This is a genomic window from Paenibacillus sp. 1011MAR3C5, assembly GCF_003591485.1.
Lineage (GTDB): Bacteria > Bacillota > Bacilli > Paenibacillales > Paenibacillaceae > Pristimantibacillus.
This window is the reverse complement of sequence record NZ_QZCF01000005.1, coordinates 403,185-460,855: the sequence shown is the minus strand read 5'-3', so window position 1 is coordinate 460,855 and position 57,671 is coordinate 403,185. Positions and strand designations below refer to the sequence as shown.

Sequence of the window (57,671 nt, the reverse complement as noted above, 5' to 3'; positions counted from 1 at the left end):
AACTAGCTAATGCGCCGCAGGTCCATCTGTAAGTGACAGATTGCTCCGTCTTTCCCGAATCAGCCATGCGACCGATTCGCGTATCCGGTATTAGCATCCGTTTCCGAATGTTATCCCAGTCTTACAGGCAGGTTACCTACGTGTTACTCACCCGTCCGCCGCTAACCTTACGTTTCCGAAGAAACGTGAGGTCCGCTCGACTTGCATGTATTAGGCACGCCGCCAGCGTTCGTCCTGAGCCAGGATCAAACTCTCCATAAAAGAAGTTTTCTTACTTGGCAGAGCCAATGAGAAAATCTTCAAGTGTTTGACTTGCTCAATAACGTTTGTTGCTTTTCTATTAATTCCTTAGAATTAACAGGGCATTTTCGCTCGTTGTTCAGTTTTCAAAGAACAATTCTCTTTTCGTGTCCCGCCGCTTGTATTTCTTGGCCGGAACAATAATATATCATGGCTGCTCCAAGATATCTACAGGTAATTTATTACTTTTGTCATTCCATCTGATTCAACCTTAGTATAACTCCACTGTTAGTTTGTTAAAATAACGTAGCTTGGCGAAGACCTACTATAGAATTGAATGCGAAAGTGACATTATGAATGACCAAGGAGCTCTAATTCATGAACGATTCAGCAGTGGAACAAACCAAAGCGAAAGAAAAAGACAAGAAAGGCACGATGACATGGTGGCAGCTTGCCTTATTTGGATTAGGAACAACCACAGGGACAGGATTTCTGCTTGGTTCAAGTTTAGCCATCGAAAAAAGCGGCTTCTCGGTCATCCTTAATTTCTTCCTGGCAGCAATCGGAACTTTTTTTGTTTTTCAATCCTTAGCAAAAATGTTCGCGAAGCACTCAGAGAAGGGATCGTTCCGTACTTATTCGAAGCAAGCCTTTGGTCATTGGGCAGGCTTCAGTCATGGCTGGGTATATTGGTCCTCCGAGATGCTTATTCTCGGCAGCCAATTAACAGCCATCGGTTTATTCACGAGATTCTGGTTTCCGAACATTCCATTGTGGATATTAACAAGTGGTTATGCCGTTCTAGGTGTGGGGGTTGTCCTGCTAGGAACCGCCTGGTTTGAAAAAACCGTTAACCTGCTAGCCATTATCAAATTGGCTGCTATCGTTATGTTTATCATATTGGCCTGCCTCGTGATCCCCGGCTTTCTCGGTGCAGACAACGCGCATATGCATACACCCAAGACCTTTCAAGCAGTGTTCAAAGGAGGTGCAATGGGAGTATGGACAAGCTTGATCTATGTCTTTTTTTGTTTTTCCGGCATTGAAGTCATGGGAATAATGGCAGCGGAACTGAAGGATCCAAAAGAAGCGCCGAAATCCGGACGATTTATGATTGTGACCATCACTGTCCTTTTTATTGTATCCATTGGGCTTGTGCTACTTGTTACGCCAATCGAACAAATCACAACACAAGAAAGTCCTTTCGTATCTGCGCTTAAGGATTTGCATTATCAAGTGTTGGTTCATATTTTCAATGGTGTATTGATTATTGCCGGATTCTCAGGATTAGTCGCCTCGCTCTATTCCGTTACACTTGTGATGTCCATGATTGCGGACGAAGGAGATGCACCAAAATTATTTGCGAAGAGGTCTAAAAAGCGCCAATTCCCCTATGGCTCACTTGGGCTGACGCTTGCGGGAATGGTCATTTCTATCACCGTTGCCTTATTGCTTCCCAATCGGGTATACGAATATATTACGACGGCAGGAGGTCTTATGCTGTTATACACATGGCTATTTATTTTATTTGCATCTCAAAAGCTTTTGAAGCCGAAAGCCTGGGGGCGGGCACAAACTTATACCGCAATAGTGCTTTTGCTAGCTGCGGTTGTAGGTACGTTATTCGATCAAGCAACAAGACCTGGTTTCTTTATTAGTCTTGCATGCATTTCGATTATCGGTACGGTCACTTTTTTCTTGCGAAAGCGATGGAGCGTTTAAAAAAATAATTCCTTAATCGCCTGCCATTCAAAATAAATGCCGAAGCATAATAGGCATATGCCCGCAGCGCGCGAGATCAGAACTAGAACGCCCTCATGCAAAAACTTTTGAAATATGCTGGAGATCGAAGCCATGGCTATATCCCAAAGCATGAGCCCAATGAAAATACCAGAACTATAAAGCAGCAATTCCAAAGCGCCGTACCGCTGGGCTGTTGTCGCAAGAATAGAGCCGTATATGCCAAGCCAGAATAAGATACTGACTGGATTCGAAAAAGTCATAAGGAAACCGGAATAGAAGGACTTGGCATGCGATACCGAGGAACGTTGATCTGAAACTGCAAGGGTATTGTTCCTTTTGAAACTCTCCACGCCTGTATAAATGAGTATGAAGCCGCCGAACAACCATAAGAACGTTTTGGCGAATGGAGTAGCTAGGAAATGGGCGAGCCCGAAATAAATAAGGAGCATGAATATCGCGTCTGCGGCCATAGCTCCCAAACCGATCAGCCAAGCATGAAAAAAACCATGCTTAATCCCCTTCTCAATCTGTGCCGCATTGACAGGTCCGATAGGCGCTGCCAACGAAAATCCGAGTAACACATAACTTAGAAAAATGCTCATCTGAAGCAGACACCCCTCAAAGTGGATATAAAAGTACTTGTACCATCCTATTGAGAACTTGTCTGCACTAGAACCTGCGAATGCAAAAGGCGCTGATTAAATGAGTATTGAATCGATATCCAGGTTGCTCGACCCGGCAATATAACAATAGTAGCTATATCCTCTAAGGTATCATCATCCCTCTGGCGGATGGAATCGGAGCAAGACTAGGGTCCAGTTCGGTGGTCGTCCTTACAGCAGCGTTCACGTCACATCAACATTTCCCGCATCTTAGCCCCTACAGCAGCTCGAACCGCAGCTGTGGCTCTTGAACATCTGTTTTCTCTTGTGAAAAGGACGCGGTATAACCCATTTCCAGTACCGCAGCGATACGCTCGTTTCTCTGTACGCCGAACGATTCAGCATGGCTTCGGTCATACATCCATTCATGAAGTGTCCAACGGACACCTAAGTTCCGCTCATGTGCAAGGAGGCGGAAGTTTTGGATGAGGCAGCTAACAGCTGCAAAATCTTCCTCTTGTTTGTGGCGATCCGCTTCTTCCCTCATCACGACAAGCAGATAGGCTGGTGCCGGCTCCTGCAAACCGTGAAGGATCTGGCCAGTACGGTTATCGGCAAAAATAAAACGCCATGGCTCACGTAAGCCGTCGTTCGGCGCCCATACGGCAACATTAAGAAGCTCCAGAATGAGCTGTGGAGATACCAAGCGATCTGCAAAATGTATCGGTTTGCTCATTTCTCCAACCAGATCGGATAATTTCATGAATTCACCCTCCCTTATCATGCGCTGCCCTGCAAAATAGTCCACTTCCGCTCGGCTGGCGTTCTTTTGCGACCTCTCGGCGCTTTGTCAAAGTAGCCCAGATGGAGTATGCCAACGAATCTTTCATCCTCGCGCTTCCCGACTCCTTCAAAGAAACTCTCATGTTGAATGATCGATTCCGTATCCCAAATCATGCCTAACCCCCGTTCCCAGCCCAGCAGCTGGAAGCTCTGCATCATCCCGCAGACAGCAGCATAATTTCGGTCGCTAGTCAGGCGATCCTGCCCTTTAGCGGACAACACGATGACATGAGCAGGTATGTCGGTAAATCTCTTTTTCAACACATCCAGCAGTTTCCCAGGAATCCATTTGCCCAGCTTGCTCTCTGCCATCTGCGCGAGCATATAGTCTACCAACCGTTTGCTGGATTCGGGAGTTCCGGCATACACAACACGCCATGCACCATCTTTCAAGGAAGGTTGCAGACTGGCAGCGTCTATCAGCAGCTCAACGACAAGCTCTTGCTCTACCGGCTTGGCATTGCATTTTCGAATACTTCTCCGATCCATGATCAATTCGGCCAAATTCACACGATTCATCCCCTTCTGATCATCTGGATTCAATGTATATACGGCTGTCCTGAAGAAACTGATGAATCACCTTCAATTCCTCTCCCGAGTATTTATCCAAAAAGCGATAGAATCGTTCAGCTTCAAGCTCATGAAGACGTTCATGCAGTTCAAAAACGTTTTTGCCTTGCGGCGACAACCGAAAATAACTCTCTTTCTTGTTGTCATTCATTTGCGTCCGTTTGACGAATCCTTCCTCCAGCAGTTTATTGCCGATCTTGGTTATACTCGCCTTGGACAAATTCATCTTCTCGGCTATTCCCGTGTTGTTAATCGGTTCATGCCGGCCAATGCAATCAATGACATGAATCGTAGTCAAATTCTGAGGGAGTTTCTCAATCGCTGCCCTCTCTGCAATACTGAAAAAATGGTCAATTTCCGTGTCCTTATGGCTTTCAAATGCGTGCAGAAACCGGATGTATTGTTCATACAGTAGCTGCTTTGTTCGGTCATTCGTGCCCAAGTTTCAACCACTCCTTGTTTACTTTTTAATTCTTAATAATGCTGTGATAATAAGGATCTAAAGATTCTTATCATCAATTTTTGTTTATATGTTAACAATGTACCACGAATGATAATGATTATCAACCTCTGTCGTGCCTGGTTTATTTCATTTTTTTGACTCATTATAGTGATCACAACCAAACTGTTCGTACCAATTGATTTTATATAGAAAAGTCAAAAATTGAATAATCCCGTATTGTTCCTCTTCCAGTGGGCCCAGTATGCCCCTCTACCTCCTACACTCCTTTAAAATAATTGGCTTTATGCAAACTCGAGACTTCCGCCTTCAAATAATACGTGTTCCAAATATAGAACGTCTGCAAACACAGTGTAGTCGCATATTGAGATATCAGGTTATTTCCGCATAATTCTCCTCATGCAAATAGCAGCAGATCATGTTGATCCGCTGCTGTCACATGTGTATGAATATTTAATACACGCTAATAAACTTACTCCATCCTGCTCCAAAACCCAAAATCAAGCACCACATTCACATCGATTGCTGCTAATTCCGTTGCAAGCTTGAATAAAAGCAGCCATAGGTATGTTGAAAATCAAGCATCTGACCAGCAAATGCCGGTTCATTGTATACGGAAACGATTCGCCAGATGCTCCCTTAAACGATCCATCGTCTGCTCGGCACCTGGGACAGCATATGTTTTCACCTTATCGAATACGGCAGCAGTTTCTTCAAATAGAGTTCGGTACGTAAGGATGGTCTTGTCATCCATGTTCTCGAAGATTGCTGTAGCTACAAAGTGAGGGAACACTGCATGCTTGAAGACGATACGCTCAGGTTTTTGAACCTCGACAACAATGTTCGTGTTAGGATAATCAACGCCATCGGGACCATGCATGATAAATTCCCAAGTCCCATTCGGCTGCATATCGAATTTCTGAAAGGTCGTCGTAAATCCTTGCGGACCCCACCATTTCGACAAGTGCTCCTCTTTCGTCCAAGCTTCAAACACAAGCTCGCGCGGTGCATCAAACTCACGGATAATGACAATCTCACGGTCGCCTACATGTGCAGTACGGTTATTTTCATCATTGATCTGGCTCATGCCTATCCTCCTACCATAAACTTCTTATGATTTCATCCTACTAAAGAAGAGATGCAAAAAGTTCTTCTAAATTGCTTTCTCAAACAAGCAAACAAATCTACTGCTTTCCGCGCTCTAAGCCGATTTTCTCGGCTTGCAGCACGCTCAGACTGCACTTTCCGCGCTCTAAGCCGATTTTTTCGGCTTGCAGCATGCTCAGACTGCACTTTCCTCGCTCTAAGCCGATTTTCTCGGCTTGCAGCACGCTCAGACTGCACTTTTCTCTCTCTAAGCCGATTTTCTCGGCTTGCAGCACGCTCAGACTGCACTTTCCGCGCTCTAAGCCGATTTTTTCGGCTTGCAGCACGCTCAGACTACACTTTCATCCCATCTCTTACGGTTAGTCAAAGCTCCCCCGCACTCTTCAGCTTTTCTAGAATTCTTCGTTTCTGGTACATCATTTTACCAGTTTCAGCAACATCCTGGAGAGTGGAACGGTTCAGAAAGGCGCCGAATAGCATGCCTGCGATCGGGATCATCTGGAACAGCTTTTTCCAGCCAAAGTTGTCCCTATACGTAAACATCACTTCACGCCAGCCTTCTAACTGGGACATGACTTGACCGCTTTTTTCGTCTGAGTGGAAAGCAGCGAGATCATCCAGAATCGCTTTCTTGCCGACGATGTCAGAAGAGGAGAATTGGAGGCACTTCACGATAAAGATACGCTCTGACTTCTCTGTCGGATCATAACCATAACTGAGCGCAATCTCCTGCAGCGCTTTGAGAGAGATGCCGAGCAGAAGCGGGATATCGATGGCGAGCGTGAAGAAGCCGCCAATTCCCGTAGTTGCGCCTTGCACCGTCGCCGTCCTGGTGCCTGATTCAATAATGCTGTCTGCCATCTTATCCATCCTGTTCAGTGGTAGCTGACCGATACGGTCCAAGGCCGAGCCTTCATCCTGTTCTTCGTTCGGGAAAAACTTCCGATACATCTGCTCCTTACTGATCAGATACTGTCCGCCGCTCTGGACGTAGTTTCCAAGCTCGTCAAGGGCCGTTCCGATTTTCTCCTGAATGAACTTAGGCGTAATCCGGTCCAGTAGAGCAAAAGGCAGTCTGCCGAGCTTTTCCCAGAAAAAAAGATCCTTCTGCTCCTGCTCCCATCGTTCGATTAGTAGTAATTGCGCCTTTAAATCATCTATTGCATCAATATTCGTCATCTTGGCACGGACACCTCGCATGAAATTTTCTTATGCCTTTCATACTGACAATACCGCCTCGACGTTTCACAAAATGCTGATTAGTCTCTTATTCTTAATCAATTTTATCCCCAAACTTCTTCCCGAAATGTTCCATTAAATCAATAATGGGGATTAGTTCCTCTCCTTTCAATGTTAATGAATATTCAACACGCGGAGGTACCTCTGGATAAATTTTGCGATTAATTAAGCCATCCGCTTCTAATTCTCGAAGTTGTTTTGTTAGGGATCCTTGTGAAATTCCCCCTAAATGAGTCTTAATTTCATTATATCGACGCTGGTTAAACTTTAAAAACCAAAGAATTAGATACTTCCAACGTCCCGAAAGTATGTTTTGAGTATAGGCGATGCCATATACCTCTCTATGATCTTTCTTACATTCTTCACTAAATTCATCCTCATTTATTCTAGACATCTTAATCACTCATTTCTTCTGTTAGGTACAAAAAAGTGTACTATATCCATTTTTATTGCCTTCTTCAAATATCCGACCAACACATATATATTAGTACATGTATACAGATTAACTCAATCAAGGGACCATGAAATAGGATATTGGAGGAATGGAAATGAGATTTGGAATTATAGGTGCAGGACCAATTGGATCTAATATTGCGAAAAAATTGGTTGATAATGGACATGATGTCAAGATTGCAGACGCTCGCGGGATTGAACGCTTGGAAGGGAAAAATCTTACAGGAACACCTGTGATCGTACAAGATGTCATTAAAAATATCGATGTTCTTTTAACATCGATACCTTTCTATGCATTGTCAAGCATTCGCAACATTATAGATAAAGTTGGGGAGGAAGTTATCATTGTAGACACTTCAAATTATTATCCTCAAATCAGCGGTAAAATCGAAGCCGTGGAGAACGGAATGGTTGAAAGTGTTTGGGTGTCCAATCATTTGGGAAGACCCATCATTAAAGCGTTCAACAATTTCTTAGCCTATACGCTAGAGCATCATGGAACTCCCGAAGGGACGGATGGACGCATTGCTATAGCAGTTGCTGGCGATGACCTATCCCATAAACAAATCATCATGGGTGTAGCAAACGATCTAGGCTTCGATGCCGTAGATAGCGGTTCTTTAAGCGATTCGTGGAGACAACAGCCAGGAACCCCAGCGTACTGCACCGAACTTACAAAAGAGGAACTAGCTATAGCCTTAACGAAAGCGAATAAAGAAAAAGCGCCACTTCTGCGCGAAAAGGTCATGGAAAAGCTGATAGCTTCAGGTGGATCATTTTCCATTCATGATGTTGTTAAAGCAAATAGAGAAGTATTCAATTCATAAATTACAAATCCCTGTGCCTTCAACTAACGGGAAATGATAGTTCAATAAGACAGCAAGACAGCGACAGTCTAGGACTATATTTTCACGTCATTGGCTATCGCTGTTTTGAATTCTACGATCCCGCATGGAATAAGGACATCCAGTCTAATACTTTTTTCTTCGGACAATAGAAAAAGAACGGAAGCGCACCAGGCGCTCCCGTTCTTCCATCGCTTTATTCCTCGAAGGACAAATTCTCCGGCTCGTCCCGCATTTCTCCGCCAATATGCATATTCGTGCTTGGCGTACGCGCATCGACTGTTTCGAATGAAAAACTGTCCATCCATACCTTTCCTTGGCCTGTAAGCAGCACACCGAAGGAAATCGATACGCTATCCGCCGGTACATCAAGCACAATAGAGTATAAATTCCACGGCAAAGTGCCTTGAATCGGCCGATCACTCATGTTATCGAACTGAATTGTATCCCCCGTCGCGTTGTCAACTCGCATCCAAAGCCCCGCAAAATCGCTCACCTTCTCCGCTTGAATAAATGCGGACAATTTGATTCGCTCGCCTTTATATTTGTCGGATTTGAATTGCTGCATAATTGTTGCGAACTGAGTTTCCGACGTTGCTGACAGGGATCTTAAATATCCGGACACCTTTCCCATATGCACCGTTTCCCGGTCAATGCCCATCTCGTAATGCGACGGATCGCTGCCGCTTAGGATCCAGCCCTTCACTTTTCCATGCTCGCTCATATTCGTATTCTCCTCTCGTTTTTCCATCGATTGTTGCACGCTCCCCATCATCTTGCGGTAACGTCCGGGAGGCATGCCGTATTCCTTCTTGAAGGCGCGGGTGAACGCCTCCTGCGATTCGAACCGGCTGCGGAACGCGATTTGGATAATATCTTCGTTCGAGTACAAGAGCAAGGCGGAAGCGCTGGCCAGCCTGCGCGAGCGGATATAATCCGTCACGCTTATACCGACCTGCTCCTGAAAGATCCGGTGAAAGTGATACATCGAGAAGCCCGCGGCGGCCGCCGCGTCCTCGAGCTTCACCTCCTCCTCCAAATGCGCCTCGATATAACCTAAAGCTTGATAAATCATGGGATGGTATCTCACGTGATCACCTCTTGATGTAAAGAATAGCATAAGCCCGAATAGCGATTTTTGATTTGGATTGCGAAAGTTCAGCTTCGTCATTGGCAACCGGCAATATCGAAAACAAAGAGGCTGCCGTTTCTACTGGCAGCCCTGCTGTAATGCTTATAATTATTTCATTAAAGAATACTCATGCTTTACTAATACCCAAAGAAGGCGTCCTTCTTGATATTGCTTTTTGGAATTTGATTTTTCTGCAAGTAATCCGCTATGGAATCAACCATTCCCTTAGGTCCTGCAACAAAGTACTTGCCGCTGTCCTTATGCGCGCCAGCGAACTTGACAATCTCCGCATTCAAGCCATCTCTCGAATCCAAATACGTTATGCGTATGGAAGCACGGTCAGCAATTACATCAAGCTCTTCCCTGTACGGAAAAGATTTTTGACTATCCAGATAGAGGAGTTGGATGTGACGCCCGTTTCGATTGCCTTCCGATTCGATTTGTTTGACGATTGCCCGGATTGGCGTAATGCCGATTCCGCCTGCGATCAGCAGTGAAGGGCTGTTGTCCTGCAAGGAAAAAGCCCCTACCGGCCCGCTCATCTTGACCGTCATGCCTGGCTTTAATTCCAGCATCGCTTGCTTGAACTCGCTGGGAGCATCGCTTATACGCATCGTTAGCCTGATCGCATTTTCGGCTGGAGCAGAGGCAATGCTGAACGGCTTCGTCGGGTTTTTCACTTTCTTATGCGTAATCGTGAACAGACCGTATTGGCCTGGCTGCCAATTCAAATCTTTGTCTTTCTCAAAAAGAAACGTATACACGCCGTCCGCTTCCTTGTTGCTAGCGATCAATGCCAATTCTCTCTTTTTAAACATGGATAACATATCTTGAAAGAAACCCAATCTCCTCGTCCCCTTTCATCAAGTAGGCTTCATTACTGCAAGTATCGTCCCGTAATTGACTGCTCCGCATGAATGATCTGTGATGGCAGGCCCTCGAACACGACCTGGCCGCCTTTGCTGCCCCCATCCGGTCCCATATCGATGATCCAATCCGCTTGGCTGATGACATCAAGATTATGCTCGATAACGATGACCGTATTGCCGGTATCTACAAGGCGATTCATGATCCCCATCAACTGGCCGATATCTGACATATGAAGCCCAGTCGTCGGCTCGTCCATTACGTAGATGCTGCCTTTCTTATGGAGCTCGCTTGCAAGCTTAATGCGCTGACATTCCCCGCCCGAGAGCGTGCTGAGCGGCTGGCCAAGCGTTACATAGTTCAGCCCTACATCGCTCATGGCCTGGAGCTTGCGCACAACCTCTTTCAGCTCGAAGAACTCCAATGCTTGTTCTACCGTCATCTCCAGCACATCGGCGATCGACTTGCCGTTCAGCTTATATTCAAGCACCTCTTCCTTGAACCGTTTGCCGCCGCACACTTCGCATGGCAGCTTTACGCTTTCGAGGAATGCCAGGTCCGTATATACGACGCCTAACCCTTGACAATTCTCGCAAGCTCCCTTGGAGTTGAAGCTGAACAATCCTTGGTTTACCTTGTTGGCAGAAGCAAACGCCTTGCGAACATCATCCATAATTCCCGTATAGGTCGCAGGGTTGGAGCGTGTCGACACGCCTACCGCCGATTGATCAATCACGATCGCGTCCGGATGCTGGCTGAGGAATACCTCATTAATCAACGTACTCTTTCCTGAACCGGCAACTCCGGTAACGACGGTAAGCACAGCGGTTGGAATATCTACACTCACATTATTCAGGTTATGCAAGGTGGCATTCTTGATGGAAAGGGTGCCTGATGGCTGCCTGCATTCTTGCTTCAATTGAAGAGGACGCTTCATATGGTTGCCTGTCAGCGTGCCAGACTCCAGCAAGCCTGGGTAGGTCCCTTCATATACGATCGTTCCGCCTCGGCTGCCGGCATGAGGTCCGACATCGACGATATGATCCGCTACCTTGATCACATCGGGATCATGCTCGACGACAATGACGGTATTGCCCTTGTCACGCAGCTTTTGAAGCAATTCATTCAACCGGTGTACGTCCCGGGGATGCAACCCAACGCTGGGCTCATCGAAGATATATGTAACATCTACCAGACTGCCGCTTAGATGCTTCACCATCTTGACGCGCTGCGATTCGCCGCCGGAGAGCGTATCCGTCTCACGGTCCAGCGTCAAATAGTCCAGTCCGACATCCACCAGATGCTGCAGTCTCTCGGTGAGCGACTTCACCATTGGCGCAGCAACAGAATCGTCAATTTCGCGAATGACCCGAATTAGCTGACCGACCTCCATGGAAGACATCTCGGCGATGTTGCGGCCATTAATTTTGCAGCTAAGCGCAGCTTGGCTAAGCCTTGCGCCTCGGCAGCTGGAGCATGGACCCTCTGTCATGAACGGTGCAACAGCCTTCTGGGTGCGTTCGGACTTCGTCTTCACGTCCTGCTTGATATATTTGTTGGTGAATTTCTCAATGACGCCTTCCACCGTAATATTCGTGGCTTTGCCGGCGAAATCCATCTGTACTTTTCTCGCCTTGCCATGCAGCAGCAGCTCCAGATCCTCATCGGTATAATCGCTGAGCTTCTTGTCTGGATCAAAGGATCCTGACTGGACGACAATATTCCAATCCCAACTGTCCACAGAATAGTCGGGAAGCATAATAGCGCCTTCTCGCAGCGACTTGGAGAGGTCTACCGCCTTGCTCATGTCTACTCCAAGCTTGCGGCCGATCCCGTTGCACTCAGGGCACATGCCTTGCGGATCGTTAAAGGAAAACATATGCGCTTGACCAACACGTGGCTGACCTACCCGGGAGAACAGAAGACGCAGAATAGGCGAAATATCCGTTATCGTTCCCATCGTGGAATGGGAGCCGCCTCCCAGCCGCTTCTGATCTACAATAACCGCCATGCTCAGGTTCTCAATCGCATCCGTATCCGGCTGCGGGACGCGGGGCAGGAAATTGCGCACGAACATGCTGAAATTCTCATTCAGCAATCGCGTAGATTCTGCGGCGATCGTATCGAAGACAATCGAGGACTTGCCAGACCCGGACACACCGGTAAAAATCGTAATTTTTCGCTTAGGTATGCGCAGGGATACGTTTTTAAGATTGTTTTCCCTTGCACCCAAGATGACAATGTGCTGCTGATTCGCTTCGCTCATGTTAACATCCTTCCGATAGAAAAAAACGTTTTTATTCATATTATACCAAGTAATGGTCGAATTGAAGTCGATAATAACCGGCTGCTGCGGCTTCTTGCAGCAGCCGGTTAGTGTAGATGAAGGATCGGAAGCGGTTATTGCGCCAGCAGCTTTTCAAGCTCGCCGCACCATGCGCTCCAACCATGCTTGGCGCCAGCCAAGCCATGAGGATTGGAGAAGCCGGTCTGCTCCAGGTGGAGATTAACCTTCCCATCCCCCAGTTCCTGAAGCGTCCATACAACGGTGTGCTTCTCATCACCGACAGCCCAAGTATAGGACAAGCGGCTTGGCGGCTCTACGACGAGCACTTCGCCGTCAATGACGCCATCCCAATACTCATTCGGCTCTGCGCGGAATTGAAATTGGTACCCTACGATTGGCTTAAAGTTATTTTTCAATACCCACTTGGCCAGCTTCTCGGAATCGGTAACAGCGGCCCACAGCTTCTCAATCGTAGTCTTGTACTGAAAATCCAGGTTTAATACCAAACTCATATTTCATCCTCCTCTAGTAGTTGGTTCAATCGAAGCATATTCGCACTCCAGAATTTGCTGTAGAACGCTACCCAATCTTGTACTTCACGAAGCGGTGCGGGGTTAAGCGTGTATCGCGTTTCTCTGCCTACCTTGCGATCATGGACCAGTCCAGCCTCTTTCAGAATGGTCAAATGCTTGGATACCGCAGTTCGTCCCATATCAAACTGTGACGTCAGCTCATGAAGCGGCTGCTCTTCACCCAAGGCCAGCAAATGAATCAGTTCTCGTCTGGTCGGATCTGCTATCGCGTCAAACACATCCCGCAAATGGTTGTTCTCAATCACAGCATCCACACCTAATTAATATTGATATTTCATAAATTGGACACCATATGGTGACGAATTGATTATAGGACACCGTTTGGTGTCGTGTCAACCGATTTTAACGTTTAACGGTCTTTTTGCAAAAAAATAATAACAAGATCAGTATTCGTTCATGCTACTCAGTTCCTGAACAGAGCCGTCTAAGAAGCCAACGGTAACCTTTTTCGCAAGACAGATGAACAGGCCGTTCTCCACAACGCCTGGTATCAGGTTGATCGAAGCCTGCAGCTCCGCGGGCCGGTCAATCTCCTTAAAATCGCAGTCCACGATGTAATTGCCGTAGTCCGTCACAAACGGTTTATTCTGCATCTTCCGCAAGCTGGTGATACATCCAAGCTCATGCAGCTTTTGCCGGGTTAGATTAGCGCCAAACGGTACAATCTCTACATGCAAATAAAACTTTCCTAGCTTCGGAACCTGCTTGCTCTCATCCACAACGACTCACCCTCTTGCCGATCTTCTGAATCGCCCAATAAGCGGTAGATCCGGTGCCAAGACCTACGATCATACCATCACGCACATACTCTACAGCTTTCTCAGCTGCAGCTCTTTTCGATTCCATCATGAATGCCTCCTTCCTCGTCCTGCTCTAACCATTATTTTAATCCAATAATTGCATATCATTAATTCTTTTTCTGGCCAACTGCTTTCTCTCCGAAAGGTTACAAATGCAAATAGCTGGATTTCCGCAACATTTCTGAGCAAAATGCCGTCAATAGGTTGTAATCGAAGAGCTCCGGTTACTAGAATTTTGATACAAGGAGAACGACCCCATGAAAAAAACAGCTATGTCTCTTCTCGTCGTCACCGCCTTACTTGGCAGCCTGTTAACTGCCTGCTCGGGCAATGCGAACAACAACAGCGCTACTCCGCCAGCAACGAACACGCCAATCGCAAGCGAAAGCCCGACGCCGAGCCCAAGTCCTTCTGATGAGCCGAATAATACCGAAAAGCCGGATGATAACGCAACTGAATCATCTACTGATAAAATCATGAAAGCAATGCTGGACAAAGTGGAGCAACCCGGCCTCATGGATCTGACGAAGGATGATATTGATACCTATTATGTCATTAATACCGATCTGGTCGATGAATTTACGATCAAGACGCCCGCTTTCAATCTCAGCGCCAATGAGATCGCAGTCATTAAAGTCAAGGATAGCAAACATATTGATGAAATCAAAAAGACCATGGAGCAGCGCGGCGCCGACGTGCAGAAGATGTTCGAGAATTACTTGCCGGAACCATACAAGCTGGCCCAGAACTATAAAATCGCTACAGTCGGCAATTATGTACTGTTCCTGATTTCCGAAAGCGCCGATGAGCTGGAGAAGGCCTTCAAAGAAGCGGCAGCCAGTGCCTAACGCGCAGTTGCACTTGCTATGAAAGAGACGCATCCCCCCACTCCAAGAGTGGGATTGGATGCGTCTTTTTTAATATATACATGACTTGTATGGCAGCTCGAGGGTCAAAGTCAGCTAACAGGTAGGCTAAATCTTGAGAGTGATCTGACCATTCTTTATTTCATAGATCATGTCTGCTGCATGCTCCAACAGCCTCGCATCATGCGTGATGAACAGAATCGTGCCCTTATAGCTCTTCATCATAGACTCCAGCGCCTCCACCGCCGGAATATCGAGGAAGTTGCTGGGCTCATCCATGAGCAATATGTTGTAGCGGCCAAGCAGCAGCCTGGTCAGCTGAAGCTTCATGATCTCACCACCACTTAGCATGGCCAGCTCCTTGCGCACATCCTGCTGCGAGAAGCCCATGGAAGCCAGCGCTGATCGAATTTCAGACGCCCCGTAGTCGCTGTTCTCCAGCATATACTCCATCACTCCTAGATTACGGTCGAACTTATAGCCAGTCTGGGCAAAATATCCGATTTCCGCTTTAGGAGATAGTGTGATGCCCGCCTCACGTTCGATGATCATGCGGAATAGCGTTGTTTTTCCCGTTCCATTCGCCCCGGTAATGCCGATCTTCGCGCCCAGCGGGAACTGGAACGAAGCATGATCGAATAGGACTTGGTCACCGTACCGCTTGTTTAATTCCTTCCCCATGATCGGGTAAGGGTTGTGAAGCGCAAGCGAACTGCTTTGCCGGAATTGAATCGTGCGCACTGCTTCAGGAACATGCAGCTCCCCAAGCGCTTCGATCCGATGCTCCATGTTTTTGGCGGCTTGATGAAGCTTTTTCTGCTTGCTGCCGACGGTTTTCTGATGCCCCAGACGTCCTCCGCTTTCGGTTGCGTTTTTCTTGGAGAAGCCTCTTGCCTTCTGGTCCATTTTGCGGGCGAGATTCTTCTTCTCCGCAATAGCTTTCTCCAGCCGCTCGCGCTCAGCCGTATGCTTCTTGTACTCCGCTTCCTGAGCTTGGCGTTCTTCCTCCTTCTGAGCCAGGTAATCTGAATACCCGCCCCAGTACTCCGTAATCCTGCCATTCTTCAGCTCCCAGATCTTGTCGACGACCCGGTCCAGGAAATATCGGTCGTGGCTAATGACCAGCAATGCGCCAGCATAATGCTTAAGCTGTCCAATCAAGAAGTCGATTCCGGCGCGATCAAGATGGCTGGTCGGTTCGTCCGCCATCAAGCCATGCACCTCGCTCGACAGGGCTTGCGCAATCTTCAGCCGCGTCTCTTCGCCGCCGCTTATGCCCTCCAGGCGGTTACGGTCCACTCCAAGCTTGCCCAATAAGGCGTAGTCCTTGACCTCCTTCAGAAGGGCATCATCCAGCTGAGGGATGTAGGCAATCTCTCCATGCCTTGCCACTTGCCCGGAGGTTAGCCGCACCTCGCCGAGCAACGCTTTCAGCAGCGTACTCTTGCCTGCGCCATTCACACCTACCAGTCCAATGCGGTCATAATCATAAAGCTCCAGCTCTTCGATATCCAGAATGTCTCTTCCCATATATTCAACATAAAGGTCATTTGCCTTGATCAACACATTCATTTCTATTCCTCCTTCATTCATCGCAGTGATAGGCTCGCAGGAACTTTCCTGCGATTAGCGAAGTGAGGATTATATGAAGAAGTACCAGTTTAGCCTTCGCATAACAGCAACCTCTTTTCTTTCATAATTCTCGTTTTTCATGATGAGTAACAACAAAAACAGACCTAAGTCCAATAACGCGGGCTCAGATCTGCTTATCACGAAGAGAGAACATCTCGATATACAGGTATAGCGAAAGAAGCTAACCCCATCGCTCACTATGTTCCTCATACGTAAATACAAGCAGCTCTAAAAAGCCCACGGTAATGTGGAAAATCCGCCCTTTATCGCCTGCTTATCGAATACGCATGGAATGCAACATAGATGAACGACCCTCCTTGCTTAAAAGTACCCCTATCCTATCACCGGCAGCTGCAGGTGTCAATTGTACCGCCCCGATCGTAACTCGAATAGCTGAGGCGTATGAGATCGATCCTTGGATTCCTGCCCTGCTCCTTCGAAGATTTGTAGGCATTCAGAGCAGGGATGAACTTCAAGCGCTGTCAGCTTGGGAGCTCGAGATGCGGAGAGCGTCTGGACTCTATGCTGAAGCTGAATTCATGGAATATCCGCGTTACACCGCTATTGAATTCGACATTATTAAATCGAGCAAATGTTCAAGACTATCTGCAGCTTTTTCTACCTCTTCGAATTCAGGCTCATATCCGCGTACAATAACCCCTTTATCATTGGTTAAATCAATGGCAAAGAAGGAATATCCGCCATCAACGGACATCACGATCGGCAAGTAATGGTCCCACCACGAAGTGATCTCTGATTGCCAATTACGATCATCCGCTGCTGCTTCCAAGCTGAGCAATTCAAATTCATTCCATCTGAATGCATCGTCCGCGCTATTATTGAATTCATCCTCACAAATAAACCAAGTCTTCTCATTTGGAGAAATACATTTTTCAACCATGCTCAAAAAATCTACATATTCATTAGGAATGGTTTTATATCTGGTTGTCACACTGCTGTCTAAACGGAGTTGAACGTCGGATTTTGGGGAGATATCCCAACCGTTTTCATTCGCCCAGCTTATAAATTCGCTAATCTTTTTTTTCATAATCCACCTCCTGGACATGTACTAACCACACCAATCTCTATGTTCCTGTTCTTTGTTTATATGTCCATTATAGAACGACAGTTCGTTCATTTGAACAACAACATCATCTCTTAACAGACTCCATAGAAAAAAGGAAGCCCAAGGCTTCCTTCTCACTTCTTATTACGCAGAAGAATCTGCACGATCCTCCGCAAAAGCTTTGCGGTTCCACCAGCCTACGCCAGCGGCCAGTACACTGATCGCTGCAGCGATCAAGTACATATTCGCAATGCCCAGCACTTCTGCAATGAAGCTCATGCCGAACAAAGAGATGCCGAATAGCAAATTCAATAATGTCCCTTGGGCCGAAAATACTTTAGGCAGCTGATCCTTCGTACAGCTCCGCTGGATGAGCGTTCTGCGCGCAACAGCCGACAGCTCTGTGAACGGTCCCGTTACAAGTACAATAAGCAGCGCCAGCGGCGCAATCGTATTCATCGCGAACCATGCTGTACACACCGCATAGCCTAGAATGCCGACTAGCATGAACAGGAAAAGCCGTTTCTCCAACCGCTTAACGAGAGCTATGACGAGAAACCCGCCAATGACGGTCCCGGCGAAATAGCTGGCGTTGATATACCCCCACCAGTCCTCATTTTTCAGCAGCACTTCCTTCACAAATACGAGCATAAACGCGCCAACCCATACGGTGCTGCCAAGCGCGTCGGTCACATCCATAAAGGTCATTGAACGAAGCCGCCTGGATTGCCATAACACAATCCAGCCTTCCTTCAGCGTATCCCATCGGGAAGGCGCGTTCGCTTCACTGCCGTCTGCCGAGGCGCGACCCGTGCGTACATCCCATAAGCTCCTTCTATTCGGCTCTGTCGGATCTTCGATCAGCAGCGTTACCGCCATCGCCACGCCGTAACCGGCAGCGACAGCCAGCAGAATCGGAAACGAGCCAAACGCTGCCACTAGAATACCACTGACTGCCCACCCGGCGAACTGAATGACTTGATCCGATGTGGCGACCATCGCATTCGCCCTCAATAGGGCATCATCATGAACCAACCGGGGAATCAAGGCGTTGCGCGCAGGCGAAGTCCAGCCATCGAGAAACGAGATGAACAGAATAAGCACATACACAGGCAGCAAGGCCTCTCCTTCCACCATTGGGGATAAGTAGAAAGCCATTATGCCAAATAGGAGAAACTGTCCCAGTTGAGAGACGGTTAGCAGGAATGGCAGCCTGTATCGGACAAGCATCAGCGGAGCTGCCAGCCCGCTTAGAAATTGAGCAGCGACCCGAAGAAACGGCACCAGTGTCGCAAAAATAATAGAGCCTGTCTTTTCCAGTACAAGCGTGGTGAGCGCAACCATATAAAGAACATCTACAATGTTAGACAAGGATTGCGAGCCCCATAAATAATAGAATGAACGTTTAACCATCACTTTTAATCTCCATCTACTTTGTTCTTGAATGTTTGTATATGAGTGTTAAAGTGATCCATCAAATGGGACCCATACAACTCATGCTCCTCTCCCAAACTAGTCAAACCAAAAACCAGGTAGAATCTATTATAATGTATTATTCATATTTTTAAAGTAAAATATTTAAAAAGTAATTTCCTCTTTTCTTTTCAACCAGGAGATATTCGTTTCTGCTGTATTTATTTGCTCGTTAACGACACGGTGTTAGACCTTGCAATTCGATTCACGGAGGTTTTTCGTGAAGATTTCATTTCGAAAACGTCCAGGCTTAGCAACGGTTAATTCTCTATTGAACCGGGGCAAGTCCTAAGAAAAACAAACAACGGCAGTCCATGACTTGAACCAAGCCATGGATTGCCGCTGCTATGTTCCACCTATCTGCAATCGATTATCTTGTGTATTCTTCAATGCTCCTCTGATCCGTTACCGATCTTGCCTTGCTTACATCTTTATAATGATTGACACTATTCTTCAACTGAACGGTTGTGGCCCACACCATCAAGACAAACAAAAGCACACTCAATAAACCAAATGCATAGAAGAAATAATTGTAATAAAAAAACCATACAACCGCAGCTACTATCAGAAGCATCAGAATCCAGAAGGTCCACCGTATAGCTTTTCTCAATCCTATCCCCTCCAGTAATGGATTTCCATTATTTCTCTATTTGCTGCTATTATTATAGCATATTTTCAAATCAGCAAATATTTGATTCCTATGATGCTTCATATGCTCTTCGTAATCAATGATAATCCAATCCAAGGTTTCGATACTCTGTTTGGCAAAAATCAAGGTATCCATCTTATTAGGCAACGCCTAATTTAGTTAGGTATTGCCTAATAGTAAATCGATATTCATGAATTAATGAGGTGAAATGATGCTTACATGGATGCTGCGACATGTCATGGCTGCCAGAGGAATATGGACGGGTGCGGACTTAGCAAGACAATTAGCCGAAAAGGCGAATTACCGTCTATCCCCTGCTTCCATCAGCGCTTTATTAACTCAACAGCCCAAGCAAATGAAAGCCGAGACACTTGATGCGCTATGCATTTCTTTGGAGTGTACACCAAATGATTTGTGGGTATATACCCCTCCATGGAAAGAGAAAGGAGCATAAGCATGTCTGAAAAAAGCATTTTGCCTTTTGGAGATCCGATTCTGCGGAAGAATGCCAAGCCAGTTGCCGAACTGAATTCGAAAACGTTAAAGCTTCTCGATGATATGGCGGAAACCTTATACGCCCGCGAAGGCCGCGCAGGTCTTGCCGCGCCCCAGATCGGCATTCTGAGAAGATTGATTGTGATGGATTGCGGGGACGGGCTGATTGAACTAATTAATCCAGAGATCTTAGAACTGAGCGGCGAACAATTGGGCACAGAAGCCTGTTTGTCCTTTCCAGGTTACTTGGGTTATGTGATGAGAGCTCACTACATCAAGCTAAGCACGTTGAATAGGCAGGGCAAAAGAGTCATTCTTGAAGCAGAAGGTTACCTTGCCCGCTGCATGCAGCATGAGATCGATCATCTGAATGGTGTATTGTTTGTCGATCATGTTCGCGAGAAGTGGCTGTATCACGAGCAAACCCAACAGCGTATCGATGTGCTTCAAGTGATTCGATTGACGAATCAAGGCATTTAAAGGTTGAAGCTTCTGACTTCCTGGATTAAAAACCGATTCTCTTCTTCGCTTATGGCATCGGCACATAATTTGCGGGCAGCGATGACAGGCAACCATGGCACAATCTCAGCATGCCCGATGCCAGAGAGCCCCTTATATTCCGCGACAAAGCTCAGAATGGTGGATTCACGTTTAGCATCCAACACCTGATTGAATAGTTCGGGCAGATGTGAAGGCAGAATGGTATATCGAATCATGAGAATATATTCCGCTAAGTCAGCCTCCGGGTTGCCAATGGATGCATTGTTCCAATCGATCAGAAATGCATCGTGCTCGCGCAGCAAGATATTGCCCGGATTCGGATCGCCATGGCAGAGCTGCTCTTTTTCAGGCAAACGGTTCATATGATCAATAACGGCGTCATGTTCCTTTTCAGTCAAATAAGCTGTAGAGCGGATGTCGTACTCCAGGCTCTCCCGCTGGCGCGGCAGCCCTTCCGCCGATTGCTGATGGACCTGGAACAAGAGATTGGCTGTCAGGGCAGCTCCAAGATCATCTCTCGTCCCACTAAATGCCTGCAGGGCAGATGCTGCACGGTCGACAAAACGCTTCATCAGCGATTCTCCCTTTATATGTTCAAATACGATGCCTGGACGGCCATCCGTATGGATAAGCTCATAAGCATCAGGCACCGGAAGTCCGCAGCTCTTCGCAATACGGCTGTGATTCAACTCTCTTCGCAGAGCCCATTCGTTCGTATTGGGCTTAGCCAACTTCACAATCTTGCCCTCTCCCCACTCGAACACTTCTGCACATCCACCTTCCGCAAGCTTTTGACCGAGTAGAACCGTCATCTCATTCGCTCCTTTTCATGCTAATAAATGAGTCCTTCTTTCATCAGCAGCATCTCGTACATTTCCCGTATCATTTCTGTAGCCTGGTCCATATCCAGCTCCAGCGTACGCGTGTTGAGCAGCGTCCCGATCCCAATCAGATAGATCATCAGCTTGAGAAAAATCCGCTTGATCTGCTCGTCGGATACAGCGTTCAGCCGCTTGCTGTAGCGCATATAGCGGGTTGTCAGCTCTTCACCAAGAAATTCATCCGTCTGCGGATTATACGTTTTGTAGCCGCTTAGGTATAGGGTTCGGAACAGATACTTCTCTTCCTGGGCAAAGTAGAGAAAGCCGATCGTCACATTCAGTGCCGGAGAATTGTCAGGATCCTGATGAGCAAGCATCGCTCCGCGCGCAAAAGAACTGGATACAAGATTAATGGAATCAAATCCTGCAACTCTTTTGCTGCCCGCAACGTCTTGATGTCATCATAACCAAATTCAGGAAAATTCTTTCGAATGTGAGAGGGTGTTTTTTGATGAAAACAGGTTCACTTGCAGCTTTCTGGCGACCCATCGCCAAGCTGCTCCTTGCATCATCGCTGATCATCGGTGTTATGGTTGTTGTCCCCACTTCATCTGTCCATACCGCTGCGGCAACCGTGAAGCTGACTAACAGTGAACAAGCCATTAAGCGAGCCAAAGAGTTGAATTTGCTGCCGGAAGGAGCGACTGTCACCAGCAGCCTTGACCTGAACAAAGAGTTTTGGGAAATTGAGTATAAATTGCATAACCAACGAGGCGAGATCTGGCTTAGCAATGAAACTGGCGAACTTCTTAAGTTTTATGAAAGCAATCTCGACATCATCGGTGAAGGCAAGATGAAGGTAACAAAAGAACAAGCAGTACAGGTCGCAGAAGCGTTCATCCAACAGCTTCCTTGGAAGTTGGAAGACACTTGGATATACAATCCATATCCGATTTCGGAGTATGATAAAGAGAAATATGGCGATCGCATCCGGTTCGACCGTGCACACAACGGTATTCGATTTGAAGGTAATTTTATTGACGTATCGGTTAATGTCCTAACCGGAACTGTAACAAGTTACACCGCTTATTGGGGCAAAGAAACATTTGAGACTGAAAGCTCCATCATGTCTTATCAGGCTGCAGCCATGAAAATGTATCATGAAGCAACGCCCTATTGGCATTGGAATGAGAATACTTTGCCAAAGAAACTGACTTATTCCCTCCATGATTATTACTTATTGAATCAAGCCGGACAATTCCCGGAAGCTCTGAACAGAGAGATGCCCGTGTTCACTGACAAGCTAAAGCCGCAATACCCGCTTGAACTGGCTAAGCTCCGCTTACTTTCTAATTATGAGCTAGAGCTGAATTACATCAATAGCGGAACCGGAGATCTTATAAAACCCTATTATCAATTGCGAATCAAACCCGGGGTTCCGCTATTCTTCCAAGGAGATCGTCCCTCCATCGATGCCAATACTGGTCAATGGCTCGACTTAATAAACATCCCCGTCATTGAACCGTTCCCGCCCGCCAGCGAATGGCTGATCGATGCAGCTGTTCCACCCCAAAGCATCAAATACAAGGCCGCCGTCGTATGGAACAATGAGCTGCTGGAGCTGGAGAATGAACCTCTGGTTCATCAGGGCTCAACATTGCTTCCATTTCGGGAGCTGCTGGAGGCGATGGGTGCCAAGGTAGGCTGGGATTCCAGAACTCGTGTTGTAACGGCTAGCAAGCAAGGCACAACGATCGAAATCCCACTTTACCACGATACCATCTATATTAATGGCAAAGCTCAAAAATCTGTTCCAGCGGTCATAAGCAAAGGCCGGACGTATATCCCTGCGCGGGTGGTGCTCGAAGCCTTTGGCGCCAAGGTAAGCTGGAACGCCGAATCACGGCTCGTCCTAGTTTCGACGAAGGATGACGTGCCTGTTCTGACCGCGCTGGAGCTCAAGCAACTGCGTTTTCAAGCTTATATCCATTGGCTGGAAGGCTCGTTGCAAAAGTAAAAAAGAGAAGCCGGGACATCATTCCCGGCTTCTCCTCGATTACGCCTCTCCTCGATCGTACATCCGCTCATCCTGCAAGCGAATCAGCACTTTACCAAAACGTCCGCCCTGCCGGACCGCAACCTTTCCCGTTGGGTACGCCTGCTTCAGATAATCCGCGATAAGCTCCTGATTGCGTTCGTCTGCCGGCAAACCGAGCTTGGGCAGCCGCTTCAGCATTTCCTGCAGAGCCGCCTCATGAGTCAGCTCGGATTCCTTCTCTTCTCTTGTAATGAGCGTCTCATAGGAGTAGCCTTTGAGATATAGCAGATGAAGCAAATACCCCATCTCCAGCGGCTTCGATTTGAAAGGCATACCGGTCAGAACCGGCCACATTTCGCGGATTAAGCTGTTCTCTGGAATACTCACCGGCATACTGATATAACAGAATTGCTTTGCGCTATGGAGCAGCTTCTCCACGCTCTCCCAATCGACGATAACCGGGCACATTGAGGCAAAAACAAGGTCAAACGCCTTGGTCCAGCCTCTATCCTGCACATCGATGTCTTCAAAAGGCTCGGGGATGATCTCCACCATATTCTCCATGAAGGCTGCTGTGTTTTCCTTCAATAGTTCAACTTGAGGGAGCGAAGACTCGATTGCCGTTACCTGCGCTCCCCGCTCCAGGAAAGGTACCGTGAACACGCCAGAAGCGGCTCCAACATCAAGCACAGCGGCATTCTTCAACTGAAAGCCCTGACCCTCAATCCAGCTCAAAATTCGCGCGCTTCTTTTTCTTCCCTCTTCATTGAACGACTGCTCGTTGAACGTTTTGGCTTTTGGATCAAAGGCTTTGGCAGGATCGACTCCAGCCTTCCTCATTGTATTAACCATTGTATCGCCGCGAGACTTCCATTCCTTCTCCCATAGAGCTTCATCAAAAAGATGGTTCATTACGATTCCCTCCATATATGCTGACAGATCATGTTCAACATCTGTATTTATCACCCGTTCTTCAACCAAGCCTCGGTATTCAGTTCATTGTTTAAGGCTGCTGCTGCGGCCGATCCATTAGCGGCGGCAATGATCTTCTGATGCATGCGCGAGGTCATATCCCCTGCGCTGAATATACCTGGAACACTCGTCTTTCCAAAGGCATCCACTTTGACGTGTCCCTCTTCTGATAGTTGGCACCCGATAGCGTGTGGCAAGTCCGATCCCATGACCAAGTCCGGCTTGAAGAATATGCCTCTGCACGGAATAGATGTCCCGTCTTCAAGAACAACCTCTCGAACAATTCCGTCATCGGAGTGAATATGCCGGATTGGAGAGTCGTATAGCGGCACTCTGCGTTGAAGCGTCTCGCGTTCGGAATCCGTCAGCCCGTCAGGACCGTTCGTGCAAAATGTGATGCGATCCGACCAACCCGAAATAACGGGAGCGAAATGGATGAGCTCCGGTCCGCTGTTGATGATGACGAGCGGCTCATCCCGCAGCTCCCACCCATCGCAATACGGGCATACAAATGCGCTTCTGCCATAGACCTCCGCAAGTCCGGGAATAGGAAGCGGACGATCCTTCATGCCAACGGCAAACAGTACCTTTTTGCTCTCCAGTTGTATCCCTTGCGAAGTCGTGATCTGAAAGTGTCCGTCTGACCCTGTGATCGACTCTGCTGTATCGTCAACAAACGATACGGAGGGATAGACGCTAATTTCCTCCTTTGCGATTCTTCGAAATTCACTCGGGCTTATTCCGTCGCGTGTGAGAAAGCCATGGCCTGCGTGAGTCACCGCATTGCGTGGGCGTCCTTCATCAATGACTGCTACATGCTTTCGTGCCCTGCCCAGTACAAGAGCTGCGCTCAAGCCTCCCGGTCCGCCGCCAATAATTACTACATCAAAGTTCTTTTTGTTCACTGTCATTATATAGACACCTCCACGGATCTTTAATATCCATAATTAATGTGCAAGAAGCGAATCACTTCTTGGTATGATCTTGATTGCATTGATTTGTATACCTGTCTAACACGGTCTGAATCGTGTGCTCCCTCAAGTATTGATGCAGTTGCTCCTCCGCAGTTATCATCACTTGTTCAATCAGACATCCGTTTCCCTTTGGAGGACATGGCTCATCATCTTCTGGGCTTTCCTCTTCAGCTAAGAGCTGATGCTGCTTGGACCTCGAGTTCGAGCACTCGAACATGTGCTGCCTGCCTTCAATTACCTGAATGACATCAAGAAACGAGATTTGATCCGGCTGGCGTGCAAGCTCGTAGCCGCCATTCACTCCCGGTACAGCCCTTACAATCCCGTCTTGTCTCAGCTTGGACATGATTTTGGACAGATAGCTTTCAGATACGCCTAATGTTCCTGAAAGTTCCTTAATGCCGACGTTTTGTTGACGTTCCGAGTGTGCCAGATGCATCAGAGCATGCAAGGCGTAATCTGTACTTTTTGAATACTGCATGGCTCCTCCTTCCTTCCTCTTATAATTATCGACCTATAATATCCACAATAACCGATATCCTTTTCTTTTGCAACATCTTTTTTTAACTAAAAGAGCCTGTATACAGAACTCATTCCGCTAAGATGCGCTGTCCATTCTCAAAGATACATCCGTTATTAGCTCCTTTAATTGAGCATTTTCATATAAGACAATACATGCTCCTTCACAATCTCCTTCTCTTCATCGGACATGTCTTTCATTCTGAATTGTTCATACCCCTCTTCAGGAATAAAGATCGTCGATGGTTCTTGAAGCTCCTTCTTATGGCTGAAGCCGCCGTCAGTAATCGAAATATCAGACTTGTGGCTTCGCGAATGCGAAACCTCGCTTTTTATAAAGTTGCCATCCGAGTCGTAATAATCCTCGATCATTTTTACATCCGTTCTCAACAGGTTCTTGCTTTCTTCCGACGTCGTAATCGCATTTGCTTTAATATGACCCGTTACTTCATAATCGCCTTCTTCGTTTACTTCCATCGACTCGTGAACAAAAACCTCGATATGTCTAACCACATCCATGCTGCCGCATGAGCTCATCAGAGCCATGATCAACCCTAACACTATGAGCTTAATGCCCAATAACCTGGAATAGCGCATCCCGTTCCCCCTCAAGCGTGGCTATGATACGTATACATAACCTAGACGCTTGAAAAGGGAAGCTAGTTGCATCCTTATTCCAATCCACAATCAATGAATCAAGCCGCTCTCCCTCGCTTTCTCGACCATTTTGGCGGAGTAGCGGTTGATCCATTTTTTAAGTGCAAGTCCGAGCAGAAGCGCCACACCGGCAAACACAGCCAAAACCAGCAAATCACGCAAAACGATATCCCACAGAATACCACCGACCGCCTCACGCATCATGCTGATGGCATAGGTGAATGGCAAAAACGGATGAATCGCTTGAAAGAACGGCGGCGTTACCTGAATCGGGAACGTCCCTCCTGAACCTGCCAGCTGGAGCACTAGCAGGACGATCGCCATCGCCTTGCCTACATTGCCGAATATCGATACAAGCGTATACACAATGAGCATAAAGATGCTGCTTAGCAAAATGCCGAACAGCACAAACCAGACGGGATCGGCTACATAAGCCTTAAGCAGCCAGATATCTCCCAATGTCACAAGAAGGGATTGAACAATCGCGATCGTCAGAAAGGTCAGGTAACGGCCCAAGTAAACCTGATAGCTGCGATAAGCATGCACGGCATCGTGAACGTCCACCGTCAGCAGCGAGACAAGCAGCAACGCCCCGACCCATAGGGACAGCGTGGTGAAGAAAGGCGACATAGCCGACCCGTAATTCGGGATCGGGAACAGACGGTTCTCCTTTAACACGACCGGCTCTGCAAAGAAAGCTCCTTCGCGCTCGGCATCGTTCTTAAGCAAGTCGATCAGCTCATCCAAATTCCCTTCCTTCTCCAAGCTCCGAATTCGGCTTGCAACCTCCCTCAGCTTTTGCTCAGCCCCCGGCAAATTGGCTTGAATTTTCTTAAGCTCCCGGCTGCCTGTCTCCAGCCCCTTTGCTGCATCGCCTACGATTTTCGAGACCGAGGGCAAAGCCTTGTTCGCTTCCGCTAGTACCGCACCGGCTCTTTCTGCGGATTGCTTCGCTTTCTGGGCCGCTTGCTGAATCGCAGGCATGAACTCGCTGTCATAACGGCCCAGCACATCCGTGAGAGCTGCTGTCGCTTTCTTTGATAAGGCGCTTAAGCTGTCTACAAGCGACTCCGCAGGCTTCTCGCCTCGCTCGATGGCTGTGTGAATTTGCTGAACAAGGTTCAACTGCTGCTGAAACCGGTTTTTCACGCCTTGCAGGTCGGCAATAGCGGGTGCCAACAGCTTGCCTTCCGCCAGCTTGTTCAGCCGTTCAAGTAATCGGATTAACCCGTCTGTAACCGTAACTGCGCTCGATAGGCGTCTACCTGCTAGTTCAAGCTGAGCTTGAACGACTTCCGGTTCAATGGATGAATCCTGCAGGATGGCCGTTAGCTCCTCCATGGCATGAGCAGACTGAAGCAGCAGCTGCAGATCCTGCTTGATGATTGGTCCTGCTTGATCGAGGGCTGAACCGCTCTCATCCAAAAATTCGCCGAGCTGCTTTGTGAAAGCCTCTCCGTCCTCTGCAAGACGGGCAGCCTTCGGCAGCTCTGATTGTACGGTGCTGGCGATTTTCCTTGACTTTTCAATATCCGTGGCCGCAGTGGCTACCGCCTCGTTAATCGCCGGAATGAGCGATTCTAATTGGAATACGGCGCCACGCACACGCTCAATCGCCGGCTGATTCTCCTCCAGCTCGATACCGATCTGGGCAAAGATGCGGAAGATCGTTTCATTCGCCGTCTTCACAAAGCTGGCACGCACTTGCTCTACGATACCGCTTGCCCCTTTCTCGGCAATCTTGGGCGATACTGCATTAATCTTTTCGTTCACGGCAAAGTCCAGCTCGGCTTGCTGAAGATGATCGCTGAGCACCGTCGCCATTTTGGCGGAGAAGTCCGACGGAATCGTAATACTGGCGTAATAGTCGCCATGCATCACGCCTTTCATTGCCTTGCTCTCCTCAACAAACACCCAGCCAATTTGCTTGTTCTCCTTTAAAGAAGCTACAATCTCATCCCCGGCATGTATAGGCAGATCGCGAAGAACGGCTCCCTCGTCTTTGTTCACAACCGCAATCGCAAGTGAATGCGTCTGGCCGTACGGGTCCCAGGATGCTTTGATATTGAACCATGCGTATAGGGAAGGCAGAAACGCAAGACCGAGAATAATAACAGTTGCAGCAAGGTTACGGAAGATACCACGAATATCCTTCGTGTAGATAGACCAGATTTGCCCCAAATTTACCCACTCCTAGAAAATGCTTGTCTTAGTATTACTGGATGGTGGCAAATCTACACATCGTCACTTCTTATTGGGCAGCTGGAAAAAAAGACAGCAGCTAAAGCGGTTACGCTTTAGCTGCTGTCTTTAATCCCAATCCATATAGAACGTCGCCTTAAGCAAGCCCTCGTTGCAAGCTGGACAGCTTAGCTGGATAGGGACGTTGTGCCGCTTTAGATCAGGATCATGAACAAACGAGGCAATCGACTGTAGTGACAGATACGAAAAACCTAAGCCTACAAAAATAGGATTGTGGTATTGGCAGGTATCGCATTCCAATTTGAATGCTTCCCCAGTTCCTCCTGATCATTTTAGCGTGAGACCGTATGTGGATCTATACTACTAGTACGATACCATAGATTCGACAATCAAGTACGTATTAAACATCTTTACATTATCTTAAATTAGACAATCTATATAATCACTTGCTTATATAATCAGTTGATTATATATTTAGTGGAGCGTGCTAGACTTATGCAACAAAAGGAGGCTATACGTGCGTATAACTATGGATCAGCTTGTAGACACAATGAAGCTGCTCGCAGATCATTCAAGATTAACCATCCTCTCCTTATTGAGAGAGCGGGAACTATGTGTTTGCGATATAGCCGAATTGCTGGACACCACTCAGCCAAATGTCAGCCAGCATCTTAGAAAATTGAAGAATGGCGGACTGGTGGTTGAAAGCCGCAAAGCTCAATGGATCTATTACTCGTTGAATATGGAGGGTAAAGATTACTTGCATGGGCTCCTTCAATCCTTGCCTTCAATGGCGTACAAGTTGGATCTATTAAGCAAAGACAATAAGCGTTGTCATTAGTCAGGAGGAACAAACGAACTTGATGCCCGTACTCGCTTCAGTAATCTTCATCATCACATTAGCATTGGTTATCTGGCAGCCGAAGGGACTGAATATTGGCTATTCAGCCGTCGGAGGTGCATTGCTCACTTTATTCGTTGGCGTTGTGAATTTCCAGGATGTCATGGATGTGGCGTCCATTGTCTGGAATGCAACACTAGCGTTCGTAGCGGTTATTCTAATCTCTCTGATCTTAGACGAAATCGGGTTCTTCGAATGGTCAGCCCTGCATATGGCACGATTTGCAAGAGGCAACGGCTATCTGATGTTTACTTATGTGGTCCTTCTGGGAGCGGCGGTTGCAGCATTCTTTGCCAATGACGGTGCTGCTCTGATTCTAACCCCTATCGTTCTTGCCATGGTTAGAGCCTTGAAGTTCGATGATCGGATGATCCTTCCATTTATAATGGCGAGTGGATTTATATCTGATACAGCTTCTCTGCCGTTTGTCGTCAGCAACTTAGTTAACATTGTATCATCTGATTTTTTCGCCATCGGATTTGTTGAATACGCTTCTCGAATGATGGTCCCTACTATGTTTTCCGTTGGAGCAAGCTTACTCGTTCTGTTCCTATTATTCCGCAAAAGCATACCAAAAAGTTATGACCTGACTCAGTTAAGGCAACCAAAAGAAGCGATTAAAGACCCTCGCATGTTTAAGCTTTCATGGTTCATCTTAGCCATACTTTTAATCGCTTACCTTCTTAGTGAATTTGTTCATATTCCGGTTTCCATTGTGGCAGGTGCTGCAGCCATCCTCTTTATAGTTGCTTCCCGCAAGAGTACAGCAATTAAAACCGGCTCTATTATCAAAGGCGCTCCATGGTCGGTCGTTATGTTCTCCATGGGCATGTATGTCGTGGTCTACGGACTACGTAACGCGGGACTGACCGATCAGTTGGGCAAGGTATTTCAATGGACCGCGGATCAAGGATTATTCATGGCTGCCATGGGAACGGGATTTATCGCAGCCCTTCTCTCCTCTGTTATGAATAACATGCCTACCGTCATGATAGATGCGCTGGCGATTCAAGGAACGGATACGACAGGTATCCTTCGCGAAGCACTCATCTACGCGAATGTGATCGGCTCAGACCTTGGTCCAAAAATGACGCCAATCGGATCACTCGCTACCTTGCTTTGGCTCCATGTTCTCTCGAAAAAAGGGGTAAAAATCACCTGGGGATACTACTTTAAAACAGGTATCGTCTTAACTCTTCCTGTTTTATTTATGACACTGGCCGGACTCTACCTGTGGCTGAGCTGGATCCAATAACAATAAAAGGAGCGTCATTAGGATGGAAAAGAAACTCGTATACTTCTTATGTACAGGAAACTCTTGCAGAAGCCAAATCGCCGATGGTTTTTTGAAGGCTCTCGGCAGTGATCACTATGAGGTGAAAAGCGCGGGGCTTGAGGCTCACGGTTTGAATCCTAGAGCTGTACAGGTTATGAAAGAAGCCGGTGTCGACATTAGCAACCACTCGTCGGATGTAATTGACCCTGAAGTGCTGAATCGCGCTCAATATGTGATCACACTTTGCGGCCATGCTGATGAACACTGTCCAGTTATCTCCAATCCGAATGTCGCCAAGTGGCATTGGGGATTTGATGATCCTGCCAAGGCAACTGGTACTGACGAAGAGATTATGAAGCAATTCCGGAATGTCCGGGATGCCATTAAGAATCGGATTGAAACGTTCTTGGAAGAGGGATAATCTCATACGAAACGAAATGACCAGTCGTCGATGGTTTACTGACGACTGGTTTTTTCAACTAGATTGATGTTTCAATCCTTAACGCTCAAGATCGGGCTCCGCGAGATTAATCGGTGTAAGTCAATGTACCTTTCACAGTAGCGCCTGTATTCGTATATTCATCCACATAGCTGACGACGACATGATACTCTTTGCCCCCGGCAAGATAGACGTCATTCGTTTTTGTTTTATTGGCTGTATCCACCACTTCCGTTACAACGGTTGTCGTCCCCTGCATGACCACACACATTCCTGCCACCGCAGATCCGCTGCCCGTGCAAGTGAGTTTAGCATATTTATGTCCCCCCGTAATCTTGGACCCGCTCTTGGTCATGGGTGAAGATCCACCAGTCACCGTTGCGGTAGAGGTGTGTGTAGCCGCAAAAACGTAAGTAAATGAAGCCAATAACATAACTGCGCTTAATAAGGTGACAACCCATTTTTTGTTCATTCCTAATCCCTCCCAAATTTAGTAACAACAGTTTGTATCCTATGATCATTCCCTTTGTTTTAGACCCTGCTACTGGCTGTCGGGCAGATCTCAGCAATAACAAACAGCAGCCGATCTTTAAGATGGCTGCTGTTTGTTGTTTTCCATGCCTATTTTCTAGAAGCTTATTATGACCCTGTGAACAAAATATTGATATCCTCGTTGCCGTTTTTCGTCTTCCATCCGTTGAAGCCTGCTGCGTCGGTAATGCCCGCTTTGAACCCGAGTTCATATACCTTGCCTGAGGTTAATTCCTTGGACAGCTTCAGCGTTACTTCGGTGACGACAGCGTTCGTGTTGTTCAGGTCGTCGCCCGATATGGCAACGGCATCTCCGTCACGTTCCTTCAACGTGAAGGACTGTGCATTCACATTTTTCACGGGCTCGCTGAACAACACTTTTATGGTTGAACGGTTCAATACAACGACTTGCTTCGCGTAAGGAAGATCGTTAACCGTTACCGTTCCTGCAAACGTTGTTTCATTCGCGCCGTCCTGCGCAAGAAGCGAGGTTACCCCCGTTACCCTTGCTGTATAGACATGACCTGCTTGGAACAAGTTCGGGTTCGGATCATTTCCGGTACGGAATTGGACAGTCACCACACGATTCGTCCCGGCCTTGCGTACAGCATATTTGCTCCATCCGTTATTATTGATGTTGCTGCCATTATCCTTCAGAATGGCTGCCCCTAACGAGCTAACATCTGCGTCGCTGATATCTCTGTCAAATGAGATCTCGATCGTGTTCTCGTTAATTGCCGCAATGCTCTGAAGCTTAACCGGCAGTACAGGATTGGATATGCCGCCAAATAGAAGCCCTGTTTTCGTATCCATCACATTGCCTGCCAGATCGGGAATGCCGGATACGGTTAGGCTGTAAACGGTTTTGTCCTTTTGGGCGGAGGTCCGAAGCGTAACCGTGCGTCCCTCGGTGTCCAGACTTGCGGATACAATCGACAGGCCGCTAATGCTGTAACGTCCCGTCTGTACAGCAACATCTTTTTTCACCGGCTCGCTGAATTTAATGGTCAAGGACGCATCTGTATTGACCCTGAATTCCGATTCTACGATAGTCGGCTTAGTCCCATCATCATTGCCAACGACCGACAAATCTGAGCGGGTATTCATCGTATTGCCGGCGAGATCCTTGATGTTCTTAACGGTCAGCCAGTACTTGGTATTGTTCGTCTGGCTTGAAGTGGTCAGCGTCACCTGTCTCTTATCTGATGACAGCTGCAGAGATGTAATTCTGAGCCCACCGGAGAAGGAGTAGTTATTGGTATTCGTCGCAGAGGCTGAATCCACCTGCTCAGAGAAGGACAGGACATACACCCGAGCACCTAACCGTTCAAATCCGGTAATCGTCGGTTTCGTCGAATCTGACTTTGTAGAAGCAAAGGTCCATGACTTGCCGTCGATGGTGAGATAATGAGTGCGGTTCTCTGCCTGATAACCTGTTGTGAGCAGCACGGAATAACCGTCTCCTGCCACTGTTGCGTATGCGATTGCCACATTGTTGCCGCGATCATCGCGAAGCGAGAATCTGTTAGTATCCACCGAATCGATCCTTGTTTTCAGGTTGACTCGTACCAGTTGAATGTCTACCGCCTCTACCGATCTCACATCAAGCGCGGTATCCCAGCCAGAATATACCGCATAGGCCGCATCTACAAGCACAGCACGCGTAGCGTTGACGGTATAGTCATTCCGAGGTTCGATCCAGCCCTTGCTAAGTGCGGTTCCAACCGCTCCTTTGGCCCAGGCGGATACCTTGCCCGTAAACGAAATATTCGAGTTTGATGGAGTATTATTTACTTTCAGCAGGATGGCGGCCAGCTCCTCGACCTTCACCGGAGCAGTTGGCGCAAATTTGTTATTTCCTTTCCCGACCATTAGATTAGCACCTCGTACCGCTTGTATCGCCGTGTACGACCAGCGCGTCTTCAGCACATCCACGAAGCTTGGCGTGGAATTGGATTGAGGCAATTCAAGCAGCTTATAGAGCACCGTAGCGAATTGTTCACGCGACATGGACTCATTGAGTCGGGATGATCCGTCCTCGAACCCGGTCATAATTCCTTTCTGCTTCAATACCTGGAATTTCTCCTCCGTCGTGAGCGACGACGCTCCCGCGTCCGGAATAGCCAATCCGAGCAGTAATGTTAATGCAAGCATTGCAAGAGCGATTTTCCTCATAATTGCAGTCCTCCCATGTTTTTTTGCTGGAACGTCTATTTTTCCGTAACGGGATGCGAGCCAGCGAATATCTCTTTAACGACATGACTGAGGAAAATGTTTCTGTCGAAGTCTGTCTCATGCAAAACTAGTCAAAATTCGAGCGAATTTTTAAAAAAAACGATTTCCTAAAGGAAATCGCTCGCGCACTTTTTTAGGGTTGCTGGGTATGATGAGCCACGCACACTTCAATCCTGCTGGGCCGCCTTGTTCTCCCAGTTAAGCTGCGCCTGGAAGCGGTAACGCTTCAGCTCTGCCGGGGATAACTGCGGCAGCGAATCTTCGGTTGTGACCAGGATGAATCTGGCATCCCGATCCCAGTTAACCTTTGCTCCGAATGCCTCGAGCACGATCCGGGCCGGTATATACGTGCGTCCCTTTTTCAAACGAGCAGGTTCTTCCAGTTTAATGGCTTTGCCATTCATATAGGCCGTTTCGGAATCCACTGTCAGCACAATTGTGGTGCCTCCCTTGCTGGCGGAAACTTTCCGTGCTTCGGAATCCCACTTGATCTTGGCGTCCAGCTTCTCCAGCAGCTCACGGAATGGAACAAGCGTATGGCTCTTTTGTATAAATGGCTCGTTCTCCAGGCGAAGCAGCTCATTATTCCATACCATTGCGGCATCATACCCGATTTTATCTATCGGCGCAGCATGGATTAGCCAATCTCCGGCGGGAGGAAACGTCGTCTCGATCGGTTCGTTCAAGAAATTAAGCCATTTCCCCGAATGGGCGTCAATCGTCGGATGCCAGCCGTCCATGAAATACGTGATTTCCGGTTTGAGTCTAAGCCGGTAAGCAAGCTTGCCATCTATATATTCCAGGTTGAGATCATACATGCTTAGCAGTCGTTTTTTTGCGGTCCAGCTGGAATAACCGGGTTTTATTTTCTCTTCAAAGGAAGGGTTCTCCCATTGATATTCCTTAGGAAACGTGCCGTCGATTGCCATGATGTATTGCTGGTTAAGCGCATACACCAGCTGCGGCTGCTCCGGATCCTTAATGCCTTGCCACATGAGAAAGGGCTCGATCTCATCGTAGAAGCGCGTACCTGCTTCATTCAGACTGATTGGCGTTGCCTCGCTTGCTAGTTCCGGTGTGTAAGTGCGCTCTTCCCAATCCACGTAGTAGGCGTTAACTTCACCGGTCCGGCGGTCTACCGTAACGCTTGCCCCATCCCATGCATCGCGGATCTCATCATGAGCACGATCAAAGCGGACACTATGGAATCGTTTGGAATCGAATTTCGTATTGTTTTCGGCGAGAGGATACGGATTGAACATCCAGCTATCCTCCAGCTTCCAGTCTTGCTGTTCGATAAACTCCATTGCGATCGTGTTTACTTCATTGATCGAATAGTTCAATTTGCTTTCATCATCAGGATTATCGCCAGGCTCGCCTCTAAAGCTCGATCTCAGGCTTACTGCATATTTAGCCACACGCCCATCCTTCGCATACAGGACAGCATGACCCGTGTGAAATGGGTTGCCTCCTTCATCCTTCTCATCCTTCTGGAAGGTGACGTACCACTTATCGTCGTTTTGCTTGACTGTGGCCCTTGCTCCTTTAGGAATGAGATTCAACGAATGGGCACGCTCAATCGCATCAGTTGCATTGTTTAGGTTGATATCTGCAATAGTGGCCGCATGCATCTCTGACGGCAAGACAGTTATGGTCGTACCGAAGGTAAGCGATGCTGCCAGAAGAAGCTTCACAGCTGATTGTTTCATATATTTCACCTGCTCCATCTATATATGATGATTATTGCTACTGTACTAAACGCAGCGGGTGAAAAAATGTTGCGCTTCATCCCTTCATGCTAATGACGACCTTACGCTACTTCTTTATTTGCAATTGACCCTTATCAATCAGAGCAAGCTCATCCTCAGTAAAATTGACAAGCTTATTCGTTGCGTTCTCCCCCTTTAGCTCAATCTTATATTTTTTCTTAATATAAGCATGCAGTTCCTTCATGTCGTCTTCTGTCAAATCAACCAGTTGCTTCTTCCCATCAATCTGGCCCAGAATGATGCCGATGACCTCACCGGCAAGCGAAGTATTCGGCTGAATACGCGCGCTGCCGTAGGCTGCAGCAGTGGCCCCTACATTTTTTCCGGCAACCAGTACATTGGAGTAGTCTTTCAATATAAACGATCTTAACGGCATGCCGTACTTATCCGGTTTTCCAAGCCCTCTGCCCCAAGGATCTGTTTTGATCCCTTGTATGTCTAGCGCATACCCGCCGATACTCACATTGTCCCCGAACATGGTTCCCGAAAACATATCTGTCGCCGAAATCACATAGTCCGTCTCATACCGGTCATAATCTCGAATATACAGATAGTCCGGGTATCCGTTGATCTCAGCATGCTCCCATCCGGGCAATTCCTTCTGCAAGTGAGGCAGTATTCGATCCGTCTCCGCCTTGCCTAACGCAACAGCTTCTTCAACCCGCTCCGGGTTGGACGGATCGACATCATAGATCAGCAATGCATTAATTAAAGCTTCGCCGTCTTTTTGATTCAAAATGTTCAGCCCGCGCAAAAAAATGTCATCCCGGCTTGAAGTGTATCTGCTGCCCACGTTGCCAAATCCCCACGTAAAGGTATTCGTTACATGAGTCGTTGAGCCGAATTGTTCCTCCCTGGAGGCTTGGTCCATTCCCATTACGGATTTTTGGAAGGTGTCCCAATCGACCCCTTTGAACTTCATGATGAGAGATGAGGCCATATATTCCTTTTTGTCCGCATTAAATATTGTTTCAACGCCCGGTATTCTATCCTTCGATAATTGACCGGACAAGTATGTAAAATCCGTGTTTTCCACCCAATACTTCGCTTCCACGGTCTTCTCTTCTCCAGCATTATTTGTATAAATCAACTTCTTCAAAGCTTGTTTGTCTGTGCCGCTTTGATCGGTTTCGATCGCTACAATTTCAATCCCGGATTCGATAGGTATGCCTGATAACAAGGTATCATAATACGCCTCAAAATCTTCGATTTTACGTATATTCCCTTTTTTGAACTCGGTGAATAAATGTTCAACCTTTCCCTGCAGAAGGGTTTTGTTAGCATCGTCCGTCGGCTCGTCCAAATATAACATCTGACCTTGCAGCAGCTGGCCGCCTGCTTTCTCTCTAGGATCCAGGATGACTACGGATAATCCTTCATCCTTGGCGGAACGAGCCAAATACGCCCCCTCAATCTCAGAACCGATAATAACAACATCGGGCTTGTCAATCATTACGGTTTGCTCCGGCTCATCTCCACCTGGTCTTACACATCCGCTAAGCATTAAGATTGCGAACAATAACACGAACCCTCTCAATTTCTCACTCCTTACATAAGTATTGAATTCAGCCTGCTTTCCCTATCCTATAACGTAACAATTACACGACAAGTTACATATTTTTCATTATTCAATCGTATTCTTCCAACAAAGAACGGATTGGCGATCCCCTAGCTCTCAGTCAATATCTTAAACATAAAAAAAGCAACAATGAGGGCAGAGAATAGGACATCATTCCGTCCTCTATGCCACTTCCAGTACAAAATGATAAAAAGCATCGCCATGCACTACATTCTCGCGAGTAGAGTCCATCCACCATACACCAAAGGAGTAATAATAGACGCCCTTTTCGATAGGAGCTTGAAAAGAATGATCCGCTACATGTAGCTCTGTGTGCTTCCCGTCTTCCTTCATTTGCAAAACGTTGAACTTATTGGGCAACGGCTTATAGTCCATTACAAATTCTACCTTAGCTCCATGAGATACTTTTACCGGCTCTTCACCTTTCAATTGCTCGTCTGCTCCAATTGTATCTACACATCTTGCTGTCCAGCAATAGCTGCCAAGCTTCGTCTCATGCAATTGGCCATCGACCCGTATATCCGCTTTTGGCGGCTCCTGACCTGTTAGTACACCAGCAGTGGACGCATCTTGGCCACAACCCGCCAGCAGAACCAGAATACAGATAAACACAACCATCCATTTTAGTCGAACGACGATACACCCTCTCTTGTTCAGCCTTGTATATTAACCGTCAAAATTCGGCTCTATTTCTTGACGTTAACGCACACCTAAGGGTTGCAGGACCTCACTTAAGGCTGAATCCTACAGAAAAAAAGCCGCGTACTTTCCTGCGGCTTCTTCCCCAACATGCTTTATAGCTCCGGCCAATGAAAGCCAGTCACTTTCTCGCTCCAGCTCCAGAAGCGGCTGGCTTGCTCTGCATCACCTGCGCGTGTCGTAACTGGCGCAAGCTTTTGCTTATAGTAGTACCCTCCGCTAGTCCGATGAATATCGGAAGATGTCGCCAGGTAGACTGCGGTAGCCGATCCTTGCTCTGGTGACAGAAAGAACGGACGGAGCACACGATGCACCAAAGTACCAAAGCCGGTGTTCCGGTTGACGCCAATATCCGTAGACACTGCGCCAGGATGAAGTGCATTGACCGTAATCGACGTACGCGCCAAACGGCGTGCCAGCTCTTTTGTAAACCAAATATTGGCCATCTTGGAGCGTCCGTAAGCTCCCCAAACCGTGAATCGCTTGGACAACTGCGGATCGTCATAATCCATTTGTCCGATTTTATGCGCGCCGGAGGACACAACGACAATCCGTCCTGCCTCGCTTTTCGCAAGCAAAGGAAGGAGTCGTCCCGTCAGAACAAAATGTCCCAGGTGGTTGACGCCAAGCTGCCGCTCGAAGCCATCCTCCGTTTCCTCTCTTCGAATCGTTACGACGCCTGCATTGTTGACGAGCACATCGATTCGCTCGCATGCTGCAGCCAACACTTCTGCCGTTGTCTTTATGCTGGCAAGTGAAGCCAGATCGCAATATATGAATTGTGCGTCTTCCCGTCCGCTGCGATCGTTCACATATCGGACAGCCTCCATTCCCTTCTCCCGGTTCCGTCCCATAAGGAAGACCTTCATTCCATGCTTCGCCGCGAGCAGCGCTGCCGTTTCCCTGCCCATTCCTCCGGTAGCTCCTGTCACAACAGCGATAAGCCTGTTATCAACATTCATTAGGTATCACTCCTCTCTAATTCCATAGTCATTCGCTTCAAATATTTTACGATTCAAACCGTATATTTATATCTAATACCATCCGAATTCTACCAATATTCCACTCCTAATCATTATTCCACACTATAAGGCCATTCTCAAACCACAATTAAAAGGCAGCCGGTCTTGTTGACCGCCTGCCATCTAATCCTTAGAGTCTCAAAACTCCGCCTTCCATTCTTCTGCTAAGATCGCGTAAAAATACTCATCCCACCATCCTCCACCCGTCTTGTAATGAGCAGGGATACACTTTCTAAAGTGAGCTTCCCTTCGCATTCCAATCTTCTCCATAATGCGATATGACGGAATATTCTCCGGCTGGCAAGTCGCGATGACGCGATGGGCGTTCAATACCACGAATGCATAGTTGACCACCGCTTTGGCAGCCTCGGTCGCAAACCCATTATTGTGATAATTCGGATGGAACACCCAGCCAATCTCATACGTATTCTCGCCATACCATTTATGAAAAACCATATGGCCGATCAGCACATCCCTCTCCTTTAGTCGGACGGCGAATTTCTCTGCATGCTCACCCATGTTCTGCTTCACAAAAGCCTTCGCATCCTGTTCCTGAAATATGCCGTCAGGCATATATTCCATCACATGACGGTCGGACGTATAGGCTAGAACAACACGCCAGTCTTCTAAACGAAACTTGCTAATGCTTAATCGCTCTGTATTCAAATCCATATTGATGACTCCCCCTATCCGTATTCATTCTAGCATTTGGGGGCGGTGAAGGATGATTATAGGAAAACTATCCCATCGATCGTATGACGCTAATTCGCTCCGCACAAATAAGTAAAGCGCATGCCATTGTCGGCATGCGCTCGGGCTGCAACAGGTATTTACTGTTGTTCAGCTGTTTCTACATATTTTTTGAATTGATCCAGGATCGCCTGCCACCCGGCTTGCTGCATCTCTACGGAATTGGTTGCTTCCGCTTCGAAGGTTTCAATGACCTTAGTGTCATTTCCTTCACGAGTGAACACAATCTTCACTTGTCTGCCATCGCCAAGCGTATAGGAGATACTCTCGTTGACATTCACTTCGTCATAGACGCCGCCAAAATCAAATCCGAAGCTGCCGTCCTTTGCTTCCATTCTGGAAACAAATTTACCGCCGGCTCTTAGATCATTTTCGGCGTAGGGCGTATGCCAGTCGTCCGAAGCCTTATTCCACTGCTTAATATGCTCCGGCTCTGTCCAATAGCTCCATATACGCTCGACTGAAGAAGGGACGATTGCTTCCACTGTTATTGTTACCGGACTATCTGCTCCCATTACATAACCTCCTAGATGGCTGAAGTAGACTGCTTTCCTACGACAATTATTATAGCATGAAGTTCGGCTGCTAGATTTCTTTTCAATTGCTTTTTATTATAAGTTCATAACAATCGTCAAACAGCCCTCGTCCTGCATTCAGATGAGGGCTGTATTCGATTTACTTGATTACGATCCATCCAGTGAATGATGACTGCACACGCGTTAGCTCCGTCATTTATACCGCTAGCGTCTTCTTCTCGACGAACTCTCCGTTTGTCACTTCCCACCAGGTCTCTTCCGTATCAATCTGATGAGCGAAGGTGCCTGTAACAATAATTTCGATCGGCTCGGCGCCCGGAGCGTTCGAGTTCAATAGAAGTTTACCCGTATAAGTGACATCGTATTTGGCCTTGTAGATGACTGCGCTAACCTCTACATTGACCTGAGGCGGGACATCAACCGTGCAAAGTTGTCTGAAGGTAGTCGACTGAAGCTCTGTCGTTCCGCCGCCTACGGAATGCGTTTCTGTTTTGATAATCGAGTTTTCGAAGGAATACTTCGTAGACTGCTCCATTTCGGCGATGAGTCCGGCTTTTAGCTTTAAGACAAATTCAACCTCCAGCCCAAATTTCAGCCCGACCTGTGTAGCATCCGTTCTCTGCCAGGTGCCGCTGACCGAATTGCTCTTTGTGCGGGTTGCCTCAAAGGTATGGATGACCTTCTGGTCGGACTCATTGTTGAAGTTGCTTCGGATCAAATATTGCGGAACCAGCTCTATCTCGCGGGATGGCGTGCTGACCAGATCCACCAGCTGCAGGTTGCTCATAATGGATCCCGAATTCAAGACATACGGGCGAAGATCATCCGGGAACTCCTCGGTCGGGGCCCACATAAAGAACCCGCTGCCTTGAATGTTCCAGGTGCTCTCGTTATCCTTCCAGATCTCGCTTGACATGATCTCGGAATGCCGCACCAATGCCTTGTGGACGCAGCGGAAATGCGGGTCCGGGTTGAATTTCGTTTCGTTCGTCCCATCGAAGATTGCAGCTACATCGCTAAGTGCGACGAAGTGCTCGCTGGATTGCGGTCGGTAGAGGCATAGCTGACCTTTCTTTAAAGGCCCATTTTCTTGCGGCGGGAATAGCCGCTTCCAGCTCGTCGGTGGCTGCAAGACCTCGCTCATCCCCGCATTGCGCACAACCAGGGGAGCTGCCGACAACCCTAACAGATCCTCCTTTGTCGGCATTTTGTCCGTCTGATTGATACAGACGTGGCCGATCCGGTATTCATCGGCTTGGAGACGCGGTCTCCAGTAATAGGCATCGTAGTACTCCTTAATTAATTCGAGCTGGTACTGCTCACGCAAGGTGATGAACTCAACGGGCGTCTGGCTTTCATTTGCGGCTTGCTGTTCGACTAACATCAGCTTTCCTCCTTGTTATTCCACCGAATTTATTCGCATAACATGGTCGTTGTTCATCTGAGTTAGCGGACAGGCCATTCCATATCTGCAAGCTCTACTTTAAAGGATGATCAATCTCGGATGAACTCCCCGAACGGGGAGGTTTGAACAAAAAATTTAGGGGGGCATAACGTGGGGCATCTTATTAGCAGCTTGGGGTTACTCCAAAGTGGCGTTTGCCCGGTTAAGCCATTGATTGGCGAGCTGAACAGCCTGCACCCGGTTATGCGCGCCCAGCTTTCTATATATATTCTTCAAATGAAACTTTACTGTTTCAGTTGTAATGTTCAGCTTATGAGCGATTTCCTTGTTCAACAACCCGTCCTTGATCAATTGCAATACCTTTATTTCTTGCCCGGTCAGTACACCCTTTAGCCAAGCTTCGTCTTGCTTGGAGCTATGAAGTGCATGCAGGAGCTGCTTGATATAAGCCAGTGTGACCTGAGGCAGCTTGCCGTCCAGCTGCTTCTTTAAGTATAAAGACAGTAGCTCGGCCATCACTGGACCTTCGTCTGCAAAACTGCGAATATATCGCCCAGATTCGGCCAATTGCAGCGCGGTGCCTAATTTGACCAAAGCGGTCTCTGCCTGACCTGAATAATGATGCGCGATACACTGGACAATCAACACCCGGATGCGCTCTCGCAGGCGGTTATCCTTATCGATAACACGATATAGCTTCTCAAGCAAGCTAATTGCTTCCTCCGACCGTCCGCCTGCCGCAAGCACCCTGGCTAGAATGAGATACTCTGACATTCGATTCATCGACACCCTGTCCGTCGGCGCCAGTCCGCACTCTTCTGCCCAATCCAGGGCAACATCATAAGACCCTTGGCACAGAGCCAGATTAGCTTGCTCGGCTTCGATTTTGCACATTATTAATTCGTAATCAGGAGATTCAATCGTATATTTCAATTGCAACAGCTGCTTTGATGCCTGCCCCGGATGTCCCAGCTTCAGTTGAAGCCGTGCAGAGATGCATATTAATTGAACCCATATCTGTACGTATGACGGCAAGTCCGCCCGCTGCATTGCTTGGGCTAGGTACTGCTCCGCTTCTTCAAGACGATCCCACTCATATAATAATTTACAGTAAGTAACATAGAGGTACCCGATAAAGGGGAAATACTCCTTATCTTCCCAAGCCTTCAACCATCTCAGAAGAAAGGGCTCTATGGCCTGAAGGTCGTGATTCAACGTCAGCAGGTCATTAAACTTATCTTCGCCTTGATACCGCGTTCGCCCCATCGTATGAAAATAGCCTCCATGATTCTCCTCCAAAAAATATTCATCTAATCGTTCAAAATACATCGACGTTCGCAGCAAGTCCCTTTGCAAATAAGAGAGAATCCCGCAAAAGAAATAGATATTGCCCATGATTATTTTCCACTCCGCCTCTGGCCATTGACCCTGACGCGCTAGATATCGGATATGGGCTTGCTCGGCTCGTTGAAGGGCGCTGCTCCATTCCCCTCCGGTTAACTGGACGGAAATATAAAACATTTCAATCATGGGCTTGTCCGTGTACGACCTTGCGGGCAATGCGGCGATCCAATTCATTAACACGGAGCTTTTGGTATGGATAAACTCGGACAGATTTTTTTCGATCAACCGGACAGCGTCTTCTGCTCTCCCTCCTTTAATGTAATGCTCCACCGCTTCCTCGTCATGCGCATGTTCCTCCAGCCAATTCGCCGCGCAGACATGAGCTTGCTGCCTCTGTTCCGGATTCGTTCTGGCTGCCATCCGCTGCAGAAATTCGGCAAACATATGGTGATAACGGTACCAGCTCCGCTGCTCATCGAGCGGGATTATAAACAGCTTCAGATGCTCAAGCCTCTCCAAGTGATCTTGACTGTTCATGTGACCGGTTACAGCGTGGCACAAGGATGCGTTCATTCGGCTCAGTATGGACGTCTTCAGCAGAAATTCGCGCAGCGGCGCGGCCAGATGCCGGAAAACCTCTTCTAACAAGTAATCCGCTATCTGTTCCTGCTGACCAGTAAATTGACGGATGGACTCCGCGATGTTAGCGCTCCTTCTTAGCCTGATAGCAGCGAGCTGCAGCCCGCTCACCCACCCTTCTGTCTGCTGGCATAGCTCCGTCACCTGCTCTTTGGTTAGCGATAGATCGGCGGTATCCCTGAAATACATCATTCCTTCGTCCAATTCAAAGCGCAAATCCTGCATCGTCACAGGGTGGAAAGCTCCTTGGGCCAGCAAACGGGCGGTCGGTATCGCGAGATCCCTCCTGCTTGCGATATAGAAGTGAATATGACGGGGCAGCTGATCCAGCAAGTATCTGAACGACTCTTGGATAACAGGCAGTTCTATGAAATGAAAGTCGTCCAGGATTATAACCAACTCGTCGGCTATTTGATTCATCTCCCCCAGCAGTGACCACATCGCTGTCTCATAGGATTCAGCCGTCTCTTTCTCCGGAAGGAAGGAAATCGAATGGCCGAAGCCTGGAATGGCACTTCCAATAGATGTGATCATACAGCTCCAGAATTGGCTCCAGTCATTATCCAGCTTATCGAGCGATATCCATGCCGCAAGCGCGCTGCTCTGCTTCACCCAGTCGCTTAAAGCCGTTGTCTTGCCATAACCAGCCGGCGCAGAGACGAGCGTCAGCTTGGCATGCAGCCCCTCATCAAGCTTACGCATCAGCCTCGGCCTGGGTACTAACGTTCTGCCTGTAAGCGGGATCTTCAGTTTTGAACTAATCATCATCGGCATTGCCTCCTGACTATATTTTGAATTTCACCTATGTCATTCGACCGCTTTACAATCTTTCCCTCTCTACGATTCGAAGCGCGAATGTCTCATTATCGCGGCATACCAAAAGGCTGGCATCATCGATCGATGCCAGCCTTCAATGCTGCTCTACACGCGGCTCATACTGCTTGTTTCTCTCTTGTCCCGTTATCGCTGCAGCGCTTGATGACATTCCTCTCCATCACATCTCATCATTCTTGAACGAGATCAGCAAAATCACCAAAATACGGGTAGACATACGGGTCCTTCGGAGCTTCCATCATTTCGATCTTTTGAGCTTCCAAGCTAATGATTTCTACACCATCGTATTCCGTCACGCCGATTATCCCTGTTAGCTTCATCCAGGAATCTTCAGCGTAGCTAGCCGCCCTGCTTGATTCCACCAGTATGCCGTAAGGCATGGAATCAGCGGCACAGCATGTCATGGCCATACGCGAGATGACGAATTGATTAGAAGCCATCTTGTCCTCGCGATATACAAAACCGCTAATCTCCAGCTTCTTTCCTATGAAATGCTGACGATAGAGATCGATGACCGTAATAATTTCCAGAAATCCCTCTTCCGTTACCGTTATCCGATCTTTAGGATACAGCTGTTTCCCTAAATCCCCATACTCCTCCGTATATTCATCGGTTGGGAACAAGGCATCAAGTTTGTCCTCCGAGGACAATGCCTCTTCCATCTGATCGGAGCTCCCGGTATCATTTTCCCGCAGCTGATCCTCGATCGTAGCCAACCGATCCTCGGGAATAAGAGAATTTTCCTTAATGATGGCAACAAATGAATCGTCTTGCACGCCATCTTCCCTATCGTCCGCCAGTGGCGGCGCAGTCGGCATGATTGGCGTTTGAATACTGCTTACATTAAGATTCATTCCTTTCACAGCAGCCACTTCACTGCCCATAATCTTGTCAGGCAGCATGAAGCCCATGAGGAGAGGCACGATGAATACCCCGTACATCATAATATTTTTGCTGATCGAGGCGGAAGGGGCATGTCCGCAGTCACATTCCGTCGATTCATCACCCTGATGCGTGCTCTGCAATGCCAAATAGATATAATAGACTGCCAATAGAAACAGCACGATCGATGTAACCTTTACGTACGGAATCATCTTAGGCACAATGTAGTATTGCAGCTTATCGATCTTGACCAGTTTAACAACATAAAAAGCGAAGCCTGCCAGAATACCAGCTCGAATCAAATAATGAATACCCATACTCTTATGCTCATGCATGTCGGCTCATCCCCTCTTCCCCTTTAAAAATAAAACTTGCCAACGGCTAAAGCGCCCACCGGAACCATGATGGCGACAAGCACAATCAATAGGATGACAAATCTGGCTTTGAATGCGGAAAGCAGCATTAGCGTTCCTTTCAAATCTATCATAGGCCCGAACACCAGGAAGGTAAGAAGTGAAGTGGCGGAGAAGGTGCTCATAAATGAAGCCGCGACAAAAGCATCCGCTGTGGAACAAAGGGAAAGTATGTAGGCAAAGCCAATCATAAAGAGATGGGATGTATATTCGCCTTGACCGATGTCTATTAATTCGGAGCGCGGAATAAACGCTTGGATCAAGGCTGTAATAAAGGAGCCCAGTATCAGATACTTGCCCATGTCAAAAAACTCTCCGCCTCCATGCTGAATCGCCTCTTGGAGCTTATGTTTCTTCTTTGTGGAGTGAGCGCCCCCGTGCGTATGATGAGCATGCACCGCGTCCCGTGCATCCTTAAGAGGATTTCGTTTGACGAACAGATAAATGATAAGGCCTATACAGGCTGAGACTGCAATAGCAAGTCCCATACGTGCATACACCATTTCCGGATTCGTCCGGAACGCCACGAATGTAGCGGAGTAGACAACGGGATTCACAATCGGACCGGCCAGGAAAAAGGCAACTCCCGCGTACAGCGGCATACCCTTCGCAATCAATCTCCTCACGACCGGTATGAGCCCGCATTCACATACAGGGAACAAAATGCCTAAGAAGCTCGCGACCAGCACGCCCAATATCGGATTTTTCGGAATGAACCGCTTAATCCATTGTTCAGGAATATACACCTGCATCAGCGACGACACCACGACTCCAAGCAATAGGAACGGCATCGCTTCAAGCACAATGCTGATCAGCATCGTCTTGAACGTGTTCATTCCTTGTACATTAGCCAGTACTTCCGTGCTCAACATCTCGGGATTCACAGCAATGACAATGATAAGCCCTATTACAATGATAAACGTTGCATTAATTTTCCAGGTAGACGTTGACGCTACAACCGCCTCCTTCTTCGTAATAATTACTTTTAAGGAGAGTATAACAACGCTGTTGTCTGCACGTCAATCCTATTTTAGCTCCAGGAAGATTAGATGCCCTTATGCTAGCCTCTCTCCGTTCCAATAGAAAAGGAGCAGCTGGCGCAGCAGCTGCTCCTTGATTATTCCGTTCTATCCGGTACCAACAAAGACTATTCCACTATTTCAAGGCTATCTCCAAGCACGATCTTCAGTCGCGGAACTATGCTTTCTTTGAAGTAATCCGGTGTGTTGGTCGAAATATAAAGCACCATACCATCCCGTTCTTCCCCGTGCTCCTCGGTGTAATTGAGGAAAAACGCATATTGGCCGACAGGCGTATGCGGATTTACGATGACGCATGAGAACCACCAATCATTCAGCTCAAAGGATTGTAGAATCTCTTCCTTCGTATTAACCCTGTACCACATGATATTCTTCAAATAGCCAGGCCGCTCGTAAGGAAGCAGCCACGTCGTATTCGTATCAACCAAGCGGCTTTTTACAAAGGCTTGCGTATCCTCCTTGCAGTCCTCAAGCGTATAGACCGTTTGCATGCTGTGTACGGCACTGCCTATCTTTTGCAGCAGCTCTTCATTCAACTCGTCATAGGGTACTTCTCTGAAGTAGGCGAACAGTTGGTCCATCAAGACCGAGTTATGATTCGGATCGCGTTCAGGCGCATAATGATTCAGAAGCACTTCCTTCACTCGCTGACTGATCTCCAGCTCTGGATCTGACACGGCATCACTGTGGAAATTGCGGGCAGCTTCTTCAATCATGTGCGCTTTATGCGGATCCAGCTCGCTGTCCCAGTTTGTGTAAGAGAATAGAATATCTTGACCTTGCTCGTGAAAAGCCAGTATGACCTCCGCCATCCGATCATATGCACTTGGGCCAAATCCAAGTTCGCAGCCTTGCTCCAACCGATAAGGAGAAGCGTTCATTACTAATTTCAAAGTTGTTCCTCCAGCTATACGTATTGCCCATTTGAACTTGCTTTTCGCTATCTGAAGCAGCTCCGTCAACCAACGCTCCGATTGCCATCGGCTTCGACAGCCATCTTCTTCAGCTTGTCCATACCGCGACAGAACAAATAGACGTTAATGCTATCATAGCTATTCTTCATTGACAGAGCAATTGGGTAGTAGATCTGGTAGATAGCTATATCGATCAACCTCGATAGTCGATCAAGCTTATTTTGCTCTGAGCAAGCTTTTATCCGCCTTCGCCTATCAATTGATGTTCAATTTGCTTCATTTCGTAGAAATAGCCTTGTCTATCCATCAGCTCCGTGAACGTGCCTGCTTCGACTATCGTCCCCTGATCCATGACGACGATCTGATCCATCGTCTCCAGACCGTTTAGCCGGTGGCATATGAGGATAAGCGTATCGTCAGCCGCTTGTTCGAACAGCTGCTTATAAATGTGCTGTTCCGTAACGACATCCAGCGATGAGGTCGGCTCGTCAAGAAGCCATAACCGCCCGCCCTTCAGCATAGCTCTTGCCAAGGCAAGACGCTGCTTTTCTCCATCGGACAAATTTTCACCTTTTTCATACACTGCATCATCCAATGTTTTATACGGAAGTTGTACATGATCCATTACGGTCAGCAATGCTTCATCGGTATACAGAGTACCGCTCAACAGCAGATTGTCCCGGATCGTGCCTCGAAAGAAATGGTTATGTTGCAGCACAACGGCTGCCGACTGCCAGATGCTTGCTTCATCCAATTCCTCCAGCGGAATATTATTCATCCGAATGTGGCCTTGGGTTGGCGAATACAGCTTCAGCAACAATTCGAGAACCGTCGTTTTCCCTGCTCCGCTAGGCCCGACAATCGCTATCTTCGAACCGGACGGGATGCGCAGGTGAAAATCTCGCAAAGCCGGCCTCCATTCATCCGCATATTGAAAGGATACATCGGAACACTCGATAGCAGGTGCATGGAGCCCAGATAGAGTCCCCGCCGGCTGCAGGGGCTGCTTCCCGTCAGCTTGAACGGTCTCCACGAGTCTCTGGGCCGCATGCTCGCTATCTTGCTTATAGGCGGGGAGAGTCGCCATCGCCGCAGCTTCCTCGAATACGGTGAGAGCAGCCATAACAAGCATGGCCAGAAACACACCATCCATCAAGTTATGGCTGATCAAATACCCGCCCAGAACGAGCACACTCCAGGAAATAAAGAAGGTCATACATGCATGAATAGCTTGCCCATACAGCAGATGTGACCCGGAAGCTTGCTGTTTGTCGGCTAAGACTGCCGAAGAATGAAGCAGTTGTTGCTCTCGCTGCTCCAGCCGTCCGTACACCTTCAATTCCAGAAAGCCGTACAGCATCTCGGTCAATTCAGTCGATAGCGCAGCGCGTTGAAGGCGCACGCGGCCGCGAATGCTGCGCAATCCATGCATGACGACAGCTGGAATAACAAAAGCCGTTATGAGCATACCCAGTACGAACAGGCATGCGATCCAAATCGAATAGAAGGAAGTAAATACGATAGTGGCCAAAAATACCATTACCAGCACCAAAGGCGGATAAGCGACTCGCAAAAAATAATGCTGCAAGCTCTCCACATCCCCAACAATGCGTGCCAGAAGGTCTCCGCTTCTGTTAGTACGTTGAATTCCGGGCGCCAACGGAACCAGCCTGGCAAAAAAAGCTGTACGCAAGCGGCTCAGAATCGAGAACGTCGCTCGATGGGTATACAACCGCTCCGCATAGCGACTAAGCGCCCGAAGCAATCCCAGCATCTTCACGATAGATATTAATACAATCAAGGTATAGAGCGGCGGGGCAAAAACCGTCTTCGAGATGAGATATCCGCTAGCGGAGAAGAGGCTCACGCCCCCTATTCCAGCTACGAATCCGCCTGCGATGGCTATGGCAATATCTTTCCGCTCCCGCATCATCGCTTTCGTCCAGACCGCTAGTTCGCTCATCCGAGTCTCCCCTTTCGCTGAATATCCACCATCTCCGCATACTGCGGCAAGCGGCTGACAAGCTCTTCATGCCGGCCGCTATCCAGCAGCACGCCGTTTTCCAGAAAGACGATGCGATCAGCATCGCGTATCGTATACAGGCGATGCGCTACCGTAATCATCGTCGCCTGTTTCGCCAGCTCACCAATCGATCGTTGCAGCACTCTTTCGGTTTGCAGGTCCAATCCGACAGTCGGTTCATCAAACAAGATAATCGCGGGCCGGTTCAAGAATGCTCTAGCCAGCGCTAGCCTCTGTCGCTCGCCGCCGGACAATCCCCTGCCGCCTTCGCCAACCAGCGTATCACAGCCCTTCTCCAGCTCACTAATCAATGTCGATAGTCCAGCCGATGCAGCCGCCTGCTCGATCTCGGAGCGGGTCACGGCCCGTTTAGTACCGATGGCGATATTGTCAGCTATTGTTCCGGCGAATAGATAGGGGTGCTGGGTGATATAGCTCACTCGTTCGGACCAATAAGCATCTCCATCATTTGTGATGGGTTGGCCATTCACCAATACCTCGCCCGATAGTGGACGAAGCAAGCCGGCAATGAGATGCAGCATCGTAGTTTTGCCTGAGCCGCTCTTGCCTACAATCGCCAACTTCTGGCCCGGCGCTATAGTGAACGAATCGGCAGCTAGCTCGAATGAGCCCGCTCCATAACGGAATCGCACATGCTTCAGCTCGATGGATGGCGGCATCGGGTGAGTCGTCATCCGATCAACATCAAGCTTGTCCGCTGCGTCCATTGTATTTCGGTCTCGTTTGTCTTCATTCGATGTTTCTAGCAGGTCTTCCACTTTTCGAACCGCTCCCATGCTGGTTCGTCCGCTATGAAACGCTACTCCCGTATTTTTTAATAGACTGAAAAACTCAGGAACAAGCAGCAAAACAAAAAAGGCCGTGTCAAAGGACATTGATTTGTAAACAAGAAGCTGGATCGCTAGCTCAAGCGACACAAGCCCAATACTAAGCATCACGATCAATTCCAGCATGAAGGTGTTCGTAAAGGCTATCCGCAGAATACCCATAGTGGCATCTCTGAAGGCAAGACTGCTTTGCTTGATCGCTTGCTCTTGATGGCGAACTCTGCCGTAGAGCTTCAACGTGACGAGTCCCTGAAGCGAATCCAGAAACGTGCCGGAGAACTCGGCCAATTGATCGAATTTCTCCTCTGACTTTTTCTTCGTCTTTAATCCTACCAGCACCATAAATATCGGAATAAACGGGGCCGTGACCAACAGAATCAACCCCGATGGATAATGCTGGGTGAAAACTGCGACTGCTATCATTAACGGAATAATGGCCGCTTCTATCATGCGGGGCAGATATTGGCTGAAATAACTGTCCGCCTCATCGACGGCATCCAGCATCACGCTCACTTTGCTTCCGGTCTGTCCACCGCGTGCAGTGGGCAACGAATCATTAACCAGCTTGTGCAACAGCTCACTTCGCATAGCTTTCTTGACATGTGCAGCCATCTTCAAGCCGATACGCCCGTTCATATACCCTAATAACGTGCGTACCAACATAACGACCAGCAATGCGCCTAGCATAACTCCGATGGATGACAGTGTGGCCTTCATGACAAATAACCGATTCACCGTTGCGGACAGCAGCGCGGCTTGGCTGATTATCGCCGCACCCAAGGCAAGTGAAGCGAATCCCAGCAAGACCATGCTCTTCCGCTGCGACGACAGTTGTACAGCGATCAAACTGCGTTTTCTTTTCACGCCGACTTCCCTCCTTTTCCCGGCCGAACGTCAGGAACACCTACATGCTGCTGTATCGTCGGCTTACTTTTTTCCCTTCACATAATCCGCATCGAACAGAAACAGCTTGAACACCAATCCCAGAGAAGGAATAAGCAAGCATAAGCCGCCGATAAAGGCAATCACAAGCGCGATTCCCATCGATTCCTGGGTAGCCCCGCCTTGAATCGTGATGTAGGGGTCGAGAATATAGGGATAATGCCCAATCCCATAGGCAAAGAAGGCGCAAAAGAACTGCAGCATAACGCATATGAAGGCTAATCCGTAACGCCGGCCGCTATACAGCAGCCACAATGCCGACATAAAAAATCCAACGGACAGTGCCAGCAGCCACCATAAATCCATCATATTTTGAAAATGACGCTCGTTGTGCTGGCTCAAATAAATAAAAGCCGTCAGGGCTGCAATAATCGTAGGCGTGCTCCAAAACAGCGCATAGGTCCTCATCAGCTTCAATGCCGATTGATCGGATGCCCTGGAGGCATAGAAGGTCAGGAACGATCCGCTTATGAACAACACCGAAACGATTGCCAGCACAACAATACTCCACGACAGCGGACTGGTGAACAGCTTCAAGTATTCAAGCGAGACGATACCGTTCTGCTCGGCGATGAATCCGCCTTCGGACAGCGTTAGCGCGACAGACAATGAGGCCGGAATAAGCAGGCCCGTCGCCCCATAGAGGAATAGATACACGATGCTTTCTTTGGAGCCATAATTTTCGAATGCATAGAAGGAGCCGCGTATTGCCAGCAGAATAACCGCAATGCTTCCCGGTACAAGCAGCGCCGAGCCGTAATAATAGGCTGTATCCGGGAAAAAGCCGACGATGCCGACAAAGAAAAAAACAAAAAATACATTCGTGATCTCCCACACTGGCGATAAATAACGAGATATCAAACGGTTAATCAGGTGGTCCTGTTTGGTCAAACGGGCAAAGTAGGCAAAAAATCCGGCACCGAAATCAATGGAGGCCACAATCAAATAGCCGTACAAGAACAGCCATAGTACTGTAATGCCGATTAACTCGTAACTGATCATGACCGCTCACCCTTTTCCGTGGATTGGACCTGTTTTCGCTGCATGTAGCTTTCGAACTCCGCTTCTGCCGGGTTGTTCCGGAACAGGCGCCGCAATACAATTACACACAACACGCCAAGCACGATATACAGAAGCAAAAACAGGAAGAAAAGCGGCATCACATTCGGCGATGAAGTGGCCGCTTCCTCTACGCGCATGTAACCGCGAATGATCCATGGCTGACGACCTACCTCTGCGTAAAGCCAGCCCAGCTCCACACCCAGAAATGCGAGCGGCGTACAAGCGACGATCGCTCTTAATAACCATTTGTTATGCTCGTTGCGTTTCTTCCACAGAACAAACAGGAAATATAGCAGCGACACCGCCAATAGAACGAACCCGATCGACACCATGAAATCAAATAAATAGTGCACTAGCAGCGGAGGATGTTCATCAGGCGGAAACTCATCAAGCCCGGTCACTTCGGCATTAAAGTTCCCGAAGGCCAGGAAGCTTAACGCTTTCGGAAGGTGCAGGGCTCCGATGACCTCGCGTTCTGCATTAAGCCACCCCAGAAAGATAAGATCCGCTCCGTTCTCCGTCTCAAAATGCCATTCTGCCGCAGCCAGCTTCTCCGGCTGATGCTCCGCCAGAAACTTGGCCGATACATCTCCGGCTATCGTCGTCAGCAAGCCGAATATCAGCACGACTCCCATCATTAAATGGAGTGATTTCTTGTAATAGGCCGTCGCTCCCTTCCTGATCATGGTAAAGGCAGCAACTCCGGCCAACAGCGCGGCTCCGGTCAAATAAGCCGAAGTCAGCACATGAAATACTTTCGATGGCGCAGCCGTGTTCAACATAGCTTGAATAGGCTGAACAGCTGCGAAGTGCCCCGCTTCCATGACAAAGCCTTCCGGCTGATTCATAAACCCGTTGACCGTGGTAATGAAAAAAGCCGACATGCCCGCGCCGGCAACAATCGGAATCGTCAGCAGCCAATGGATATACGGATTGCGGAATCGGTCCCATGTGTATAAGTAAATGCCTAAAAATATGGCTTCAAAAAAGAACGCAAAAACCTCCATAAACAACGGCAGTGCAATCACATTGCCCGCGAGCTGCATGAAGTTCGGCCATACTAGCGCAAGCTGCAAAGCAATCGCGGTCCCGGTGACGACTCCCACAGCCACTGAAATCACAAATCCGCGCGTCCATCTTTTAGCCATCAGAATGTAATGCGGATCCTTCTTGCGTATGCCGACAAATTCGGCGATAGCGATCATTAACGGAACACTGACGCCAACGGTGGCAAATATAACGTGAAAAGTGAGAGTTAAGCCTGTCAACCATCTGCTCCATAACACCGGATCAATCTCCATGAAGTACGTCTCCTTTCATAACCGAATCAAAGCTGGAAAACATCGGATATATTCAGCTTTCAAGTACTAGTATAAACAAACCCAACATCATTAATCGTCCAAGCCTGGCGACTTCAATAAAGGTTCAACTTTTTCTGACATCCTCGTGAAAATCAAACAAACAGCTCGATCGAGTCATTGCTACTTTCTCGCAACTGTGTTATTTAAGAGGACGCATTCTCTCTGAGCAGCGAATATAAAAACTCTCGCCCCATAATGGGACGAGAGTTTGAAACGAGCGACGACGGTTAATCTTTCATCCTTCCTTATCGATCGCGGTGAATTGGAACAGATACGCTTGCTCATAGGCAAATTGCAGATGATCGGCCACGTTCCGATACCAGATGGAGACCGGAGACAGCTCAACGAATTCTTCTGGGATCATGCGGCGTATCGATACTTGGAAGCCTTCCTTGAAAAAAGCGCCGGCAATATCGTCAAGCGTATGCTCCTGCATGGGAACTGCAGAATGGGCATTGATTCGTTCCTTGATCAACGGGAAGCTCGGATTATTCGGATAATCCGCATAGGTGGCGTAATAGACGCCACCCGGCTTTAATGCCTGCTTCATCTTGCGCGCATGTTCTTGCAGATCAGGAAGCAAATACATGACCGCCAAGCTAAATGCAACATCAAATCGGTGCTCGAATTGCTCCGGGCTTGACGTTAACCTGTATTGAATCGGCAAATCTCCTTTTCTGCCATTCGCCTGCTCAATAGAGCGTCTTGCCAGATCAGTTCCGATCGCCTCTTTGAATGGCCGAAGCTCATAGAGCAGCCTCAGAAATCCGCCTTGGTTGCAGCCAAAATCCAGTACGCTGCATTCACGTAAATCCTTGTCAGGAATAAACCGAAGCACTCTCCTCCAATGCGCCAGATGAGTATCCTCCATACTCTGATCCCCTTCCTGCCACCATTCGTCATAATACGTTTCCTCGTTTATCATCCTTCTCCTCCTTACGAGTATTAGTGAACGCATTGTTACCCGTCTTATCTGCGCTGCGGCCAGGCTTCGAGAACGATAGGCCGATACAGCCCGCAACAATCAACAATCCGCCTGCAACTGTCACGGCATCCGGCGTTTCACCCCAGAGCAAATAGCCGAACATCGCATTCAGCATCAGGCCGAAATAACTGACCACCTGTACCACGATGGCATTTTCATGCGTAAAGGCCTTGGTTAAGAACAATTGCCCGATCAACGATACAATGCCGATCAGCAGCAGCAGCATGCCTTCTCTCCAATTAGGCGAGACATAATGATTCATCATGAATGGAATCGCGACAAGCATCGAGGTCACTGTAAAATAAAACACGATTTCATAAGACGAATGCTTTTTGCTTAAATATCGGATCGAGATACTGGCCGCTGCTGAGAACAACGCGCTAAGCAGACCGACAATCGCAAAGACGGAATAACTGGAATAAGCATTCGGCTTCAGCAGGACGAAGGCGCCAAGAAACACGACAAGAAGCAGTCCGATAGATTTGCGGGATATTTTTTCTTTCAGAAATAGAGCCGATAGCACAATTACAAATATAGGGGCCATTTGAGCTAATATGCTTGCATCGGTCAAAGGCAGTTTGGCGAGCGTATAGAAGAAAGCCAGCATATACAGCCCGCCCATCATTCCACGGAAAGCCAGCATCGGTATGCCTTTTCTGGAAAAAGCGATTCGTTGCTGGCGCATGATAGCAACAACCAGAATCGTCCCTATTAATCCGCGGTAAAAAGCGATTTCGGCAGAGGGTATCGTTACGCTGGCCTCCTTTACGAGCACGTTCATCACGCTGAACACAAAGGAAGACAGCAAGGCCATCAGAACACCGTTTTTCATGGGAACCTCTTTCATCCCTGCAGATGCTTCTGCATTTTTTTCTGCTGTTTATCGGGCTCTAATATCCAGTACATCCCGCAATCCGTCGCTAATCAGGTTACAGGCGAGTACAACCATCAGAATGCATAGCCCGGGGAATATCATCAGCTCAGGAGCCGTCTGGAAGTAAGGTCGTCCGTCGCTTAGCATCGCTCCCCATTCCGGCGAAGGCGGTTGTGCGCCTAATCCAAGATAGGATAGCGCCGAGATCAGCAATATCGTCTTGCCCACATCTGCCGCGGCCATAATCGTAATCGGCGCATACATCTGTCGGAGCAGATGCCGCCTTACAATAGTCCACTTCCCGCTGCCAGATACGATAGATGCCAATATATATTCCTTCTCCCGTTCTGCAAGTGCGATCCCTCGCACCAATCGGGCATAGCCGATCCACTTCACAATCGCAATAGCGAGTATCACATTCGTCAAGCCAGGACCGAGGAAGCCGGCAACCGCAATGGCCATCAAAAATTCTGGCAATGCTCCTGCGCCGTCTGCCAGCCTCATCAGCAAGGAATCAAGCCGTCTGTTGGCGAAGCCTGCGGCAAGTCCAACCGGAATTCCGATCACAACGACTGCCGTGCTGGCAAGGAGCGACAATCCAAGCGTCGTAGAAGCTCCTGCCATGAGCCTGGAGAACACGCAGCGGCCAAGATGATCCGTCCCTAGCGGGTATGTCCAGCTCGGCGGAAGCAGCCTGTCCGACATCTGGATCAGCAGCGGATCATTAATAATCAGCCATGGACTGAGCAAAGCGAGCAGCAGTACGATAACACCGATGACTAGACCGGCACACATCATAGGACTGCGAAGCATCATACGCCATAGGGAGCTTCGTTCTGCTGCCAATGGCAGTACTTCATTCTGAGCAATAGATTTCATCCTCCTCTCCCCCCTCCGAGCCGTATACGGGGATCAAGGATGACCAGGCCCATATCCGACAACCAGTTGGCGAGTCCGATGAATAGGCCTGTAAGCAGAATATAGCCTTGAATGACCGGGTAGTTGCGCTGTGTGATCGCCTCCATCGCCATGCTGCCAAGACCCGGCCATCCAAACAGCGATTCCGTAACAACAGAACCTGCCATTAGCGCCCCCATGCTCATTCCCATGAGGGAAACAACCGGCATTAATGCGGCTCTCAGCGCATGTCTTGTCAACACGCTCCACTCCTTAATCCCTCTGGCTCTGGCTGCACGAATATATTCCTGCGACAAGGTATCCAGCATGCCTGCTCGAAGCAGACGGATATATTCCGGAGCCATGACAAAACCGAGCGTAACCGAAGGAAGGATCAAGTGGCTGATGCTGCCGCCGCCCATCATCGGCAACCAGTTCAACTGATAGGAGAAGAGATAGATAAGCAGCAGCCCTAGCCAGAAGCTGGGGATGGATGAGCCTATCAAAGCGAACAAGCGGCTAATATAGTCGGGTAATCGATTCTGATATTTGGCTGCCAGCATGCCCAGCGGAAGCGCAAGGATCAGCAGAGCTGTAATAGATCCCGCCATGAGCATGATCGACGCAGGCAGCCGCTCGACAAGAAGATTCCACACGTCCCGGTTCGACGTGTAGGATTGACCCAAATCCAGCTTTACAACACCAGACAGCCATTGTCCATACTGCTGATATAGCGGCAGATCGAAACCCAGTTGTTCCCGGACCAGAAGCGTGTCCTCCTCCGTTACGGCGCCTTCATGCGCTTTCAGAATGGTTAACACAGGA

54 protein-coding genes, 1 rRNA gene and 1 pseudogene (2 of these 56 cut by a window edge) are annotated in these 57,671 nt (G+C 48.1%); 9 read left to right on the top strand and 47 right to left on the bottom strand.

Features of this window, described 5'->3' with window-relative positions:
• Nucleotides 1-261 (bottom strand): 16S ribosomal RNA (locus tag D3P07_RS18035) (its annotated part extends 66 nt beyond the left edge of the window); the annotation flags it as partial.
• Nucleotides 262-618: 357 nt separating this feature from the next.
• Here D3P07_RS18035 and D3P07_RS18030 point away from each other — a divergent pair.
• Nucleotides 619-1,962, top strand: a complete 1,344-nt coding sequence (locus tag D3P07_RS18030; protein WP_119801628.1) for an amino acid permease — start codon at nucleotides 619-621, stop codon at nucleotides 1,960-1,962.
• Here the strand turns inward: D3P07_RS18030 and D3P07_RS18025 are convergent.
• The 8 genes from D3P07_RS18025 to D3P07_RS17990 form a co-directional block, all read right to left on the bottom strand.
• The gene (locus D3P07_RS18025; protein WP_119801627.1) at nucleotides 1,959-2,585 is read right to left on the bottom strand and encodes a LysE family transporter; all 627 of its coding nucleotides are present in this window, start codon (nucleotides 2,583-2,585) and stop codon (nucleotides 1,959-1,961) included. The genes D3P07_RS18030 and D3P07_RS18025 overlap by 4 nt on opposite strands.
• 277 nt (nucleotides 2,586-2,862) lie before the next feature.
• On the bottom strand, nucleotides 2,863-3,348 hold the full coding sequence (locus D3P07_RS18020; RefSeq protein ID WP_119801626.1) for a nitroreductase family protein: 486 nt from the start codon (nucleotides 3,346-3,348) through the stop codon (nucleotides 2,863-2,865).
• 17 nt (nucleotides 3,349-3,365) lie between these two features.
• Nucleotides 3,366-3,938, bottom strand: a complete 573-nt coding sequence (locus D3P07_RS18015; RefSeq protein WP_119801625.1) for a nitroreductase family protein — start codon at nucleotides 3,936-3,938, stop codon at nucleotides 3,366-3,368.
• A 19-nt stretch (nucleotides 3,939-3,957) separates the two neighbouring features.
• Nucleotides 3,958-4,440 carry a MarR family transcriptional regulator gene (locus D3P07_RS18010; protein ID WP_119801624.1) on the bottom strand — a complete coding sequence of 161 codons (483 nt, stop codon included), beginning with the start codon at nucleotides 4,438-4,440 and terminating at the stop codon, nucleotides 3,958-3,960.
• Nucleotides 4,441-5,062: 622 nt separating this feature from the next.
• Nucleotides 5,063-5,545, bottom strand: a complete 483-nt coding sequence (locus D3P07_RS18005) for an SRPBCC family protein (protein ID WP_119801623.1) — start codon at nucleotides 5,543-5,545, stop codon at nucleotides 5,063-5,065.
• Between the two features lie 97 nt (nucleotides 5,546-5,642).
• A complete protein-coding gene (locus D3P07_RS18000) occupies nucleotides 5,643-5,891 on the bottom strand; it encodes a hypothetical protein (protein ID WP_119801622.1) in 249 nt (82 codons plus the stop codon).
• Between the two features lie 37 nt (nucleotides 5,892-5,928).
• On the bottom strand, nucleotides 5,929-6,744 hold the full coding sequence (locus D3P07_RS17995; protein WP_119801621.1) for an EcsC family protein: 816 nt from the start codon (nucleotides 6,742-6,744) through the stop codon (nucleotides 5,929-5,931).
• Between the two features lie 94 nt (nucleotides 6,745-6,838).
• A complete protein-coding gene (locus D3P07_RS17990; protein WP_182914378.1) occupies nucleotides 6,839-7,198 on the bottom strand; it encodes a winged helix-turn-helix transcriptional regulator in 360 nt (119 codons plus the stop codon).
• A gap of 154 nt (nucleotides 7,199-7,352) precedes the next feature.
• Here D3P07_RS17990 and D3P07_RS17985 point away from each other — a divergent pair, with 154 nt between their 5' ends.
• Nucleotides 7,353-8,084: an NADPH-dependent F420 reductase gene (locus D3P07_RS17985; RefSeq protein ID WP_119801619.1), complete on the top strand. Its 732-nt coding sequence runs from the start codon at nucleotides 7,353-7,355 to the stop codon at nucleotides 8,082-8,084.
• 214 nt (nucleotides 8,085-8,298) lie between these two features.
• Here the strand turns inward: D3P07_RS17985 and D3P07_RS17980 are convergent, their stop codons facing one another.
• The 6 genes and pseudogenes from D3P07_RS17980 to D3P07_RS17955 all read right to left on the bottom strand — a co-directional run bounded on the left by D3P07_RS17980 (nucleotide 8,299) and on the right by D3P07_RS17955 (nucleotide 13,827).
• Nucleotides 8,299-9,192, bottom strand: coding sequence for a helix-turn-helix domain-containing protein (locus tag D3P07_RS17980; protein WP_259391566.1), 894 nt, complete (start codon nucleotides 9,190-9,192; stop codon nucleotides 8,299-8,301).
• A gap of 179 nt (nucleotides 9,193-9,371) precedes the next feature.
• Nucleotides 9,372-10,079, bottom strand: a complete 708-nt coding sequence (locus tag D3P07_RS17975; protein ID WP_119801618.1) for an FAD-dependent oxidoreductase — start codon at nucleotides 10,077-10,079, stop codon at nucleotides 9,372-9,374.
• Nucleotides 10,080-10,111: 32 nt separating this feature from the next.
• Complete coding sequence (locus tag D3P07_RS17970) at nucleotides 10,112-12,367, bottom strand: ATP-binding cassette domain-containing protein (protein ID WP_119801617.1); 2,256 nt, start codon at nucleotides 12,365-12,367, stop codon at nucleotides 10,112-10,114.
• Nucleotides 12,368-12,501: 134 nt separating this feature from the next.
• Nucleotides 12,502-12,900: an SRPBCC family protein gene (locus D3P07_RS17965; RefSeq protein WP_119801616.1), complete on the bottom strand. Its 399-nt coding sequence runs from the start codon at nucleotides 12,898-12,900 to the stop codon at nucleotides 12,502-12,504.
• On the bottom strand, nucleotides 12,897-13,226 hold the full coding sequence (locus D3P07_RS17960) for an ArsR/SmtB family transcription factor (RefSeq protein WP_119801615.1): 330 nt from the start codon (nucleotides 13,224-13,226) through the stop codon (nucleotides 12,897-12,899). The genes D3P07_RS17965 and D3P07_RS17960 overlap by 4 nt, the downstream gene beginning before the upstream one ends.
• A gap of 138 nt (nucleotides 13,227-13,364) precedes the next feature.
• Nucleotides 13,365-13,827: pseudogene (locus D3P07_RS17955) on the bottom strand (ribose-5-phosphate isomerase A).
• 211 nt (nucleotides 13,828-14,038) lie between these two features.
• Between D3P07_RS17955 and D3P07_RS17950 the strand changes: the two are divergent.
• The gene (locus D3P07_RS17950) at nucleotides 14,039-14,629 is read left to right on the top strand and encodes a DUF4358 domain-containing protein (RefSeq protein ID WP_119801614.1); all 591 of its coding nucleotides are present in this window, start codon (nucleotides 14,039-14,041) and stop codon (nucleotides 14,627-14,629) included.
• A 126-nt stretch (nucleotides 14,630-14,755) separates the two neighbouring features.
• On the opposite strand, the gene D3P07_RS17945 is transcribed toward D3P07_RS17950, so the two are convergent.
• The 4 genes from D3P07_RS17945 to D3P07_RS17930 all read right to left on the bottom strand — a co-directional run bounded on the left by D3P07_RS17945 (nucleotide 14,756) and on the right by D3P07_RS17930 (nucleotide 19,428).
• Nucleotides 14,756-16,219 (bottom strand): Msr family ABC-F type ribosomal protection protein, encoded by a 1,464-nt coding sequence (locus tag D3P07_RS17945; protein WP_119801613.1) that lies wholly within the window; start codon nucleotides 16,217-16,219, stop codon nucleotides 14,756-14,758.
• Nucleotides 16,220-16,832: 613 nt separating this feature from the next.
• Nucleotides 16,833-17,327: an SMI1/KNR4 family protein gene (locus D3P07_RS17940; RefSeq protein WP_119801612.1), complete on the bottom strand. Its 495-nt coding sequence runs from the start codon at nucleotides 17,325-17,327 to the stop codon at nucleotides 16,833-16,835.
• Between the two features lie 162 nt (nucleotides 17,328-17,489).
• The gene (locus tag D3P07_RS17935) at nucleotides 17,490-18,758 is read right to left on the bottom strand and encodes an MFS transporter (RefSeq protein WP_119801611.1); all 1,269 of its coding nucleotides are present in this window, start codon (nucleotides 18,756-18,758) and stop codon (nucleotides 17,490-17,492) included.
• Between the two features lie 430 nt (nucleotides 18,759-19,188).
• The gene (locus tag D3P07_RS17930) at nucleotides 19,189-19,428 is read right to left on the bottom strand and encodes a hypothetical protein (protein ID WP_119801610.1); all 240 of its coding nucleotides are present in this window, start codon (nucleotides 19,426-19,428) and stop codon (nucleotides 19,189-19,191) included.
• A gap of 250 nt (nucleotides 19,429-19,678) precedes the next feature.
• On the opposite strand from D3P07_RS17930, the gene D3P07_RS17925 reads away from it, so the two are divergent.
• Nucleotides 19,679-19,921: a helix-turn-helix domain-containing protein gene (locus D3P07_RS17925; RefSeq protein ID WP_119801609.1), complete on the top strand. Its 243-nt coding sequence runs from the start codon at nucleotides 19,679-19,681 to the stop codon at nucleotides 19,919-19,921.
• Between the two features lie 2 nt (nucleotides 19,922-19,923).
• Nucleotides 19,924-20,442, top strand: coding sequence for a peptide deformylase (gene def, locus D3P07_RS17920; protein ID WP_119801608.1), 519 nt, complete (start codon nucleotides 19,924-19,926; stop codon nucleotides 20,440-20,442).
• Here def and D3P07_RS17915 read toward each other — a convergent pair.
• A complete protein-coding gene (locus D3P07_RS17915; protein ID WP_119801607.1) occupies nucleotides 20,439-21,275 on the bottom strand; it encodes a phosphotransferase family protein in 837 nt (278 codons plus the stop codon). The genes def and D3P07_RS17915 overlap by 4 nt on opposite strands.
• 20 nt (nucleotides 21,276-21,295) lie before the next feature.
• The gene (locus tag D3P07_RS17910; RefSeq protein WP_119801606.1) at nucleotides 21,296-21,661 is read right to left on the bottom strand and encodes a WHG domain-containing protein; all 366 of its coding nucleotides are present in this window, start codon (nucleotides 21,659-21,661) and stop codon (nucleotides 21,296-21,298) included.
• 134 nt (nucleotides 21,662-21,795) lie between these two features.
• Between D3P07_RS17910 and D3P07_RS17905 the strand changes: the two genes are divergently transcribed.
• Nucleotides 21,796-23,301 (top strand): copper amine oxidase N-terminal domain-containing protein, encoded by a 1,506-nt coding sequence (locus tag D3P07_RS17905; RefSeq protein WP_119801605.1) that lies wholly within the window; start codon nucleotides 21,796-21,798, stop codon nucleotides 23,299-23,301.
• A 39-nt stretch (nucleotides 23,302-23,340) separates the two neighbouring features.
• Here the strand turns inward: D3P07_RS17905 and D3P07_RS17900 are convergent, their stop codons facing one another.
• From D3P07_RS17900 to D3P07_RS17880, 5 genes are all read right to left on the bottom strand, one after another.
• Nucleotides 23,341-24,234: a class I SAM-dependent methyltransferase gene (locus D3P07_RS17900; RefSeq protein WP_119801604.1), complete on the bottom strand. Its 894-nt coding sequence runs from the start codon at nucleotides 24,232-24,234 to the stop codon at nucleotides 23,341-23,343.
• A gap of 50 nt (nucleotides 24,235-24,284) precedes the next feature.
• On the bottom strand, nucleotides 24,285-25,205 hold the full coding sequence (locus D3P07_RS17895; protein ID WP_397334605.1) for an NAD(P)/FAD-dependent oxidoreductase: 921 nt from the start codon (nucleotides 25,203-25,205) through the stop codon (nucleotides 24,285-24,287).
• A 55-nt stretch (nucleotides 25,206-25,260) separates the two neighbouring features.
• Nucleotides 25,261-25,749: an RrF2 family transcriptional regulator gene (locus tag D3P07_RS17890; RefSeq protein WP_119801603.1), complete on the bottom strand. Its 489-nt coding sequence runs from the start codon at nucleotides 25,747-25,749 to the stop codon at nucleotides 25,261-25,263.
• A gap of 164 nt (nucleotides 25,750-25,913) precedes the next feature.
• The gene (locus D3P07_RS17885) at nucleotides 25,914-26,384 is read right to left on the bottom strand and encodes a hypothetical protein (RefSeq protein ID WP_119801602.1); all 471 of its coding nucleotides are present in this window, start codon (nucleotides 26,382-26,384) and stop codon (nucleotides 25,914-25,916) included.
• 90 nt (nucleotides 26,385-26,474) lie between these two features.
• On the bottom strand, nucleotides 26,475-28,625 hold the full coding sequence (locus tag D3P07_RS17880; RefSeq protein ID WP_119801601.1) for a YhgE/Pip domain-containing protein: 2,151 nt from the start codon (nucleotides 28,623-28,625) through the stop codon (nucleotides 26,475-26,477).
• 538 nt (nucleotides 28,626-29,163) lie between these two features.
• Here D3P07_RS17880 and D3P07_RS17870 point away from each other — a divergent pair.
• Genes D3P07_RS17870 through arsC form a run of 3 tightly spaced genes read left to right on the top strand, consistent with a single transcriptional unit; the run spans nucleotide 29,164 to nucleotide 31,244 of the window.
• Nucleotides 29,164-29,487, top strand: a complete 324-nt coding sequence (locus D3P07_RS17870) for an ArsR/SmtB family transcription factor (protein WP_397334604.1) — start codon at nucleotides 29,164-29,166, stop codon at nucleotides 29,485-29,487.
• Nucleotides 29,488-29,509: 22 nt separating this feature from the next.
• A complete protein-coding gene (locus D3P07_RS17865; RefSeq protein ID WP_119801599.1) occupies nucleotides 29,510-30,802 on the top strand; it encodes an arsenic transporter in 1,293 nt (430 codons plus the stop codon).
• 22 nt (nucleotides 30,803-30,824) lie between these two features.
• On the top strand, nucleotides 30,825-31,244 hold the full coding sequence (gene arsC / locus D3P07_RS17860) for an arsenate reductase (thioredoxin) (RefSeq protein WP_119801598.1): 420 nt from the start codon (nucleotides 30,825-30,827) through the stop codon (nucleotides 31,242-31,244).
• Between the two features lie 106 nt (nucleotides 31,245-31,350).
• Here arsC and D3P07_RS17855 read toward each other — a convergent pair whose 3' ends face one another.
• From D3P07_RS17855 to nikB, 21 genes are all read right to left on the bottom strand, one after another.
• Nucleotides 31,351-31,734 carry a hypothetical protein gene (locus tag D3P07_RS17855; protein ID WP_147384537.1) on the bottom strand — a complete coding sequence of 128 codons (384 nt, stop codon included), beginning with the start codon at nucleotides 31,732-31,734 and terminating at the stop codon, nucleotides 31,351-31,353.
• A 167-nt stretch (nucleotides 31,735-31,901) separates the two neighbouring features.
• Entirely contained in the window at nucleotides 31,902-33,968 is a 2,067-nt protein-coding gene (locus D3P07_RS17850; protein WP_119801596.1) for an Ig-like domain-containing protein, read from the bottom strand.
• Between the two features lie 227 nt (nucleotides 33,969-34,195).
• Entirely contained in the window at nucleotides 34,196-35,737 is a 1,542-nt protein-coding gene (locus D3P07_RS17845) for a stalk domain-containing protein (RefSeq protein WP_182914377.1), read from the bottom strand.
• 106 nt (nucleotides 35,738-35,843) lie between these two features.
• Nucleotides 35,844-37,334: an FAD-dependent oxidoreductase gene (locus D3P07_RS17840; RefSeq protein ID WP_259391565.1), complete on the bottom strand. Its 1,491-nt coding sequence runs from the start codon at nucleotides 37,332-37,334 to the stop codon at nucleotides 35,844-35,846.
• 204 nt (nucleotides 37,335-37,538) lie between these two features.
• A complete protein-coding gene (locus D3P07_RS17835; RefSeq protein ID WP_259391564.1) occupies nucleotides 37,539-37,994 on the bottom strand; it encodes a hypothetical protein in 456 nt (151 codons plus the stop codon).
• Between the two features lie 176 nt (nucleotides 37,995-38,170).
• The gene (locus D3P07_RS17830; protein WP_119801594.1) at nucleotides 38,171-39,037 is read right to left on the bottom strand and encodes an SDR family oxidoreductase; all 867 of its coding nucleotides are present in this window, start codon (nucleotides 39,035-39,037) and stop codon (nucleotides 38,171-38,173) included.
• Nucleotides 39,038-39,235: 198 nt separating this feature from the next.
• Nucleotides 39,236-39,769: a GNAT family N-acetyltransferase gene (locus D3P07_RS17825; RefSeq protein ID WP_119801593.1), complete on the bottom strand. Its 534-nt coding sequence runs from the start codon at nucleotides 39,767-39,769 to the stop codon at nucleotides 39,236-39,238.
• Between the two features lie 158 nt (nucleotides 39,770-39,927).
• A complete protein-coding gene (locus tag D3P07_RS17820) occupies nucleotides 39,928-40,362 on the bottom strand; it encodes an SRPBCC family protein (protein ID WP_119801592.1) in 435 nt (144 codons plus the stop codon).
• 217 nt (nucleotides 40,363-40,579) lie between these two features.
• Nucleotides 40,580-41,767 (bottom strand): hypothetical protein, encoded by a 1,188-nt coding sequence (locus tag D3P07_RS17815; protein WP_119801591.1) that lies wholly within the window; start codon nucleotides 41,765-41,767, stop codon nucleotides 40,580-40,582.
• Nucleotides 41,768-41,965: 198 nt separating this feature from the next.
• Nucleotides 41,966-44,539, bottom strand: coding sequence for a winged helix-turn-helix domain-containing protein (locus tag D3P07_RS17810; protein WP_182914376.1), 2,574 nt, complete (start codon nucleotides 44,537-44,539; stop codon nucleotides 41,966-41,968).
• A 236-nt stretch (nucleotides 44,540-44,775) separates the two neighbouring features.
• A complete protein-coding gene (locus tag D3P07_RS17805) occupies nucleotides 44,776-45,822 on the bottom strand; it encodes a TIGR03943 family putative permease subunit (RefSeq protein ID WP_119801589.1) in 1,047 nt (348 codons plus the stop codon).
• A gap of 23 nt (nucleotides 45,823-45,845) precedes the next feature.
• Nucleotides 45,846-46,772 (bottom strand): permease, encoded by a 927-nt coding sequence (locus D3P07_RS17800; protein WP_119801588.1) that lies wholly within the window; start codon nucleotides 46,770-46,772, stop codon nucleotides 45,846-45,848.
• Between the two features lie 275 nt (nucleotides 46,773-47,047).
• Nucleotides 47,048-47,833, bottom strand: a complete 786-nt coding sequence (locus D3P07_RS17795) for a hypothetical protein (protein WP_147384536.1) — start codon at nucleotides 47,831-47,833, stop codon at nucleotides 47,048-47,050.
• A gap of 259 nt (nucleotides 47,834-48,092) precedes the next feature.
• Nucleotides 48,093-49,817, bottom strand: a complete 1,725-nt coding sequence (gene cydC, locus D3P07_RS17790; protein WP_119801586.1) for a thiol reductant ABC exporter subunit CydC — start codon at nucleotides 49,815-49,817, stop codon at nucleotides 48,093-48,095.
• A complete protein-coding gene (cydD, locus tag D3P07_RS17785) occupies nucleotides 49,814-51,589 on the bottom strand; it encodes a thiol reductant ABC exporter subunit CydD (RefSeq protein WP_119801585.1) in 1,776 nt (591 codons plus the stop codon). The genes cydC and cydD overlap by 4 nt, the downstream gene beginning before the upstream one ends.
• 63 nt (nucleotides 51,590-51,652) lie before the next feature.
• A complete protein-coding gene (locus tag D3P07_RS17780; RefSeq protein WP_119801584.1) occupies nucleotides 51,653-52,669 on the bottom strand; it encodes a cytochrome d ubiquinol oxidase subunit II in 1,017 nt (338 codons plus the stop codon).
• The gene (locus D3P07_RS17775) at nucleotides 52,666-54,030 is read right to left on the bottom strand and encodes a cytochrome ubiquinol oxidase subunit I (protein WP_119801583.1); all 1,365 of its coding nucleotides are present in this window, start codon (nucleotides 54,028-54,030) and stop codon (nucleotides 52,666-52,668) included. The genes D3P07_RS17780 and D3P07_RS17775 overlap by 4 nt, the downstream gene beginning before the upstream one ends.
• A 295-nt stretch (nucleotides 54,031-54,325) precedes the next feature.
• Complete coding sequence (locus D3P07_RS17770; protein ID WP_259391563.1) at nucleotides 54,326-55,015, bottom strand: class I SAM-dependent methyltransferase; 690 nt, start codon at nucleotides 55,013-55,015, stop codon at nucleotides 54,326-54,328.
• Nucleotides 54,990-55,907: a DMT family transporter gene (locus tag D3P07_RS17765; RefSeq protein WP_119801582.1), complete on the bottom strand. Its 918-nt coding sequence runs from the start codon at nucleotides 55,905-55,907 to the stop codon at nucleotides 54,990-54,992. The genes D3P07_RS17770 and D3P07_RS17765 overlap by 26 nt, the downstream gene beginning before the upstream one ends.
• Nucleotides 55,908-55,955: 48 nt before the next feature.
• Nucleotides 55,956-56,828, bottom strand: coding sequence for a nickel transporter permease (gene nikC / locus D3P07_RS17760; protein WP_119801581.1), 873 nt, complete (start codon nucleotides 56,826-56,828; stop codon nucleotides 55,956-55,958).
• Nucleotides 56,825-57,671: the 3' portion of a nickel ABC transporter permease gene (gene nikB / locus D3P07_RS17755; RefSeq protein ID WP_119801580.1), read on the bottom strand. Its footprint extends 98 nt past the window's final position; only the last 847 of its 945 coding nucleotides appear in the window; the start codon falls outside the window, past its right edge; it ends in the stop codon at nucleotides 56,825-56,827. Before nikB ends, nikC begins: the two co-directional genes overlap by 4 nt.

Bases quoted from the DNA above. Each gene is read 5' to 3' on its own strand.
- D3P07_RS17825 (WP_119801593.1), bottom strand. From the start codon at position 39,769: ATGGATTTGAATACAGAGCGATTAAGCATTAGCAAGTTTCGTTTAGAA.
- D3P07_RS18005 (WP_119801623.1), bottom strand. From the start codon at position 5,545: ATGAGCCAGATCAATGATGAAAATAACCGTACTGCACATGTAGGCGAC.
- D3P07_RS17820 (WP_119801592.1), bottom strand. From the start codon at position 40,362: ATGGGAGCAGATAGTCCGGTAACAATAACAGTGGAAGCAATCGTCCCT.
- D3P07_RS17845 (WP_182914377.1), bottom strand. From the start codon at position 35,737: ATGAAACAATCAGCTGTGAAGCTTCTTCTGGCAGCATCGCTTACCTTC.
- D3P07_RS17780 (WP_119801584.1), bottom strand. From the start codon at position 52,669: ATGATCAGTTACGAGTTAATCGGCATTACAGTACTATGGCTGTTCTTG.
- D3P07_RS17965 (WP_119801616.1), bottom strand. From the start codon at position 12,900: ATGAGTTTGGTATTAAACCTGGATTTTCAGTACAAGACTACGATTGAG.
- D3P07_RS17865 (WP_119801599.1), top strand. From the start codon at position 29,510: ATGCCCGTACTCGCTTCAGTAATCTTCATCATCACATTAGCATTGGTT.
- D3P07_RS17900 (WP_119801604.1), bottom strand. From the start codon at position 24,234: ATGAACCATCTTTTTGATGAAGCTCTATGGGAGAAGGAATGGAAGTCT.
- D3P07_RS18025 (WP_119801627.1), bottom strand. From the start codon at position 2,585: ATGAGCATTTTTCTAAGTTATGTGTTACTCGGATTTTCGTTGGCAGCG.
- D3P07_RS17910 (WP_119801606.1), bottom strand. From the start codon at position 21,661: ATGCTTGCTCATCAGGATCCTGACAATTCTCCGGCACTGAATGTGACG.
- D3P07_RS17890 (WP_119801603.1), bottom strand. From the start codon at position 25,749: ATGCAGTATTCAAAAAGTACAGATTACGCCTTGCATGCTCTGATGCAT.
- cydC (WP_119801586.1), bottom strand. From the start codon at position 49,817: ATGAGCGAACTAGCGGTCTGGACGAAAGCGATGATGCGGGAGCGGAAA.
- D3P07_RS17925 (WP_119801609.1), top strand. From the start codon at position 19,679: ATGCTTACATGGATGCTGCGACATGTCATGGCTGCCAGAGGAATATGG.
- D3P07_RS17995 (WP_119801621.1), bottom strand. From the start codon at position 6,744: ATGACGAATATTGATGCAATAGATGATTTAAAGGCGCAATTACTACTA.
- D3P07_RS17885 (WP_119801602.1), bottom strand. From the start codon at position 26,384: ATGCGCTATTCCAGGTTATTGGGCATTAAGCTCATAGTGTTAGGGTTG.
- nikC (WP_119801581.1), bottom strand. From the start codon at position 56,828: ATGAAATCTATTGCTCAGAATGAAGTACTGCCATTGGCAGCAGAACGA.
- arsC (WP_119801598.1), top strand. From the start codon at position 30,825: ATGGAAAAGAAACTCGTATACTTCTTATGTACAGGAAACTCTTGCAGA.
- D3P07_RS17830 (WP_119801594.1), bottom strand. From the start codon at position 39,037: ATGAATGTTGATAACAGGCTTATCGCTGTTGTGACAGGAGCTACCGGA.
- D3P07_RS17810 (WP_182914376.1), bottom strand. From the start codon at position 44,539: ATGATGATTAGTTCAAAACTGAAGATCCCGCTTACAGGCAGAACGTTA.
- D3P07_RS17855 (WP_147384537.1), bottom strand. From the start codon at position 31,734: ATGAACAAAAAATGGGTTGTCACCTTATTAAGCGCAGTTATGTTATTG.
- D3P07_RS17775 (WP_119801583.1), bottom strand. From the start codon at position 54,030: ATGGAGATTGATCCGGTGTTATGGAGCAGATGGTTGACAGGCTTAACT.
- D3P07_RS17970 (WP_119801617.1), bottom strand. From the start codon at position 12,367: ATGAGCGAAGCGAATCAGCAGCACATTGTCATCTTGGGTGCAAGGGAA.
- D3P07_RS17850 (WP_119801596.1), bottom strand. From the start codon at position 33,968: ATGAGGAAAATCGCTCTTGCAATGCTTGCATTAACATTACTGCTCGGA.
- D3P07_RS17950 (WP_119801614.1), top strand. From the start codon at position 14,039: ATGAAAAAAACAGCTATGTCTCTTCTCGTCGTCACCGCCTTACTTGGC.
- D3P07_RS17940 (WP_119801612.1), bottom strand. From the start codon at position 17,327: ATGAAAAAAAAGATTAGCGAATTTATAAGCTGGGCGAATGAAAACGGT.
- D3P07_RS17765 (WP_119801582.1), bottom strand. From the start codon at position 55,907: ATGAAAAACGGTGTTCTGATGGCCTTGCTGTCTTCCTTTGTGTTCAGC.
- D3P07_RS17945 (WP_119801613.1), bottom strand. From the start codon at position 16,219: ATGAATGTGTTGATCAAGGCAAATGACCTTTATGTTGAATATATGGGA.
- D3P07_RS17770 (WP_259391563.1), bottom strand. From the start codon at position 55,015: ATGATAAACGAGGAAACGTATTATGACGAATGGTGGCAGGAAGGGGAT.
- D3P07_RS18030 (WP_119801628.1), top strand. From the start codon at position 619: ATGAACGATTCAGCAGTGGAACAAACCAAAGCGAAAGAAAAAGACAAG.
- D3P07_RS17990 (WP_182914378.1), bottom strand. From the start codon at position 7,198: ATGTCTAGAATAAATGAGGATGAATTTAGTGAAGAATGTAAGAAAGAT.
- D3P07_RS17935 (WP_119801611.1), bottom strand. From the start codon at position 18,758: ATGGTTAAACGTTCATTCTATTATTTATGGGGCTCGCAATCCTTGTCT.
- D3P07_RS17915 (WP_119801607.1), bottom strand. From the start codon at position 21,275: ATGACGGTTCTACTCGGTCAAAAGCTTGCGGAAGGTGGATGTGCAGAA.
- D3P07_RS17835 (WP_259391564.1), bottom strand. From the start codon at position 37,994: ATGGTTGTGTTTATCTGTATTCTGGTTCTGCTGGCGGGTTGTGGCCAA.
- D3P07_RS17815 (WP_119801591.1), bottom strand. From the start codon at position 41,767: ATGTTAGTCGAACAGCAAGCCGCAAATGAAAGCCAGACGCCCGTTGAG.
- D3P07_RS17800 (WP_119801588.1), bottom strand. From the start codon at position 46,772: ATGTTGAGCACGGAAGTACTGGCTAATGTACAAGGAATGAACACGTTC.
- D3P07_RS17985 (WP_119801619.1), top strand. From the start codon at position 7,353: ATGAGATTTGGAATTATAGGTGCAGGACCAATTGGATCTAATATTGCG.
- D3P07_RS17905 (WP_119801605.1), top strand. From the start codon at position 21,796: ATGAAAACAGGTTCACTTGCAGCTTTCTGGCGACCCATCGCCAAGCTG.
- D3P07_RS17805 (WP_119801589.1), bottom strand. From the start codon at position 45,822: ATGCATGAGCATAAGAGTATGGGTATTCATTATTTGATTCGAGCTGGT.
- D3P07_RS18020 (WP_119801626.1), bottom strand. From the start codon at position 3,348: ATGAAATTATCCGATCTGGTTGGAGAAATGAGCAAACCGATACATTTT.
- D3P07_RS17895 (WP_397334605.1), bottom strand. From the start codon at position 25,205: ATGACAGTGAACAAAAAGAACTTTGATGTAGTAATTATTGGCGGCGGA.
- def (WP_119801608.1), top strand. From the start codon at position 19,924: ATGTCTGAAAAAAGCATTTTGCCTTTTGGAGATCCGATTCTGCGGAAG.